At 63.6% G+C, this 41,304-nt stretch carries 45 protein-coding genes and 1 pseudogene (1 of these 46 running past the window's edge); 11 read left to right on the forward strand and 35 right to left on the reverse strand.

What is annotated here, in order from left to right:
- The 5 genes from trmB to AC097O_RS19495 all read right to left on the reverse strand — a co-directional run.
- Positions 1 to 414, reverse strand: the 5' portion of a protein-coding gene (trmB, locus tag AC097O_RS19475; protein ID WP_479594511.1) for a tRNA (guanosine(46)-N7)-methyltransferase TrmB. Its footprint begins 300 nt before the window's first position; the window shows 414 of its 714 coding nt (coding positions 1-414); the start codon lies at positions 412 to 414; the stop codon falls past the left edge of the window.
- A 71-nt stretch (positions 415 to 485) separates the two neighbouring features.
- Positions 486 to 1,058, reverse strand: coding sequence for a hypothetical protein (locus AC097O_RS19480; RefSeq protein ID WP_479594512.1), 573 nt, complete (start codon positions 1,056 to 1,058; stop codon positions 486 to 488).
- Positions 1,059 to 1,339: 281 nt separating this feature from the next.
- On the reverse strand, positions 1,340 to 2,275 hold the full coding sequence (gene gluQRS / locus AC097O_RS19485) for a tRNA glutamyl-Q(34) synthetase GluQRS (RefSeq protein WP_479594513.1): 936 nt from the start codon (positions 2,273 to 2,275) through the stop codon (positions 1,340 to 1,342).
- Entirely contained in the window at positions 2,268 to 3,338 is a 1,071-nt protein-coding gene (locus AC097O_RS19490) for an NAD(P)/FAD-dependent oxidoreductase (protein ID WP_479594514.1), read from the reverse strand. Before AC097O_RS19490 ends, gluQRS begins: the two co-directional genes overlap by 8 nt.
- 94 nt (positions 3,339 to 3,432) lie before the next feature.
- Positions 3,433 to 4,374, reverse strand: coding sequence for a LysR family transcriptional regulator (locus AC097O_RS19495; protein ID WP_479594515.1), 942 nt, complete (start codon positions 4,372 to 4,374; stop codon positions 3,433 to 3,435).
- A gap of 130 nt (positions 4,375 to 4,504) precedes the next feature.
- On the opposite strand from AC097O_RS19495, the gene AC097O_RS19500 reads away from it, so the two are divergent.
- The 4 genes from AC097O_RS19500 to AC097O_RS19515 all read left to right on the forward strand — a co-directional run bounded on the left by AC097O_RS19500 (position 4,505) and on the right by AC097O_RS19515 (position 7,216).
- Positions 4,505 to 5,206, forward strand: coding sequence for a pirin family protein (locus tag AC097O_RS19500; RefSeq protein WP_479594516.1), 702 nt, complete (start codon positions 4,505 to 4,507; stop codon positions 5,204 to 5,206).
- 39 nt (positions 5,207 to 5,245) lie between these two features.
- Complete coding sequence (locus AC097O_RS19505; protein ID WP_479589305.1) at positions 5,246 to 5,656, forward strand: DoxX family protein; 411 nt, start codon at positions 5,246 to 5,248, stop codon at positions 5,654 to 5,656.
- 52 nt (positions 5,657 to 5,708) lie between these two features.
- Positions 5,709 to 6,263 carry a flavodoxin family protein gene (locus AC097O_RS19510; RefSeq protein WP_479589306.1) on the forward strand — a complete coding sequence of 185 codons (555 nt, stop codon included), beginning with the start codon at positions 5,709 to 5,711 and terminating at the stop codon, positions 6,261 to 6,263.
- An 80-nt stretch (positions 6,264 to 6,343) separates the two neighbouring features.
- Entirely contained in the window at positions 6,344 to 7,216 is an 873-nt protein-coding gene (locus tag AC097O_RS19515) for a pirin family protein (RefSeq protein WP_479594517.1), read from the forward strand.
- Positions 7,217 to 7,571: 355 nt separating this feature from the next.
- Here AC097O_RS19515 and AC097O_RS19520 read toward each other — a convergent pair whose 3' ends face one another.
- The 7 genes from AC097O_RS19520 to AC097O_RS19550 all read right to left on the reverse strand — a co-directional run bounded on the left by AC097O_RS19520 (position 7,572) and on the right by AC097O_RS19550 (position 15,798).
- Positions 7,572 to 8,000 (reverse strand): hypothetical protein, encoded by a 429-nt coding sequence (locus tag AC097O_RS19520; RefSeq protein ID WP_479594518.1) that lies wholly within the window; start codon positions 7,998 to 8,000, stop codon positions 7,572 to 7,574.
- A 1,272-nt stretch (positions 8,001 to 9,272) separates the two neighbouring features.
- Positions 9,273 to 10,049, reverse strand: coding sequence for an SDR family oxidoreductase (locus AC097O_RS19525; RefSeq protein WP_479594519.1), 777 nt, complete (start codon positions 10,047 to 10,049; stop codon positions 9,273 to 9,275).
- An 8-nt stretch (positions 10,050 to 10,057) separates the two neighbouring features.
- Complete coding sequence (locus AC097O_RS19530) at positions 10,058 to 10,927, reverse strand: L-fucono-1,5-lactonase (RefSeq protein WP_479594520.1); 870 nt, start codon at positions 10,925 to 10,927, stop codon at positions 10,058 to 10,060.
- Positions 10,927 to 12,204, reverse strand: a complete 1,278-nt coding sequence (locus AC097O_RS19535) for an L-fuconate dehydratase (protein WP_479594521.1) — start codon at positions 12,202 to 12,204, stop codon at positions 10,927 to 10,929. Before AC097O_RS19535 ends, AC097O_RS19530 begins: the two co-directional genes overlap by 1 nt.
- Positions 12,205 to 12,267: 63 nt before the next feature.
- Positions 12,268 to 13,215 (reverse strand): substrate-binding domain-containing protein, encoded by a 948-nt coding sequence (locus AC097O_RS19540; protein ID WP_479594522.1) that lies wholly within the window; start codon positions 13,213 to 13,215, stop codon positions 12,268 to 12,270.
- Positions 13,216 to 13,270: 55 nt separating this feature from the next.
- The gene (locus AC097O_RS19545) at positions 13,271 to 14,266 is read right to left on the reverse strand and encodes an ABC transporter permease (protein ID WP_479594523.1); all 996 of its coding nucleotides are present in this window, start codon (positions 14,264 to 14,266) and stop codon (positions 13,271 to 13,273) included.
- Between the two features lie 17 nt (positions 14,267 to 14,283).
- Positions 14,284 to 15,798 carry a sugar ABC transporter ATP-binding protein gene (locus tag AC097O_RS19550; protein ID WP_479594524.1) on the reverse strand — a complete coding sequence of 505 codons (1,515 nt, stop codon included), beginning with the start codon at positions 15,796 to 15,798 and terminating at the stop codon, positions 14,284 to 14,286.
- A gap of 115 nt (positions 15,799 to 15,913) precedes the next feature.
- On the opposite strand from AC097O_RS19550, the gene AC097O_RS19555 reads away from it, so the two are divergent.
- Entirely contained in the window at positions 15,914 to 16,705 is a 792-nt protein-coding gene (locus AC097O_RS19555) for an IclR family transcriptional regulator (protein ID WP_479594525.1), read from the forward strand.
- A 149-nt stretch (positions 16,706 to 16,854) separates the two neighbouring features.
- Positions 16,855 to 17,052 carry a hypothetical protein gene (locus AC097O_RS19560; protein WP_315188899.1) on the forward strand — a complete coding sequence of 66 codons (198 nt, stop codon included), beginning with the start codon at positions 16,855 to 16,857 and terminating at the stop codon, positions 17,050 to 17,052.
- Between the two features lie 9 nt (positions 17,053 to 17,061).
- On the opposite strand, the gene AC097O_RS19565 is transcribed toward AC097O_RS19560, so the two are convergent.
- Positions 17,062 to 17,952 (reverse strand): EamA family transporter, encoded by an 891-nt coding sequence (locus tag AC097O_RS19565; protein WP_479594526.1) that lies wholly within the window; start codon positions 17,950 to 17,952, stop codon positions 17,062 to 17,064.
- A 91-nt stretch (positions 17,953 to 18,043) separates the two neighbouring features.
- On the opposite strand from AC097O_RS19565, the gene AC097O_RS19570 reads away from it, so the two are divergent.
- Complete coding sequence (locus tag AC097O_RS19570) at positions 18,044 to 18,523, forward strand: Lrp/AsnC family transcriptional regulator (RefSeq protein WP_479594527.1); 480 nt, start codon at positions 18,044 to 18,046, stop codon at positions 18,521 to 18,523.
- A 14-nt stretch (positions 18,524 to 18,537) separates the two neighbouring features.
- Here the strand turns inward: AC097O_RS19570 and AC097O_RS19575 are convergent, their stop codons facing one another.
- Positions 18,538 to 19,581, reverse strand: coding sequence for a Gfo/Idh/MocA family protein (locus AC097O_RS19575; RefSeq protein WP_479594528.1), 1,044 nt, complete (start codon positions 19,579 to 19,581; stop codon positions 18,538 to 18,540).
- Between the two features lie 84 nt (positions 19,582 to 19,665).
- Between AC097O_RS19575 and AC097O_RS19580 the strand changes: the two genes are divergently transcribed.
- Positions 19,666 to 20,592, forward strand: a complete 927-nt coding sequence (locus tag AC097O_RS19580; protein ID WP_479594529.1) for a LysR substrate-binding domain-containing protein — start codon at positions 19,666 to 19,668, stop codon at positions 20,590 to 20,592.
- 60 nt (positions 20,593 to 20,652) lie between these two features.
- On the opposite strand, the gene AC097O_RS19585 is transcribed toward AC097O_RS19580, so the two are convergent.
- From AC097O_RS19585 to AC097O_RS19640, 12 genes are all read right to left on the reverse strand, one after another.
- Positions 20,653 to 21,309, reverse strand: a complete 657-nt coding sequence (locus AC097O_RS19585) for a hypothetical protein (RefSeq protein WP_479594530.1) — start codon at positions 21,307 to 21,309, stop codon at positions 20,653 to 20,655.
- 68 nt (positions 21,310 to 21,377) lie between these two features.
- Positions 21,378 to 21,830 carry a phage tail protein gene (locus AC097O_RS19590; protein ID WP_479594531.1) on the reverse strand — a complete coding sequence of 151 codons (453 nt, stop codon included), beginning with the start codon at positions 21,828 to 21,830 and terminating at the stop codon, positions 21,378 to 21,380.
- 172 nt (positions 21,831 to 22,002) lie between these two features.
- The gene (locus tag AC097O_RS19595) at positions 22,003 to 22,995 is read right to left on the reverse strand and encodes an NAD-dependent epimerase/dehydratase family protein (protein WP_479594532.1); all 993 of its coding nucleotides are present in this window, start codon (positions 22,993 to 22,995) and stop codon (positions 22,003 to 22,005) included.
- Positions 22,995 to 23,990, reverse strand: a complete 996-nt coding sequence (locus tag AC097O_RS19600) for a fumarylacetoacetate hydrolase family protein (RefSeq protein ID WP_479594533.1) — start codon at positions 23,988 to 23,990, stop codon at positions 22,995 to 22,997. The genes AC097O_RS19595 and AC097O_RS19600 overlap by 1 nt, the downstream gene beginning before the upstream one ends.
- 169 nt (positions 23,991 to 24,159) lie before the next feature.
- The gene (locus AC097O_RS19605) at positions 24,160 to 24,744 is read right to left on the reverse strand and encodes a cupin domain-containing protein (protein WP_479594534.1); all 585 of its coding nucleotides are present in this window, start codon (positions 24,742 to 24,744) and stop codon (positions 24,160 to 24,162) included.
- The gene (locus AC097O_RS19610) at positions 24,741 to 25,547 is read right to left on the reverse strand and encodes a cyclase family protein (RefSeq protein ID WP_479594535.1); all 807 of its coding nucleotides are present in this window, start codon (positions 25,545 to 25,547) and stop codon (positions 24,741 to 24,743) included. Before AC097O_RS19610 ends, AC097O_RS19605 begins: the two co-directional genes overlap by 4 nt.
- A 33-nt stretch (positions 25,548 to 25,580) precedes the next feature.
- Positions 25,581 to 26,741, reverse strand: coding sequence for an MFS transporter (locus AC097O_RS19615; protein ID WP_479594536.1), 1,161 nt, complete (start codon positions 26,739 to 26,741; stop codon positions 25,581 to 25,583).
- A 12-nt stretch (positions 26,742 to 26,753) separates the two neighbouring features.
- The gene (locus AC097O_RS19620) at positions 26,754 to 27,884 is read right to left on the reverse strand and encodes an FAD-dependent oxidoreductase (RefSeq protein ID WP_479594537.1); all 1,131 of its coding nucleotides are present in this window, start codon (positions 27,882 to 27,884) and stop codon (positions 26,754 to 26,756) included.
- An 11-nt stretch (positions 27,885 to 27,895) separates the two neighbouring features.
- On the reverse strand, positions 27,896 to 28,231 hold the full coding sequence (locus tag AC097O_RS19625; protein ID WP_479594538.1) for a Rieske (2Fe-2S) protein: 336 nt from the start codon (positions 28,229 to 28,231) through the stop codon (positions 27,896 to 27,898).
- 10 nt (positions 28,232 to 28,241) lie between these two features.
- The gene (locus tag AC097O_RS19630) at positions 28,242 to 29,183 is read right to left on the reverse strand and encodes a VOC family protein (protein ID WP_479594539.1); all 942 of its coding nucleotides are present in this window, start codon (positions 29,181 to 29,183) and stop codon (positions 28,242 to 28,244) included.
- A 43-nt stretch (positions 29,184 to 29,226) separates the two neighbouring features.
- Positions 29,227 to 30,384 (reverse strand): alpha/beta hydrolase family protein, encoded by a 1,158-nt coding sequence (locus tag AC097O_RS19635; protein WP_479594540.1) that lies wholly within the window; start codon positions 30,382 to 30,384, stop codon positions 29,227 to 29,229.
- 59 nt (positions 30,385 to 30,443) lie between these two features.
- The gene (locus tag AC097O_RS19640) at positions 30,444 to 31,355 is read right to left on the reverse strand and encodes a SphA family protein (RefSeq protein ID WP_479594541.1); all 912 of its coding nucleotides are present in this window, start codon (positions 31,353 to 31,355) and stop codon (positions 30,444 to 30,446) included.
- A 297-nt stretch (positions 31,356 to 31,652) separates the two neighbouring features.
- On the opposite strand from AC097O_RS19640, the gene AC097O_RS19645 reads away from it, so the two are divergent.
- Positions 31,653 to 32,594 (forward strand): LysR family transcriptional regulator, encoded by a 942-nt coding sequence (locus tag AC097O_RS19645; protein ID WP_479594542.1) that lies wholly within the window; start codon positions 31,653 to 31,655, stop codon positions 32,592 to 32,594.
- Between the two features lie 181 nt (positions 32,595 to 32,775).
- Positions 32,776 to 32,910: pseudogene (locus AC097O_RS19650) on the forward strand (IS5/IS1182 family transposase); the annotation flags it as partial.
- Here the strand turns inward: AC097O_RS19650 and AC097O_RS19655 are convergent.
- Positions 32,868 to 33,212: a hypothetical protein gene (locus tag AC097O_RS19655; RefSeq protein ID WP_479594556.1), complete on the reverse strand. Its 345-nt coding sequence runs from the start codon at positions 33,210 to 33,212 to the stop codon at positions 32,868 to 32,870. The pseudogene AC097O_RS19650 and the gene AC097O_RS19655 sit on opposite strands and share 43 nt — an antisense overlap.
- A gap of 8 nt (positions 33,213 to 33,220) precedes the next feature.
- Positions 33,221 to 33,574, reverse strand: a complete 354-nt coding sequence (locus tag AC097O_RS19660) for a phage tail protein (RefSeq protein WP_479594543.1) — start codon at positions 33,572 to 33,574, stop codon at positions 33,221 to 33,223.
- A gap of 61 nt (positions 33,575 to 33,635) precedes the next feature.
- Between AC097O_RS19660 and AC097O_RS19665 the strand changes: the two genes are divergently transcribed.
- A complete protein-coding gene (locus tag AC097O_RS19665) occupies positions 33,636 to 34,517 on the forward strand; it encodes an ion transporter (protein WP_479594544.1) in 882 nt (293 codons plus the stop codon).
- A 71-nt stretch (positions 34,518 to 34,588) separates the two neighbouring features.
- Here the strand turns inward: AC097O_RS19665 and AC097O_RS19670 are convergent, their stop codons facing one another.
- From AC097O_RS19670 to aroE, 7 genes are all read right to left on the reverse strand, one after another.
- Positions 34,589 to 35,542: an AEC family transporter gene (locus AC097O_RS19670; protein ID WP_479594545.1), complete on the reverse strand. Its 954-nt coding sequence runs from the start codon at positions 35,540 to 35,542 to the stop codon at positions 34,589 to 34,591.
- 45 nt (positions 35,543 to 35,587) lie between these two features.
- Positions 35,588 to 36,421, reverse strand: coding sequence for a shikimate dehydrogenase family protein (locus AC097O_RS19675; RefSeq protein WP_479594546.1), 834 nt, complete (start codon positions 36,419 to 36,421; stop codon positions 35,588 to 35,590).
- A gap of 108 nt (positions 36,422 to 36,529) precedes the next feature.
- Positions 36,530 to 36,979, reverse strand: coding sequence for a type II 3-dehydroquinate dehydratase (aroQ, locus tag AC097O_RS19680; protein ID WP_479594547.1), 450 nt, complete (start codon positions 36,977 to 36,979; stop codon positions 36,530 to 36,532).
- A 178-nt stretch (positions 36,980 to 37,157) separates the two neighbouring features.
- Positions 37,158 to 38,165 carry a TRAP transporter substrate-binding protein gene (locus tag AC097O_RS19685; RefSeq protein WP_479594548.1) on the reverse strand — a complete coding sequence of 336 codons (1,008 nt, stop codon included), beginning with the start codon at positions 38,163 to 38,165 and terminating at the stop codon, positions 37,158 to 37,160.
- 53 nt (positions 38,166 to 38,218) lie between these two features.
- Entirely contained in the window at positions 38,219 to 39,499 is a 1,281-nt protein-coding gene (locus tag AC097O_RS19690) for a TRAP transporter large permease subunit (protein WP_479594549.1), read from the reverse strand.
- 19 nt (positions 39,500 to 39,518) lie between these two features.
- On the reverse strand, positions 39,519 to 40,058 hold the full coding sequence (locus AC097O_RS19695; RefSeq protein WP_315241600.1) for a TRAP transporter small permease: 540 nt from the start codon (positions 40,056 to 40,058) through the stop codon (positions 39,519 to 39,521).
- Between the two features lie 178 nt (positions 40,059 to 40,236).
- Positions 40,237 to 41,046 carry a shikimate dehydrogenase gene (aroE, locus tag AC097O_RS19700; RefSeq protein ID WP_479594550.1) on the reverse strand — a complete coding sequence of 270 codons (810 nt, stop codon included), beginning with the start codon at positions 41,044 to 41,046 and terminating at the stop codon, positions 40,237 to 40,239.
- Positions 41,047 to 41,304: the final 258 nt, after the last annotated feature.

The raw sequence follows: 41,304 nt of genomic DNA on the forward strand, positions 1-41,304 counted from the left end.
GCCGTCCAGGCAGCCGGGCGGCAGCATGTGGTCCAGCACCTCCACGGCATCGTGCTGGCAGATGCGGATATTGGTTTGCCCTTCTTCGCCTATGCGTTTGAGCAGCGCGCCCACGCCCGGCGTGTGCACTTCGCAACACAGAAAGTTCTTCTCGGGCAGCAGCGCGGCAATGTGGGCCGTGGCCTCGCCCATGCCAAAACCGATTTCCAGGATGGTGGGGGCGCTGCGGCCAAAGGTGGCCTCCAGGTCCAGCGGCGCGCTGCGGTAGGGCAGTAAAAACTGCGGCCCCAGGCTCTCAAAGGCCTTGGCCTGGCCGCTGGTGGTGCGGCCGGTGCGCAGCACGAAGCTTTTGATGGTTTTGTGGTGGGCAGGGCTAGGGGCGGGGGCGATTTCGGGAGGGAGTTCGGTGTGCATGGCATCAATTCATTAATCTGGACTGGGTGGCAGAGTTGCGTAAAACCGCGCTGCCCACAGATCCAACAGGGCTACACCATACCAAACCGTGGCTTGCCCTTGCGCGGGGAACACGCCCGCTCCTCCACCAACTGGCCTTGCGCGTCCCAGGTGCGCCATCTGCCGGGCTTGAGCAAATGCGGAATCGGCAGCCTGCCCAGCATGCCCGGCAGCGTGGCAAAAGCCCCTTGCCCCACCGCCCGCCCGCCCAGCGGGAAGTTCCAGGTCGGGGTGGTCGCCGCCGTCACCGGCGTGGCCAGGGCCCGCGCCAACTGGCTGGCGATGCCGGTCGGAACGGCCCCGGCATGGCAGGCATCCACCAGCACCGGCTCGCCATGCCACACCCCGCAGTCGCGCACCAGCTGCGCCAGCACCGCACCATCGGCAATGCCTTGCACGCTGTGCGGCGTGGCATGGGCAAAGATGCACAGGTAGCCCGGCAGCCGCTTCTCGCGCAGACCCGAGGCGTACAGCCAGCGGTCGCGGGGCTGGATGAGGATGATTTTCTGGCGCTGGGGGTCGATGGTGGCCACCTTTTGCACCATGCGCTGGTGGCGGTCCAGGGCGGTAAAGGGGAGGTGTTGTAGCTCTGGTGAATGGGTCATGGGCAGGCTTGCCAGCGGACGCGTTCTACCAAGTCTTTACGTCGTCGCACCATAGGCCGTGTTCGTCAATATGTTGTTGTTGCAGCGTTATCCAATCTGCGTGTGCCAGGTTGAATTGCTCTGCAGTCATCCGGACTTCATCCTTTAGAAAACCAGCCTTTGTCACAAACAATGGCAGCGGAAGAAGCGGTTCCACAGCGACTTCCGTTACGGGTTGGGCGGGCGATAACTGCATGAAAAGCTCCAATTCTCTCGTGCGCTAATCCAAAAATCCTAGCCGTTCAACGGTGTTGCCATTGCTCCATCCACTGCCCCAGGGCGCTGGCAACATCCCCACCGCAAGCCGCCAATCCCAACACCCCCGCCGCCGCATTCAGCGCCGCCAGCGGCTGGGCCAGGTCCAGCGCCTGGGCACCGTTTTGCTTGGAGAGTTTTTCGCCGTTCGGCCCCAGCACCAGCGGTGTGTGCAGGTACTGCGGCGTAGGCAGGGCCAGGGCCTGTTGCAGCCAGATCTGGCGGGGGGTGTTGTCGGCCAGGTCCTGGCCGCGCACCACGTGGGTGATGCCTTGTGCTGCATCGTCCACCACCACGGCGAGCTGGTAGGCCCACAGGCCGTCGGCGCGGCGCAGCACGAAGTCGCTGACCTCTTGGGACAGGTTTTGCTGCTGCGGGCCGAGCAGGCGGTCGTGCCAGGTGAGTACGTTGCCTACTATGGATTTGATAGCTGTTTGCGCTGATGGAATGAGCGCTGGAGGCTGATTTTCTTTAAATTCTTCGGTACGCAGCCGCCAGGCCCGCGCGGGCCGACCCCACAGGCCGCTGCGGCAGGTGCCGGGGTAGACCAGCTCGGCGTTGCGGTGGCGCACCTGGCCCTGGGCGGCGCAGGCGGCTTCGATCTCTTTGCGCGAGCAGGCGCAGGGGTAGGCCCAGCCGCTGGCCACCAGCTGGTCCAGCGCCTGTTGGTACAGGGGGCTGCGGTGCGATTGGTAGGTGGGCGGAGCGTCTGGGTGCAGGCCGCAGGTGGCGAGCTGCTGCAGGATGAGCGCGTCCATGCCGGGCAGGCAGCGCGGCGTGTCCACGTCTTCAATGCGCACCAGCCAGGTGCCGCCATGGGCGCGGGCATCGAGCCAGCTGGCCAGGGCCGCAACCAAAGAGCCCGCATGCAGCGGGCCCGTAGGGGACGGGGCGAACCGTCCGGTGTAGCTGCTTTTAGGCAATCGCCAGCGCCATCTCCAGGCCGGAGATAAAGGCGTCTTCCACCCGGTGGCCTATGCACCAGTCGCCGCAGGCACCGATGCTGGATTTTTCGTCCCACAGGTGGCTGCGGCCCAGGGGCTGCACGGTTTGGGCGTAGCGCCAGCGGTGCACCGCGGCGTGCGCGGGTTCGGCGCGGATGCCGGTGACTTCGGTGAAGGCTTTGAGCAGCTTGGCCTGGATGCGCGGGGCATCGTCTTCCAGGTGCTCCAGCGACCAGGCGGCGCTGGCCTGCACCGTCCAGCGCTCGATGCCGCCGCGCCCGGGTTTGCTGGATTCGCGCGACAGCCAGGCGATGCGGTGGTGGTTGCTGCGTGCCGCGTTCCACTGCGGGCCCAGGTGGGCCATGGTGGGCTGCATGGCCTGGGGGAAGGCCAGCATCAGCGTCCAGCAGGGAGCCACTTGCACCGGGTGGATGTCGCGCACCAGGCGGGCGGCCTGGGCCGAGTTTTGCAGCAGGTCCACGGTTTGCGGATTCGGCATGGCCAGCACCACCGCATCGAAGCCCGAGAACACGTGTTGTGCGTCGGCCGCGCCGGGCATGCCGGTGGTGCGCAGCTGCCATTGTTTTTTGTTCATCGGGTCACGCTCGATGCGGGTGACCTGGGTTTCGAGTTCCAGGCGGCCATCTTCGGCCAGTGGCTTGGCCCAGTGCTTGACCAGGGCGTTCATGCCGGGCACCGGTACCCAGTGCGGGTCGCGCGAGGGCAGGGCGGCCAGGGCCACGCGGCCAAAGGTGTCGAGCACGCGTACCGAGTTGGCGCTCCAGGGTTTGCACACGCCTTTGGCGGTTTCCAGGGCCAGGGCGAAGCGCGGGTCGCGCACGGTGAAGTACTGCGCGCCGTGGTCAAAGGTGCCAAACGAGGTGCTGCGGGTAGACATGCGCCCGCCCACGCTGCGGCTTTTGTCGAACACCGAAACGTTGTGGCCTGCCTGCACCAGCGTGCGCGCGCAGGCGATACCGGCCATGCCTGCGCCGATGACGGCGATCTGGCGGGGGGCTGTAGCACTGGGTTTGTTTGTCATGTGTGTTGGTTTTCTTTGGAGTGGCTACATAGGAACGACCAAGCACACTCTACACGTACTGCGCAGCCGCTTTGCTTGGGGACTCCCCGCAGGTTCAATTGCTCTGTTGCCGCTCCAGCAATGCGGCCCGCGTGGCCGGGCTTTTGAGCTGCTGCAGCCACCATTGCAGGGCCCGCCCATGGGTGCCGCTGGCCTCGGCGCGCCAGGCGTAGTTGATGTGGATGATGCGGCTGGGGCGCTCGACGGCACGGCCCACCAAACGCCCGGTTTCCAGGTAGGGCCGGGCCAGGCCTTCGGGCAAAAAGCCGCAGCCCAGGCCACGCAGCTGGGCCTCCAGCTTGGCGCGCATGCTGGGCACGGTGAGCACGTCCTGCCCGCCCAGCAGGCCGTAGGTCAGCGCGTTGCCACGCTGCGTGGAATCGGCCACGGCCACGGCGCGGTACTGCTGGATCAGGCTGTCGGCCAGCGGCTCGGGCATGCTGGCCAGCGGGTGGTGCGGGGCCACGGCAAAAATAAAGCGCATATCGCCCAGCCGGTCGCCCACGATGTTGCTGTTGGTGATGTCTTCCATGGCCACGCCAATGGCCACGTCGGCCAGGCCGGTAACCAGCGCGTCCAGCGTGCCGTACAGCACCTCTTCGCGGATCTTCACGCGGGTGGGCGGGTTCAGCGCAAAAAAGGCCTCGCACAGCTCCATGATGGTGGAGCGCGAGATCACGCTGTCCACCGCAATCGTGAGCTGCGGCTCCCAGCCAGTGGCCACGCGTTTGACCCGGTTGGCCACGGCATCGATGTCTTCCAGCAGGCGCTGGCCCTCGCGCAGCAGTTCGGCCCCGGCCACAGTGAGCTTGGCCTGGCGCGAGCTGCGGTCGAACAGCAGCACGTCCAGCGCGTCCTCGATATTGCGCACCCGGTAGGTCAGGGCGCTGGGCACCATGCCCAGGCTGCGGGCGGCAGCCGCAAAGCTGCCCTGGGCGTGGATGGTGACCAGCATGGACAGGGCATCGGGGGTGAGCACATCGCGGGCAGTTTGCATGGTCGGTCTGGTTACGTTCAAATTAATAGAATGATGCCATCAAACGCGGTGGACTGCCAGGCCCTGGTACAGGCCCAAAATTCAGGCCATGGATTCGATACGCGGATCTTAATTTTTCAGGAGTTCACACATGCTCACTCTCCGTAAATCCCAAGACCGTGGCCACGCCGACCATGGCTGGCTCAAGTCGCACCACAGCTTTTCGTTTGCCGGTTACTTTGATGAAAAGCACATGGGCTGGGGCAATCTGCGCGTGATCAACGACGACACCATCACCCCCGGTGCCGGTTTTGGCACCCACGGCCACCGCGACATGGAAATCATCAGCTACGTGCTGCAAGGCGAGCTGGCGCACCGCGACACCATGGGCAACGTCAAGGGCATCCCGCCCGGCGACGTGCAACGCATGAGTGCTGGCCGCGGTGTGCAGCACAGCGAGTTCAACCATGCCGACGACCAGACCACGCACTTTCTGCAAATCTGGATCGAGCCCAACGTCAAAGGCATTGCGCCCAGCTACGAGCAAAAGACCTTTGCCGACAGCGAAAAGCGCGGTGCTCTGCGCCTGGTGGCCTCGCCCGACGGTGCCCAGGGCTCGGTCACCATCCATGCCGATGCCCACTTGTACGCCGGGCTGCTCGACGGCACGGAAACCGCCACGCTGGCATTGAACCCGGCGCGCAAAGGCTATGTGCACCTGGTGCGCGGAGCCCTGGAAGTCAATGGCATCGCGCTGACCACCGGCGATGCGCTTCTGATCGACAACGAAGCCGAGCTCACTCTGGGCAAGGCCGCAAATGCAGAAGTCCTGGTCTTTGACCTGGCTGCTTGAATTTTTTAAACCTAACTCCGAAATCTCTGAAAGAAAACCATGTTCAACACTCTCCAAAACCCCCTGAGTCTCGCTGGCCGCCTGCTGCTGGCCGCCCTGTTTTTGCCTGCGGGCATTGCCAAGATCACCGGCTTTGCTGGCACTGTGGGCTATATCGGCTCGGTCGGCCTGCCATTTCCCACGCTGGGCGCGCTGGCGGCCATTGCGGTGGAAGTGCTGGGCGGCCTGGCGCTGATTTTTGGCCTGGGCACTCGCTTTGCGGCGCTGGTGCTGGCTGGTTTCACCCTGGTGGCCAGCTTCGTCTTCCACGCCTACTGGGCTGTGCCTGCCGACGCGGTGATGGTGACGCAACTGCTGTTCATGAAGAACATCGCCGTCGCCGGTGGCCTGCTGACCGTAGCCGCCTGGGGCGCCGGTGCCTGGAGCCTGGACGCGAAACGCAGTGCCTGATCTCCAGTAAAGTGTTTCCCGTTCGTTGTTTTTACCTACCTAGAAAGTCTGTATGACCAAAACTGTTGTTGTCTACCATTCTGGCTACGGCCACACCCAGCGCGTAGCCCAGGCCGTGGCCGAAGGTGCCAGCGCCGAGCTGATCGCCATCGATGCCGAAGGCAATGTGTCCGAAGCCGGTTGGGCATCCATCAACGCGGCAGATGCCATCATCTTTGGCACGCCCACCTACATGGGTGGCCCGAGCTGGCAGTTCAAAAAGTTTGCCGATGCCACCAGCAAAGCCTGGTTCACCAGCGCCTGGAAAGACAAAGTGTTTGGTGGCTTCACCAACAGCGCCAGCTTCAGCGGCGACAAGCAAGTCACCCTGATCTATCTGCAAACCCTGGCTTCGCAGCAAGGCGGCATCTGGGTCAGCCTGGGCCACATGCCCAGCAACACCAAGGCCGCAACCCGCAACGACATCAACAACCTGGGTGGTTCGGTGGGCGTGCTGGTGCAGTCGCCATCGGACAGCAGCCCCGCTGAAATGTCGCAAGGCGACTTGGACACCGCCAAGTTCTACGGCAAGCGCGTGGCCGACATCACTGCCAAGTTCCTAGCCTAACTTTCATGGAATCGGGTGCAGAGCACCCCGAGCCATGAAAGTTGTTTCACGTTAACTGTTGATCTTCTAGGAGCCCGACCATGCCCATCACCCTGCAACTCACCGGCCACGCCAAAGATTTGGGGGGCGGTTTCGTAGTGCGCCGGGTGCTGCCCGCCGCCGCGCGGCAGTCGGTCGGGCCGTTTCTGTTTTTTGACCACTTCGGTCCGGTGACCGTGCACCCCGGCGGGGGCCACGCAGTGCGTCCCCACCCGCATATCGGGTTGGCCACGGTCACCTACTTATTCGAAGGCGCGATGCTGCACAGCGACAGCCTGGGCTACGTGCAACAGATCGCCCCGGGCGCCATCAACTGGATGACCGCCGGGCGCGGCATCGTCCATTCCGAGCGGCCACCGCCCGCCCTGGCCGCCACCAGTTACACCAACCACGGCATCCAGCTCTGGGCCGCGCTGCCACAGGCATTCGAAGAGGTGGAGCCCAGCTTCACCCACACCCCCGCCGCCGACATTCCCGAACTGGCCGTGGGCGATGCCCAGGTACGCGTGCTGATCGGCCAGGCCTGGGGCAATACCTCTCCGGTGGCCACTTTCGCGCCCACCCTGTACCTCGACATCACCCTGCCCGCCGGTGGCCAACTCGACCTGCCACCGCTGGCGCAGGAGCTGGCCGTATACCCGGTGGACGGTGATGTGGAAATAGACGGCACCCTGCTGGCTGCCCGCACCCTAGCGCTGCTGCAGCCCGGTGTGACCACACAGATCCGCGCCACCGCGGCTGTGCGCCTGCTGGTGATCGGCGGCGACGCGCTGGACGGCCACCGCTTCATCAGCTGGAACTTCGTCTCCAGCCGCAAAGAGCGCATCCTGCAAGCCGAAGGGGATTGGCAGAACCAACGCATGGGGCAGGTGCCGGGGGATGTGGAATTCATTCCGCTGCCGGAGAGGCACTAGCTACCAAGTTGATAGCTGCTTGCGCTTGTTCTATTGGCGCTGGCAGCCGTTTTGGTGGCTCTCTTTCGTTTCGGGTGGCGTACCACTGGGTGCAGGCTGGAGAATTGGCGGGTTTGACGGGTTGCCTGCCCGTCGATTGGGCGGCGGGGCTGGCTACCGACAGCAACAGGTTGTTGTGGTCTTGGGTTTTGTAGCGGGCCATGGTCGCGATCTTCTTGGCCAGGTGGAGCGCAAACGCCGTGCCAGAGGTTTTTTTAAAGCTTCAACGTTTACATGAGAGGCGGTGCCCGGCTTGCCGGGTGACGTCTCCTCTCGATGGGAAGGGTTAGGTCTCACCGCATTCAACCTGAGAGTCCTACTTTTGTACCTTGGATTGCCGATTCTTTGCGAACTCTTCAATTCGAGGAGCAAGCCCTTCTATGTGGTTCTGAGTGAGACTAAGGCATGCGTCATTGATGCGGTCCAATTCAGCCTTCGGAGGTCTTGTTCGAAGTTTCCGGATGATTTCACCGCTCATGCCCTGAACCTCCTCCTTGTACTTTTCTTCGCCAATCAGCGTCAGGGCCGCCGAGATGCTTAGATTTCTCATCTTTCTGAATGTCGCTTCTGCTTGAGCATCACCAATCGATTTCATTCCTTCTGACATGAAGGTGTAGTAGTAGAAGCACTCTGAAAAGCGCCAACCCAACTCGGAATCTGACGCTTCCGACTGAGCGTTTGATGCGGGTTGTGCGATTCCATTACCGGCGAGCACGGTTGCAGCAATGACTAATAGTTTTCGCATCGAACGTTTCCCTGTGATACCTAACGAATAGCGTTTATCTGCCGCGCAGCGATGCAAGAGATGATGGCGATGGTCATACGCGGCGGATAAATTTTGTTGGACTGAACCAACGCCCGCAATGGCCCGTTGGTGGAGATACAGGGGATTGCTTCAGCAGCCCTGCCTGTTGATTCAAATTATGGCCGGATTCTGGACGCTTTCGGACGTTCGGTTTTGTGAAGCTTGCACCCAAGCCGATGTACCAGGCGGGTTGGGTGTGCCTCCGTATACGGGTGCAGTGGCCTGCCCGCGCCGAAGCCCGAAGCATACGCAGCGCCACCCCGAGCATCCCGCTGAGTGCGCGACCAAGCAGTGCCTGAAGTCCCGCCTCGTACTCTCATGGCGGTTCGCGTTGTGTTGACTGCACCAGAGATACCTGGCTTTGCGGCGCAGGTATTCCGGCCAGGGACACTGGCACCTAACCAAGGATCGCCAATCCGCCAAAGGGGTCGGAGCACGAATGCGGGCAAGCAGACTACACGGCAACAAGCTTCTCAGCGTGCAATCGCGATCCGACCCCATTGGCTACTGCCCGTGCAGTCGAAGCAATCTGCTTCTCTTTCGATAGTAAAAAACAGGAGCTGCTTGCGCCCATTACATAAGCACTGGCAGCCTTTTTGGCACTTAAAAATGAGCCTAAAAATCTGAAATGGACGAATGCAGCAGCTTTGCCGATGTGAACCAAGCCGAGCGCCACGCCGAGCTCGCGCCGGAGGCGCGATGCCCGGCGCAGCCGGGCCGATCCCGCTCCCCGGGGTCCCCATCTGTGTGCGCCGAGGAGCACAGCTTTGGGCGGATCAGGGCTGGCGTTGTTTGAGCGCCAGCGAGTTTAGCCAGACCCCGACCAAAGCGCGCACCGCAGGTTCCCCGAAGCGCTAGCGCAGGGGCGCAGACAGTTGGGGCGCCTTTCTTTGGCGTTCAAAGAAAGGTGACTGCGCCGCCGGGCGCAACTCCCGGCCGGGGATCTCAGTGGCACCCAACCCGCCAGAGGGGTCGGAGCACGAATGCGGGCAAGCATCGCTACGGAACTAGCCAATCCAGCGCGCAATCGTGATCCGACCCCACTGGCTACCGCCCGTGCAGCCCCAGCAGATTGCTTCTCTTTTGATAGTCAAAAATAGGAGCTGCTCGTGCTGGTCTGGTCAGCACAGGCCGCCATTTTTATACCTGAAAAATAGGTCTGAAAATGCAGAACCGACACAGCGGGCCGGTCCTGGCCATCTGGTCATGCAATCAGCTCAACGCCCGGTCCAGATGCGTATACCCACCGTCCACAAACAGCCACTGCCCGGTGGTGTGGCTGGCGGCATCGGACAGCAGGAAGACGGTGGTGCGGGCGATCTCTTCCGAGGTGGTCATGCGCTGGCCCAGCGGGATCTTGCCGGTGATGCTGCGCAGTTTCTCGTCGGCATTGTCAAAGCTGCTGATCCAGCGTGCGTACAGCGGCGTCATCACCTCGGCGGGGATCACGGCGTTGACGCGCACGCCGTCTTTCAGCAGCGAGGCGGCCCACTCGCGGGTCAGGGAGAGTTGCGCGCCCTTGGATGCCGTGTAGCCGCTGGTGTCGCCCTGGCCGGTGAGGGCGGTTTTGGACGAGATGTTGACGATGGAGCCGCGCGAGGCCTTCAGGTGCGGCACGCAGTAGTGGGCCATCACGTAATAGTGGATGAGGTTTTTGTCCAGCGAGGCCACAAACGCGTCGCGCCCCGCGTCCAGGCCCACGCTGTCGTTGATGCCCGCGTTGTTGACCAAGCCGTCGATGCGCTGAAACTTCGCCATGGTGTGCGCCACTGCGGCACCGCAGGCGGCATCGTCCTGCAGGTCCAGGCGGATGAACTGGAACTTTGGCTGCAGGGCGCTGAGCTGGGCCGAGAAATCCTCGTGCAAGGCGCTCTTGCCCAGGATGACGGGAATCGCGCCCTCTTGCGCCAGCGCCAGCGAAATCGCGCCGCCAATGCCGCTGCCCCCGCCGGTGACGAGGATGACTTTGTCTGTGAGATGCAAATCCATGGGAGCTTTCAGAAGGAGGGGAGGCCGTAGCAACGGATGGCGTTGCCGGACCAGAAGGCGGTTTGTTCGGAATCGGATAAACGTCTGGCCGCCCAGGTCTGCGCCAGCTGGTGCACCGTGGGGTAGGGCGCGGCCAGCTCGCACACCGGCCAGTCGGAGCCAAACAGCAGGCGCGCCGGGCCAAAGGCTTGCAGCGCGGTGTCGAAGCAGTTCCACACGGTTTGCTGCACGTTGGTGGGCAGGCCATCGGCGACATTGGCAAAGGGCCAGGCGGCCTCGGTCACCAGGCCCGACAGCTTGCACACCACATGGGGCAGGGCGGCCAATGCCTGAATCGACTGCTTCCATTGCGGCATCTGTTCGGGGTTTTTCAGCGGTGGCTTGCCCAGGTGGTCCAGCACCAGCCAGTGGGCATCGTGGGCGCTGCAGAAGTCGATTACCTGCGGCATCTGGTGGGCGAACACCAGCACGTCGTAGGTGAGTTGGCGGCTTTGCAGCAGGGCCACGCCGCGCCGAAACAAGGGGTTGTCTACCACCTGCGCCACATCGGGTTCGTCTTGCAGGATGTGGCGAAAGCCGCAGAGGCGGGGGTGCTCCGCCCAGCCGTCGAGCTGGGCTTCCAGGCCAGGGCTGGCCAGGTCGGCCCAGCCCACCACGCCCAGGATCTGAGGGTGGTGGGCGGCCAGACTGAGCAAGAAATCGGTCTCGGCCGCTTCGGTACGGGCCTGCACGGCGATGGTGCCGGTGATGCCGCTGGCCTGCAGGGGGCAGTCGGCGGGCGCGCGGTCTTGCGCCAGCACGGCCATGCCGGGGCTGATCCACGGAAAGGCCGCGGGCTCGAAACGCCAGTAGTGCTGGTGGCTGTCGATCTTTTGCATCACTTTTGGAAGGCGTATTGCACCAGGGTCTCGGGCCGCATCTCGATGGAGAAGCCCGCCGCGGTGGGCGGCATGTAGGCGGCGTTTTGGATGACGCAGGGGTCGATGAAATGCTCGTGCAGATGGTCCACGTACTCGATGACGCGGCCCGCGCGGGTACCGGCGATGCTGAGAAAGTCGATCATCGACAGGTGCTGCACGTACTCGCACAGGCCCACGCCGCCCGCGTGCGGGCACACGGGCAAGTTGTATTTGGCGGCCATCAGCATCACGGCCAGGATTTCGTTCACACCGCCCAGGCGGCAGGAGTCGATCTGCACCACGTCGATCGCACCGCGCATGATGAACTGCTTGAACATGATGCGGTTTTGGCACATCTCGCCGGTGGCCACCTGCATGGGAGCGATGGCGTTGCGGATGGTGCGGTGGCCTTCCACGTCGTCGGGGCTGGTGGGTTCTTCGATGAACCAGGGTTTGGCAAAGGCCAGGTCTTTCAGCCAGTCCACCGCCTGGCCTACGTCCCAGACCTGGTTGGCATCGATCATCAAATGGCGGTCGGGGCCCAGCACTTCGCGGGCGATGCGCAGGCGGCGGATATCGTCAGCCTTGTCGCGGCCTACCTTGAGTTTGACGTGGTTAAAGCCCGCATCCACCGCCTCCTGGCACAGGCGGTGCAGCTTTTCATCGCCATAGCCCAGCCAACCCGCTGAGGTGGTGTAGCAGGGGTAGCCTTCGCGCTGCAGGGTGGCCAGGCGCTCGGCCTTGCCCACGGCGCGCTCGGTCAGCAGGGCCAGGGCCTCATCGGGGGTGATGCAGTCGGTGATGTAGCGAAAGTCGATGCAGCGCACCAGCTCTTCGGGACTCATTTCGCCCACCAGTTGCCACACCGGTTTGCCTACCGATTTGGCCCACAGGTCCCACACGGCGTTGACCACCGCGCCGGTGGCCAGGTGGATCGCGCCCTTATCGGGGCCGATCCAGCGCAGCTGGCTGTCGGAGGTGATGTGCCGCCAGAAGCGGCCCATGTCGGCGGCGATCCAGTCCAGGTCCAGGCCCACCACCAGGTGCTGCATGGCGTGGATAGCGGCGCAGCAGATGTCGTTGCCGCGGCCGATGGTGAAGGTCAGGCCGTGGCCCGTCAGGCCGGGCTGGTCGGTTTCCAGGATGACGTAGGCGGCCGAATAGTCGGGGTCGGGGTTCATCGCATCCGAGCCGTCCAGGTGCTGCGAGGTGGGGAAGCGTAGGTCGATGGCGCGCAGGGATTGGATGACGGGCATGCGGGGGCTCTTGGAGGGTAAGGAAAAAATAGGGGAGGCTCCCGCAGGAGCCTCGGTCAGGTTTTAGTCGTACAACACGGCGGCGATCTTGGGATCGTCGATGTTGGACTTGTCGTAGAAGTAGAAGCCGGTGTCGATGATCTTGGGCAGCTTTTCGCCCTTGAGTGCCTTCACGGCGGCTTCGACGGTTTTGTAGCCAATGCCCACCGGGTTCTGGGTGATGGCACCGGCCATGGCACCGCTGCGCACGGCTTCTTTTTGCTGCTTGCCCGAGTCGTAGCCGATGATGACGATGCTGCGCTTCATCTCCTTGGCACCGTTGAGCACGCCGATGGCCGAGCCCTCATTGGCACCAAAAATGCCTTTGATGTTGGGGTTGGCCTGCAGGATGGACTTGGTGATTTCGGTGGATTTGAGCTGGTCGCCGCCGCCGTATTGCACGCTGACAATCTTGATGTTGGGGTAGGTGGACTTGATGCGTTCCACAAATCCATCGCGCCGGTCCACACCGGTGCGGCTGGTCTGGTCGTGCACCACCAGGGCCACTTCGCCGGCCTTGCCGATCAGCCCGGCCATCTTGTCGGCGGCCAGGGCGGCGGCGGCCTTGTTGTCGGTGGTGGCGGTGGTGACGGGGATGTCGCTGTCTACGCCCGAGTCAAACGCGACCACCGGGATCTTGGCGGCCTGGGCTTTTTTCAGCAGCGGAATGGCAGCCTGGCTGTCCAGCGCGGCAAAGCCGATGGCCGACGGCTTTTTGGCCAGGGACGACGACAGCATGTCGATCTGCTTGTCCACCATGGCTTCGGTCTCGGGGCCTTCGAAGGTGACCTTGACCTTCAGGTCTTTACCGGCCTGGTCGGCACCCTGCTTTACAGCCTGCCAAAACTGGTGCTGGAAGCCCTTGGACACCAGCGGAATGTAGATTTCATCGGCAGCAAAGCTGGTGCCGGTAATCAAAGAGGTCAGGCTGAATCCAACAGCCAGGCAAATCAGTTGTCTTTTAAAAATCATGTTCTGTCTCCAAATATTGTAGGTGTCTCAATGGCTTGCGTGGAATGCTCGTGGGTTATTTGCGCCTCCTTAAAATATCGGCGTATACCGCCAGAATAATGATGATGCCGGTGATCACGGTTTGCCATTCCTGGGCTACCGACATAATGCGCAGCCCGTTGGTCAATACGCTCATGATGAAGGCCCCGATAATCGTGCCCAATATCGTGCCCGCGCCACCGCTGAGCGACGTGCCGCCAATCACCACCGCCGCAATCGCATCCAGCTCGTAGCCTTGACCCAGTGCGGGTTGGGCAGAATTGAGGCGCGAGGCAATCAGCAGCCCGGCAATGCCACAAATGGCCCCGTTGAGCGAATAGATAATGATTTTCCAGCGGTCTACATTCACGCCCGATAAACGCACGGCTTCTTCGTTGCTGCCCAAGGCGAAGGTGTAGCTACCCAAAATGGTTTTATTCAAAATCAGGCTGGACACAATAGCCACCACAAAAAGAATCAGTACCGCATTGGGAATCGGCAGGCTGGGGAAGAAATAGCCGATCAGCGACTCTTGCGAGATGTACGAGAAATTCGGCGTGTCGTTGAAGTAAATTGGCTTGGTGCCCGAGATCACCAGCGACAGGCCCTTGAGCAGCATCATCATCCCTAACGTGGCGATGAAGGGCGGGATCTTCAGCTTGGCAATCAAGAAGCCCGACACCCAGCCCGCCAGCGCGCCAAACAGAATTGCCGCCGCCACGCCCAGGTACATGGGCAGGCCCCAGTAGGTCATGAACACCCCGGCCATCACCGCGCAAAAGGTCATCAGCGTGCCCACCGACAAATCGATGCCGGAGGTGATGATGACGAAGGTGCAGGCAATCGCCAGCACGCCGTTCACCGCCGTGGCCTGCAAGATGCCGACCAGGTTGTCGGTCTGCAAAAAGTTGGGCGAGGCGGCGCTGAAAAACACCATCAGCCCCACCAGGCTGGTAAAGGCCAGCAGCTTTTGCCGGGTGCTTTGGCTGAACAGGGCGGCTTTGAGGCGTTGGGCTGCAGATAAATTGGACATGGGCGGTTTTGGAGTTTTTAGTGGGCAGGAACTTCGCGCTGGGTAGCGAGTTGCATGATTTTTTCTTGCGTGGCCTCGGCCGCCGACAGCTCGCCGGTGATGCGGCCCTCGCACATCACCACGATGCGGTGGCTCATGCGCAGCACTTCGGGCAGCTCGCTGGAGATCATCACAATGGCGCGGCCCTGCTCGGCCAGGGCGTGCAGCAGCTTGTAGATTTCGGCCTTGGCGCCCACGTCGATGCCGCGCGTGGGCTCGTCAAAAAACAGCACCTCGCAGTCACGCAGCAGCCACTTGGCAATCACGATTTTTTGTTGGTTGCCGCCCGACAGCAGCCCGGCGCGCTGGAAGATGGACGGGGTTTTGATGCCCAACTGGCCCACGTATTTCTGCGCCACGGCTTCGATGTCATCCTGCTTGAGCCAGAAGCCCATGGACACAAAATTCTTCAGGTTCGCCAGCAGGATGTTGGACTGCACGTCCATGCCGGTGGCCAAGCCGTAGCGCTTGCGGTCTTCCGATAGGTAGCCGATGCCGTACCGCACCGCATCGCTGGGGGCCTGGATGTCCACCGCCTGGCCCTTGACGCGTATCTCGCCCGCATCGCGTGCGTCGGCCCCGAAGATGGCCCGTGCCACCTCGGTGCGGCCCGCGCCCATCAGCCCGGCAAAGCCCAAAATCTCGCCCTTGCGCACGCTAAAGCTCACGTCCTTGATGCTGCGGCCCCGGTTCAAGCCCTTGACTTCCAGCATCACCGCATCGCTGTCACCGGTGTGGGTGTAGGCCACCGGCTGGTGCACCTCCAGCGCCCGGCCCACCATCATGCCGATGATGGTGTCCATGCTGGTGGTGGCGGTGGGCACGGTGCCGATGTACTCGCCGTCGCGCATCACGGTGACACGGTCTGATATGACCTTGAGCTCGTCCATCTTGTGCGAGATGTAGACGATGCCCACGCCCTGGCTTTTGAGCTGGCGGATGATGCGAAACAGGTCGTCGATCTCGGCGTTGTTCAGCGCGGCGGTGGGCTCGTCCATGATCAGCACGCGCGAGTCGAACGACAGCGCCTTGGCAATCTCTACCATCTGCTGCTTGGCCACGGTGAGCTCGCCCACCTCGACACGCGGGTCGAGTTGCAGGTGCAGGCGGTCGAAGATGGTCTGGGTGGCATCCACCATCTTTTGCTGGTCCACAAACAGGCCGAAGCGCCCCATGGGCTCGCGTCCGATGAAGATGTTTTGCGCGGCGCTGAGGTGGTTCATCAGGTTCAGCTCCTGGTGGATGATGCCGATGCCTAAGGCCTGCGCCGCCCGGGGCGTGGGGATGTCCACCGGCTTGCCGTCCATGTGGATCTCGCCCGCATCCTTGGTGTACACGCCGGCCAGCACCTTCATCAGCGTGGACTTGCCCGCGCCGTTTTCCCCCATCAGCGCGTGCACCTCGCCGGGGGCCAGTTCAAACTGGCAGTCGTTCAGCGCTTTCACGCCGGGGAACGACTTGGTCAGGTGGGTGATGCTGATAAGTGCTGCCATGTAGGGTTTGTATTTATATGCAAACAAAGTGTTCATGGATGAACATTGCCGATAATGTTACGGCTGGAGACACATCCGTGCGTTGGTACTTTCCCTTGAAAAATAAGATGCTTGTATGAAAAAAGCCGAACCCACCCTGGCAGCGCCTGACGACCGCTACCGCGCCCCCGCCCTGGACAAGGGCCTGGACATCCTGGAGCTACTGGCCAGCCAACCCCAGGGCCTGACCCGCGCCGAAATCGTCAAGGCCATGGACCGTGGGGCCAGCGAGATCTACCGCATGCTGGAGCGCCTGGTGGTGCGCCAGTACGTGATGCGCTCGGTCTCGGGCGACCGGTATGCGCTCAGCCTGAAACTGTTTGCCCTAGCCCACATGCACCCGCCGTTGAACCGTCTGGTGTCGCAGGCGCTGCCGCTGATGGACGTGTTTGCCCAGCGGGCCGAGCAGTCTTGCCACATGGGCGTGTACGACCGGGGCAGTGTGCTGATCACCGCCCAGGTCAACGGCCCCAGTGCCTGGGGCATGTCCACCCGGCTGGGCGCGCGCGTGGGCCTGCTGGATTCGGCCTCGGGCCACGTACTGCTGGCCTTCAGCGATGGTGAACGCGCCCAGCGCATGCTGGCCGAGCACACCACGCTAGACGGCGAAGTGCCCATGGACAGCGCCGCCCTGGCCACCGTGGCCGACACGGTGCGCCAGCAGGGCTACTGGCAGGGCGACAGCCTGCAGTCGTTTGGCGTGGTGGATATTTCGTACCCCATCCTGGGCGTGGACGGCAATGCCCTGGCCGCCCTGACCTGCCCCTACATCCGCCGCATCGACCGCCACACCGGGCCCAGCGAAGCGGATGCGCGTGCCCACCTGCTGGAGGCGGCGCGGGCGCTGTCGCTGGCCGCAAAAAGCTGAGGCGGTAAGGCCAGGGGCTGACTCGGTCTGCATGGATTCGGATGCCTGGATAGATCGACAAGCGCCATGCTCCGTCGTACAACGGCGGTTTGTCCTACCCGTGTAAAAAATTCTGCGGTCAAGATACAGGCATCACTACTGAAAGACCTATGACCGATCCCAGAAACGTTGCCCACGACAAGAAAGTCCAGCAAGAAAAAAAGCACCGCGGCGAAGAGGTGGCACCCGGTGCCGATGAAACCCCGCAGCCCGGCAAAAAGACCCACATGGAACACCATGCGTCCGATACGCCCAAGGTGCCCGACGAGGCTTTGCCAGTGCCCACGGAAGAGAAACCGCTGAACTGATCCTCCACCTCAGGCCGCAGGGCAGGCAGCCTGCGGCACCTTGGCTTGAGGTCGTCGCGCTGTGGCTGCGCTGCCCATCGAGGCGGCCATGATGCAGGCGATGGCCAGCCACTGCCGGGCGTCCAGGTGCTCGTCGAGCAGGCCCATGGCCAGCAGCGCGGCCACCGCGGGCTCCATGCTGATCATGATGCCGAAAGCTTCTTTGGGCAGCCGTTTCATCGCCACCATCTCCAGCGAGATCGGAATTGCGCTGGAAATCGCCGCCACGCACACCCCCACCAGGAGCACCGTGGGCGACAGCAACGCAGCACCGGCGTGGGCAATGCCCACCGGCACCACCACGATGGCCGCCACCAGCAGGCCCAGCGACACCGAATGCCCTGCATGCAGATGGCCGACGCGTTTGCCGTAAACGATGTACGCACCCCACAGCACGGCAGCCGCCAGCGCGCACAGCACGCCCACCGGGTCCAAGTCGCGGCCACCCAGGCCCAGCGGCAGCAGCATGAGCAGGCCGAACCCGGCCAGCGCCAGCCAGGCAAAGTCCACCCTGCGGCGCGACGCGGCAATCGCCACCGCCAACGGCCCGGCAAATTCAATCGCCACGGCCAGGCCAAACGGCAGCGTGCGCAAAGATAGGTAAAACATCAGGTTCATCGCGCCCAGCGTGGCGCCATAGCAGGCGATGGAGATTGCGTCGGCGCGCGACAGATGCCAGCGCCACGGTCGCCACAGCGCCAGCAACAGCAGCGCCGAAAAACCCACCCGCACCGCCGTCGTGCCCTGCGCGCCCACCAGCGGAAACAGCTGTTTGGCCCAGGAGGTGCCTATACCCAGCGCGGTCACCGCGCCCAGAACTGCCAAAAAGGGAGTTGCCCGTTGAAAATGTGTTGTCGCCATGGGTGAAAATATAAATCGCAAGACGGCTGGTTTTCGCTGCAAAAGCAGGGCCTAAACGCAAGATTCGCTTACCTTTACCTTGTCTGCCGCCATGTCCCTTGATGCCTTCGACCTTGCCATTCTGGAAATTCTGCAAAAGGACAACAGCGTGCCCCAGCGCGCGATTGCCGAGGCGGTGCACCTTTCGGCCCCTGCCGTGCAGCGCCGCATCCGCAAGTTGGAAGACAGTGGCGTGATCCGCGCCAACGTGGCGGTGCTGGACGCGGCCAAGATCGGCCTGCCGCTGACCATCATCACCGAAGTGCACATCGAGAACGAACGGCCCGACCGCACCGCCCCCCTGCGCGCCCGTATTGCCGCCGAGCCTGCAGTGCAGCAGTGCTACAGCGTGACCGGCGAGGCCGACTACCTGTTGATCGTGACCGTGGCCTCTATGGCCGACTACGAGGCGCTGACCCGGCGGCTGTTCGAGGGCGACGACAACATCCGCCGCTTTCGCACCTCGGTCACGCTGGGGTGGCTGAAGTCCAGCATGCAATTGCCGTTGGACAAGGTGCTGCCTGGCGGTTAAGGCTGGGCCCACATTCAGACGGTGACCACCAATCCCGTCTTCGCGGCCTCGGCAATGGCCTCCGTCACCCGCAGGTTCTGCACGCCGTCGCGGGCGCTCACCAGCGGCGCGGCCTTGCCTTGGATGACATCGGTGAAGTGGTCCATCTGGCGCTTCAGCGGGTCGTCGCGCACCATGTCCACCACGCCCACCTCAAACGCTTTCCACCACGAGCGGTCTTCTGCGCGCGGGTAGGTTTTGAGGCGCATGGTGGGCACGGCCAGGCTGCCGAAGGTGCCTGCGACGAGGTAACAGTCTTCATCGGGGTAGGTCGTGTACGCCGGATTTTCCTGGCTGGTCTGCTCCCAGCTGCGGGCGCTGGCGGCGGTGTCGCTCAGCAGAAAGCTGCCCAGCACGCCGCTGGCAAAGCGCAGGTTGATGGCCACCGTGTCTTCCACCGCGAAGCCGCGCGTGGCGTTGCTGGCAAAGGCCTGCACGGCGGTGATGTCGCCGCACAGCATGCGCAGGTTGTGCACTTCGTGGATCAGGTTGATCAGGATGGCGCCGCCGCCGGGCTGGGTGCGCCAGGGGCCGCTGGCAAAGTAGTCGTCGGGCTTGAAGAACTGGGCGCTGCCCACCACGCTGACCAGTTGGCCGAGCTTGCCGCTGTCCACCACTTCCTTGGCCTTGGCCATGATGGGGCTGTGGGCGCGGTGGTGGCCGATGAGCACGCGGGCTTGCGCTTCCTCTGCCACCTTTTGCAGTTGCAGGCCCTCCGCCAGGCTGGCGGCGATGGGCTTTTCCAGCAGGATGGGCACGCCCGCCGCCATGCACTCCAGCGCCTGAGGCAGGTGCAGGTGGTTGGGCGTGGCCAAAACGATGCCATCGGGCTTACCGGCAGCAAAGAGTGCAGCCAGCGACGGGTACAGCGGCACCCCGGCCTGGGTGGCAGTAGCCACGGCGACGGGGGAGGGGTCAACGATGGCCGACAGGGTGCAGCGGCTGCTTTGGGAAAGTACCGTGATGTGCGCCTGGCCAATCATGCCTGCGCCCGCCACGGCGATATGAAGTCTGTTCATGGTGTCTCTTTGTGCTTGGGTGCGGCATCGTATTCATAAGTAATCGATTTGTAATTAGCCCAGAAGCTGATTCACAATCAACCCATGGTGAACAATCAATGGGAGCTCATCGACCTACGGGTCTTTTGCTGTGTGGCGCGGCGCAGCAGTTTCAACGCGGCGGCGGTAGAGCTGGGGATTTCGCCTGCGTATGTGAGCAAGCGGGTGGCCGGGCTGGAGAAGGCGCTGGGGCTTGCGCTGTTCCATCGCACCACCCGGCGCGTGTCCATTACCGACGAGGGCGAAACTGCCTTGCTCTGGGCGCGCAAGGTGCTGGACACCGCCGATAGCCTGACCCAGGAGGTAGGCCGCACGCGGGCAACGCCCTCGGGCGCGCTGCGCATCAGCACCAGCCTGCGCCTGGGCCGCAACCACGTGGCGCACATCCTGGCGCGGCTCAAGCGGCAGTACCCCGCGCTGGACATCTGGCTGGAGCTGGTGGACCGCCGGGTAGATGTGTTGGGGGAGGGCTTCGACATCGACATCCGCGTGGGCGACGTGCAAGAGCCTTACCTGGTGGCCCACCCCGTGGCCCAGAGCGTGCGCGTGCTGTGCGCCGCCCCTGCCTATCTGGCCCGCCGCGGCGCACCCAAAACCCTGGCCGAGTTGGCCCAGCACGACTGCCTGCTGTTCCGCGACCGCGACCAGGCCTATGGCGTGTGGCGGCTGGAGGGACCACAGGGCGCGGAGTCGGTCAAGGTGACCAGCACCCTGGGCTCCAACCACAGCGATGCGGTGCAGAACTGGGCGGTGGACGGCCATGGCATCGTGCTGCTGTCCAGCTGGGACGTGGCCGCCCGCCTGCAAGACGGCAGCATGGAGCGCGTGCTGCCCGCCTACTACCAGCAGGCCAATGTGTGGGCCGTGACGGCCACCCGGCTGGGCAATTCCGCCAAGCTCAAGGTGTGTGTGGACTACCTGGTACAGGAGCTGCAGCGGGGGGATTTTGCGTTGGCTGCGTTTGGGGCGTGAGTACGCGCTTTGTTCGGGCGGGCGGGGTGGTCAACGCATCGGGTAAGCCCAATACGTCTTTCAGCCCAACGTCTGCCACCGCCCCGTATCCGCACACACGCTAGCTGCAGCCCCATCGCACCACACCTGCTGCTCCTCCAGCCCCAGTGCCGTCGCCGGGTCGGTATCCATCTCCACCTGCAGAGCACCTGCTAAACCGGGGTGCGTAATCGGCAGCTCCCAGGTCAAAAACACCTGGCTGCAGTCGCGCTCTGGCGGGAATTCGGCTATGTCAAAGCCGGTGCTGCCACGCGGGATGACGGCGTGGGGCTGGCCGGTGTCGAAGAGCAGCACGGTGCCCCGGGCCAGGGGGATGCGCTGGCCGGTGCCGGGGAAGTGCACGTCCAGGCCCTTGTCTTCGCTGAGGAACAGGTTGCAAAAGGCCGCGCCCGCGTACTGCGCGCCGTCGTGGTGGTAGCGGGCACCCCGGCAGGCCATGAGGGCGGTGTCGCAGCCGGGCAGCAGGTCGGGCAGGCCGAGGGATTGCAGCCAGTCGGCTACTGTCCGCACGCAGCGGGGGTAGTCGGGCCAGCGCATGCGGGCGCGGGCCAGAGGCAGGGTGTCTACGTCGCCGGGCTCCAGGCACAGGTGTGACGCGATGTCGCGCGCCCAGTCGGCCAGCAGCCGGGCCGGGGGCGCAGGTACATCCACCGTGCCGTGCAGCACCACGCTGCCCACGCTGCGGCTGCGCAGGGCATCGCCGCTGTAAAAGAACGCGGTGAGGTGGTCGCGTGGGGGCGGAATAACTACTCCATCTCCATCCGCTCGACCACCAGTTCCAGCGTCTCCACCAGCGGCTCGGTGCCCAGGGCGTTGAGGGGCGAGAAGTGGTAGTTCACCGGGCGGGCGTTGCGGAATTTCCAGACCATGACCACGTCGCCATGGTCTTCGCTGAGCAGCCGCACGGTGATATTGCGCTGGTTGCCTTGCTCGCCGTTGCGCATGGCGTTCCACCAGGCATACCAGTTGAGTGCGCCTAGTGCGCCGCGTTTGAGCACCAGGTTGCTGTACTGGGTGGTGGTTTGCAGCTTTTTGACGGCGTTGTCGCGGTCGTTGCCGTTGCGGTATTTCAGTACGGTCAAGGCGGCGTGCGGAAAGACCACTTCGAGCAGGCCCGCGCCGGTGCCGTCTTCCTGGCCGTCGCCCAGGTCCACGCTGAAGTTCATGCCGCTGTAAGGGGTGTCACGTTGGATCGCCATGGGGCCCTCCTGCAATAAGTGCGTTGATTCCAGGTACATGCTATCCGTATCCACAAACCGGCGGCGCAGCTTCTGGTCGTAGGGGGCTGGCAAACCACCTTGTGCTATAAAAAATAGAGCTTCTAGCGCTTATTAAATAAGCGCTAGCAGCCTATTTTGTTTGGATATGTGCTCAGGTGCTGGCAGCGCAGTCGGCATCTCCGAGCCGGTGCAGCGCTCGCGCTACCAACGCCTTCACAGAGCCATCATGTACGAAGCCTGCCACCTCGGACTCCGGCGTGTGGACGGCGGGCTGGCGACCGAAAAGCGCTTCGATGCGCGTATCGGGCGCGTAGCGGATGCAGTCCTGCGCATTGCGGCCCACGGCTTGGGCGATGGCCTGCACTACCGACTCTACCGAAGCCAGCAACACTGGCGGCTGCCAGCAGCGTGACGGCGGCATGGTGCTGGCGGGTAGGTGCGCAGCGTGCAGCAGGTTGTCCAGGCAGCGCTCTAGCGACATCCACCATGCGGTCGCCTGCGGGGATACGGGGCAGGTATAGGCCTGGCCGGATCGCAACGCGTGAAAGATTTGGCCCATGAAAGCGGAGCCATGGCCCGTCTCTGCCGGTGGCCGGGCCACCACGCCGGGCAGGCGCAGGCTGCAGGGGTCTAGCTCGCCACGGCGGGCGTAGTCGGCCAGCAGCAGCTCCGTGGCCCATTTGTGTGTGCCGTAGCTCAGGGTTGGCTGGGGCGTTTGGCCTTCGTGTACCGGCGCTGGGCCTACTTCCCCATACACCGCCACAGAGCTTGCAAACACCACCCGCGGAGCCGGTGCCCGGCCCTCGCGCACCGGTCGCGCCAAGCCCTCCAGCAGGGCCACGGTGTCGAGCAGGTTGGCCTGGATGCCCAGCGCGGGCTCACGTTCGGCCAGGGCCCCCGGTACGCTGGCCAGATGAAACACGAAATCGGGTGGCTGCGCGCGCAAGGTTTCCAGCAGTGCGGCATCCGCGAAGCCGCCCACGTGCCACCGCACATGGGGCGATGGTGGCGCTTGGGGGCGGGCACGGTCCACCAGTGTGAGCTGGAGCGGGCCAGATTTTGTCAGCGATGCAGGTCGGGTCAGCAGACGCTGCACCAAGCCAGCCCCCACGAAGCCACCCGCGCCGGTGATGACGGCATGCATCAGCGCAGCCCGGCACCGGCGGCCACCACACGCTGGTGCACCACACCGAACGGCCCCTCGCGGCCATCGGGCCAGCGCGCCTGCATGCGCACCGTATCCCCGTAGCGCATGAACGGTGTCTTGGGGCTGCCCTGGTCCAGAATTTCGATCACCCGCCGCTCGGCCAGGCAGGCCGAACCGGCTTCGCGCGCCCGGTTCGACACGGTGCCCGAACCGATGATGGTGCCTGCCGCCAGCCGCCGGGTGCGGGCGGCATGGGCGATCAGCTGGTGGAAGCCAAAGTTCATCTCGCCCCCTTGGGGCTGGCCGAACCACTGGCCGTTGGACTCCACATGCAAGGGCAGATGCACCCGTCCGTCGTGCCAGGCTGCGCCAAGCTCGTCGGGCGTGATTGCCAGTGGCGCAAAACTGGTGGATGGTTTGGCCTGGAGGAAACCGAAGCCGGTTTTCATTTCGTGCGGGCCGAGCGCGCGCAGACTCCAGTCGTTGATCTGCACGATCAGGCGCACACAGCCTAGCGCCGCCTCGGGGGCGATGGCCATGGGAACCGGGCCGCAGACCACACCGAACTCGCCTTCAAAATCGATGCCGTCGGCCTCGCTGGGCAGGGGCACGTCGTCCTGGGGGCCCAGAAAGTCATCGCTCGCGCCCTGGTACATGATGGGAATGGTGTCCAGATGCGGAATCGGCGGGGTGTTGAAGGCCCGCTCCATCAACTGGGCATGGTTGAGAAAGGCCGAAGCATCGAGCCACTGCGGGCTGCGCGGCAGGGGTGCACTGCATGCAGCAGGGACAAAGTCGAAGATGCCCGGCGCGGTGCCGGCCTCCAGGGCGGCGGCCCGGTCGCGCAAGGCAGGCTCCAGCACCTCCCAAGCCTGGAGCGCCGCCAGCAGGCTGGGTGCCACCGGTGCCGCGTCGACGGCGTGCCGTCCGTTGGCAGAGACAATGACCAGTCGGCCATCCAGACTGCCGTTTTTCAGGGTTGCGAATCGCATGTGAGGGTCCGATCAGGTAGGTGGGACTTACGCAGCGCCCCTGTATCGCCCTTCGGGCTTACAGGGGGAACTTGCGTAAGTCCTTGTAGACAAAATGGGGTGTGGCGTGGCCGCAGGTTTTGGCGACCAGGTTCGGCAGGTGCTTTGCAGCGAAGGGCAGGCCATGCCATCACTGGCCCGGCAGGGAGGCGGTGGTGCCGGGGGTGTCAAAGAGCTGCCCATCCACCAGCACGAACAGCATTCGGCAGGGCGCATCGGACCGATTGGCCCAGGCGTGGTTGGTTCCGCGCTGCACTACCACGCTGCCGGGGCGCAGCAGCACTTCGCCTTCGTCCAGCACCAGGGTCAGCTCCCCCTCGATCACCGCGCCGTAGTCCACCGTTTCGGTGCGGTGCATCAGCGGATGGGGCGAGTCGGCCTGCACCGTCGAGGCCGATGCGTCGCCCGCCTGGCTGAAGGCCTCGTGCATGCGGGCAGCGCCATGGGCCAGGAGCTCGGGGGTGTCGGGCGGAATATCGACGAATCGGATACGGGTGCCACGCTGGGGTGGTGGCAGCACCAGAGGTCCGGCAGTCGGGTCTGGCCCGTTATCTATCGGCGCGGGTGTGGCCGCGGTACTCCAGATTTCGTGGAACACGGTGCCGGGAATGGCCGTGAGCTCGACCACCGTCGGCAGGGGGCCATCGCTTGCGACCACGGAGCGGCCCTGGGTGCTGTGGCCTGTTACCACACGGTGGATGGTGGGAAAGCTCATGCCAAAGCATCCTCAAAAATAGCGACCGCACGGGTCCAGCCCGCCGAAGCGCCGCGGATCTTGTGTGGAAAGCAGCTGATGGTGAAACCGATGGGCGGCAGGCTCTCCAGGTTGTGCAGCTTCTCTAGGTGGCAGTAGCCGATGTCGCGACCGGCCTTGTGGCCTTCCCAGATCAGTGCCTTGTTGCCGGTTTCGGCGACCCGTTTAGCCGTGTAGGAAAAGGGCGCGTCCCAGCTCCAGGCATCGGTGCCGGTCAGGCGCACGCCGCGCTCCAGCAGGTACATGGTGGCTTCGTAGCCCATGCCGCAACCCGCACCCAGGTAGTCCGCGTTGCCGTAGCGTGACCCCGCCCGGGTGTTGACGACCACGATGTCCAGCGCTTGCAGCGTGTGGCCGATGCGGGCCAGTTCGGCCTCTACATCGGCGGCGGTGGCGACATAGCCGTCGGGGAAATGGCGAAAGTCCAGCTTCACCCCCGGCTGGAAACACCACTCCAGTGGTACTTCGTCGATGGTGATGGAGGGGCGTGATCCGCCGTTCTTGGCATCCTGCGTAGAGTGGAAATGCCAGGGCGCATCCAGGTGCGTGCCGTTGTGGGTGGTCAGCGTCACCCACTCGGCGGCGGCTGCTTCGCCGTCTGGGTAGTCCTCGGGCTGTGTGCCAGGAATCATCGCCATGAACTCTGGCAGGGTATCCGCATGCTTTTGGTACGTGATGCGGGGTGCCAGCGGCGGCGGGTCGGAGAGCACGTCGTTCTCCAGGTAGATGGACAGGTCTACAAAGCGGCGTTGTGGTTTGGTCATGGTGGGGCTTTCAGGTGGGGGTTGGACAGGGAGTTACGCCACCGCCCCGGCGGGTTTCTCGGAACGGTTGGTGCGGTGGATACGGGCAAAGGCGTAGACGGCCAGGCCGTCGATCACCACGGCTGCGGCCCCCACGCTGCCGTAACCGAAGACCTTGACCAGGGTGCCGCCCAGGATCGGGCCGATGGCGGCACCGAACATGAGCATGGCTGGTGTCGCGGCCAGGGCGCGTCCGCTGGGGTCTAGCCGGGCCAGCACTCCGAAGGCAAAGGTGTGGGTAAATATCATCACCGCTGCAAATACAGCGGCGGCGGCGGCATAGGGCGCAAACACCGGCGAGTTCATCATTACCACCACCAGCAGCGCCTGCACTGCGGGGCCGACCAGCAGCACTACGCGGGGCGACCAGCGCTTTTCCAGTACAGCGGCCAGGCCTGCAGGAAACAGGTTGACCACTCCAAGTGCAATCAAGACACCCGTGACAGCCGTCAGTCCAAAACCCCGGTCGCTGCCAACGCGTTCGAGAAAGCTGAAGGTCATGGACTGCACCAAGCCCATGCCCGCCACACCCAGCACGCCCCACCATACTGCGGTCGGCAATGCCGCTGGTGCCGAGCCTTGGGCGTGGGTGCCGTCTGGCGCATCGGGTGCGGGAAACGCCAGCGCAGCCGCCACAGCCCCGACGGCCATCACACCCGCAAAAACCTGGAACAGCACCGGCCCGCCCCGGCTTGCCACCAGGCCTGGGGTGGTGGCCAAGAAGGCAATGGCGAAAAAGCCCAGCGAGATCCCGACCACGGCAAAGAGGCGGTGCGGGTTGTGGCTGCGGGCGATGGTGCCGTGCGCCATGCTCAGCGCGGCACCCGCTGAGGTGCCGGCTGCCAAATGCAGCAGGGCCAGCATGCCGTAGCTGGCGGTGGTGGAGGCAACGGCGAATGCCACGGCCGCGCAGCCAAAGCCCAGTGCCGCCACCCAGCGACCATCCAGGCGCTGGAAAAACGGCGCGAGCGCCAGACTGGCGACCACAGCCCCCCCCAGGAACAGCGTGGCCAGCAGGCCGGCCTGCTGCGGGTCGAACCGGTACACCGACACCAGCGTGCCCACCCAAACCGGCAACGCCACCAGGTCCACCATGCCTGCGCAGTGGCAAGTCATCAGCGCCACACGGCCGCGCAGCGAATTCGTTGTGATCATGGCGACCTCGCTTCAGATGGGCTGGGCCAGTGCCATGAGGGACTCGCGCATGATGCGTGAGTGCTCTTCTTTGTCTCCTCCGGAGATCTCGATCTCGCCCAGGCGAGCAGAGTTCTCGACCACCATGCGGCAGCGGTCCCAGCGGCGGGCCTCGAACGCCGCCAGCGCCGGGGGCACATCGGTGCCACGGGCCAGCTCGTCTGCGAGTACGAGCGCGTCTTCAATGCCAATGCAGGCACCCGAGGCCAGGTGGGGCGTGGTGGCGTGTACTGCGTCGCCAATCAGCACCACCCGGCCACGTGACCATGGACGTGGCATGAGCAGGCCTTCGAGCGGACGGTAGACGATCTGCGAGTCAGGGCCGATCTGGCCACGGATGGCTTGGAGCGTGGGTGCAGAAAAGCCCTCCAGCAGGCCCCGCAGGTGCTCGGGGAAAGTGGCTGGATCGACGTGGTCGTTGGTAGCGCGCGGCTCGGTGACGAAGAGGTACATCTCGGTGCGCGAGACCGGGTTCACGCCGGGCTTGATCCGCGGCCCCATCCACATCGTGGCGGTCGTGATTTCTGGTGGGCAGGGCAGGACTGCGCGCCACACCGCCTGGCCGCTGTAGCGGGGCTTGGGGGCGTTATCAAACACCGTTTCACGCACTTTGGAGTACAGGCCGTCGGCACCCACCACCAGGTCGTAGCGCAGGCGCTGGCCATCGGTGAAGCTGACCAGCACGCCGTCGGCCTCCTGCTCGATGGCCGTGAAAGTACAACCCAACCGGACGTTGGCACCCGCCGCGCGGGTGGCATCGGCCAGAATACTGGCCAGAACGGGACGCATGATGGAGCCTCCTCCGGGAACATCGGCACCGGCGATGCGGGGGGTGGGCAGTGTGGCCACCTGCTGGCCCGTGGGCAGATGCAGGTGCACCCCATCCGCGGCATGGCCCTGGGCCAGAAAGGCATCCAGGATGCCCAAGTGGCGAAACGCCCTGAGCGTGGCCCCGCCGAGGCTGATGCCGGCGCCGTAGCTGCGCCAGCCGGGATCGATTTCGACCAGGTCTACCTGGGCACCGTGTTTGCGCAGTTCGACGGCCGCGGCCATGCCGGAAAATCCGCCGCCGATTACCAGCACGCGTTGGGAAGAAAGCTTCATTTTTATGTCTCCTAGTGGGGGTCTTCAGCGGTATGGACATCGCCATTCGTTTGCAAGGTCAGCGGTACGGCGGTGAGGGATTGCCCAAGGCAGGGGCCCAGCGTGCAGCGACCGGTGGTGGTTTCAAACAGCGCCCCGTGGGCGGCGCAAACGATGCGGTCTCCTGCCGCGTTCAGGTAGTGGTCCTTGCGCCACGCCATGGGCGTGCCGTGGTGGGGGCAGGCATCCGTATAGGCAAACAGCCGGTCCCCCTGCCGCAGTACGAGTACCGTGTCCTGGCCGCTTCCTGTGGGGTCGAAACCGCGGGAAGCGCCGTCGGCAAGCTCGTTCATATGGCACAGCTTCATGGCGGTGCGCTCAGGGTCGGGTGCCCGCGGGTGGTGGGCCAGAGGGGGCCCATTTTTCGCGGTGCTGGAACAGGAATAGCTGCGATGCATCCGCACCCATCGGTGCCTCGCGCGCAGCCCAGGTGTCGTCGTGCAGATCCATGTCGGCGTCGTACTCGACATGGCAGCCCAGCGGCGAATTGAAATACCAGAACCAGTTGCTGCCAAACCTGTGGCGGCCCGGGCCCCAAAAGCTCTGGTAGCCCTTTTCGACGAAGCGGGTTCCGGCCAGCAGTACCTCGGTGGGGCCGCCCATGTGGAAGGTGAAGTGTTCGCAGCCCTTCATGAACGGCGGGGTCTGGATCATGAACAGGGTGTGGTGGTCCTGGGTGCCCGCCGGGCGAAGAAAGGGGCCGACGCCGGTGAACCGGTCGGTGCAGACAAACCCCAAGCGCTGGTAAAACGCCTCGGCCCGGGCTGCATCGGGCACGAAGTACACCACGTGCGACAGTGACCTGGGCCGGGCCGCCATATCCGGCGGCAGGCCCAGTACGTTGGCGGGGCGCAGGGGCTCGGCACCCGGTGCGTTTACCCGCTCCGCAGGCAGCGCCAAGGGCCTGCGCGCGGTGACCTGGAACGCCAGCGCGAAGCCCAGGTCGTCGGTGGCGCGCAGCACGCCGCCTTGGCGCGACACGGTGCGGTCGCGGCCCAGCTCGGCTTCAATGGCATCGAGCGTGGCTTCGTCGGCCACGCCGTACACCGTTTCGCGCAGCATGCTGGCGGTTCCCATGGCGGGGGGCAATGCGGGGTCGTCCTTGGGGCGGACCTCCACCGCCGTGCCGTCCAGTGCCTCAAAGCGGCCGCCCTGCGTGCTTACGCCCACCGGCGTGAGGCCATAGTCCGTCAGGTATTGCACGCAGGCTGCGACGTCGTCCACGCCGAAGACCAGGGCATCGAGTCCGATGATGTTCATCTGTAAATCCTTTGGTTGATGGGTTGCAGGTTGGCCCGCGCATTCAAGCGGTGCGCCCGCCCAGGGTTTCTGCCACCCAGTCGGCGATGTAGTGGCCTGCATTGATGCTGTTGTCAAAGCTGCTGTGTTGCACGCCGCCTTCGCGTTCGGTGAAGACCTTCAGCTCCCGCTGGGGGCTGTTGACCAGTTGCTCGTAGGTGCGCTGTGCCCACTTCAGTGGAATTTGCGAGTCTTTCTCGCCGTGGGTTACCAGGAAGGGCACGCGGATCTTTTCGACCACGCCGTCCAGATGCACCTTCTCTGCGATCTGCATGAAGTCGTCCATGTCCTTGGCACCCCAGACCCATTGCACATGCTCCCAGTAGTGCGGCACGGGAAAGTTGCCCTCTTTCTCGAGGCGGCGCTTTTGTACATCGCGCCAGTCGTGGTTGGCACCCCAGACCACGCCGCAGGCAAAGCGGGGCTCGAATGCCACCGCACGCGGGCAGTAGTAGCCACCCAGGGAAACCCCTTCCATGCCGATGCGCTTGGCATCCACTTCGGGGTGGGTTTCCAGCCAGTCCACGACGCGGCTGGCCCAGTGTTCGCTGTCGTAGCGGGCGTTGAGCTTGTGCAGGCGCAGGGCCTCGCCGGTGCCTGGCTGGTCTACCACCAGTGAGGACACGCCGCGCCGGGCCAACCATGCGGGCAGGCCTACGCGGTACTTCATCTCTTTGGTGGAATCCAGGCCGTTTACCTGCACCAGCAGGGGCGCGGGGCCCTGTACGCCCTCGGCCCGCACATACAGTGCCGACAGGTGCGTGCCCTCGTAGGGAATCTCAACCCGCTCACAGTTCTCGTCCGCCAGTTGCACGCCTTGGGCAAACAGATCGAGCAGGCGCCGGTACAACGCCATGCGCCCGGGGGTGCCATGGGCCAGCAGGCGTTCCGCGGTCATGAGGTAGCTGGAGGCGCGACCGAGTTTTTCGCCCGCCGACAGCTTGCGCCCCCGGGCAATATCTTCGTCGGCCAAGGCACACAGCTTGTCGGCCATGTGGACCCAGGTTGCGCGAAACGCCTGGGTGCCTGCGGCATCGGGGGCTTTGGCAGCATCTTGCAAAGGTGCGCACATTTCCTCGATTTCGCCGATACGCGCGCCCATCTCGATGGCGAGATCTACAGAGAGATTCCAGACGTAGTTGGTGGGGAAGTACTTGAACATGGGGACCAGTCAGGGTTGATTTGAAGCCCGTAGGGCAGGGGAAAGAAGAGGTTGCAGATTCAGGGCTTGACCCACAGCGGGATCGTCACGCCGATGCCCAGAATGTTGTTTTTGGACGTGTTGGCTGCGTAGAGGCCGCGCTGGTAGTTCAGGCTGACGCTGAAAGGCCCGGCGTTGTAATTGACCGAGGGCCCAAAGGCGAAGCTGCGTGCCCGGTGGCCTTGGATGGCTACGCCGTTTTGCTGGTCGTCGCTGAACTGGTTGAGGTAGGCACCGACCACACCCGCTTTCCAGGGGCCGAAGTTCCAGCCCGCGACGAATTCGCCCACATAGCCGCGGCCTGATTGGTAGTGGGTGCTGCCGTTTTCGCGGTTGATCATCAGACGGTTGATCAGGCCTACATCCAGGCCAGCGGGGTCGTTGTGGCGGAGCCCGAGTACCGGCTGGACGGAGGTGTAGCCCGTCGATACGCTGGGGCGGTAGGGGTTGTAGGAGCCGTTGGACAGGGCAATGTCCAGGCCGACCACCGCGTGGGTGTGCGGCGCCGGGTTCCAGCGCAGAATCGCTGGCGAAATAGTGATGTTGCCCACGCCGTTGTGGCGCTCGCTGTGGCCCGCCACGTCGGTGTGCAAAGACACCGCCGGAACCACGAGCTGCGAATACAGGCGGGCACCCAGTACCGTGGTGGGGTAGGCAGCCAAAATGCGCGTGGTGGCCGAGAACGCACTCATCTCGAAGGGAACGGGCAATTTATTGCCCTGGTTGTCATACACGCCTTTGGACGAGGTGTAGTGCAACTGCTCCAGCATGAACAGGCCCGAGATGGGAGGCACCCCCGCGACGTACTCTCCGGTGGAGCCCGCGGGAAAGGGGGAAATGCCGCTTTCAAAGGCATAGGCACTCTGGGCACCCCACAACACAAGCGCCACGCCGGCTACCGCAGTGCGAGTGGATGGAAATCCTCGGTTCATATTTGTCTCCTTATTGCCAACGCCTCTCGTGTGTCGGGGGCGTTCTGTGTGTTGTTTAGTGGGCCTTGCGTCGCCAAAACGGCTACGTACAGACCACCACCTTGGTCCAACCCGCAGTGCGCAAATTTGGCTGCGGGCTGGAACAGGGCTTAGATTAAGATTTGGGCATATATTTATCAAATGGATTGATTTCATTGGTCATATGGGATTTGTGAATAGACCGAGTAAAAACCCTGATCGCTTCCCCTGCCCCGTGGCGGAGAAAGTCGTCCCACCACCCAAGCGGAGGCCATGCCCATGCGTTTCAACAAGCTGGATCTGAACCTGCTCGTCGCACTCGACGCGCTGCTGACCGAGCAAAGCATCAGCCGGGCTGCCGAGAAAATCCACTTGAGCCAGTCCGCGATGAGCAATGCGCTCGCACGACTGCGCGAATATTTCGACGACGAGTTGTTGGTGCAGGTGGGGCGCAGGATGGAGCCCACATCCCGCGCCGAATCTTTGAAAGACCCGGTACGCGACATCCTTGTGCGCGTAGAGGCAAGCGTCGCCACGCAGCCACAGTTCGTACCGGCCCAATCGACGCGGCTATTTCGGCTGCTCATTTCCGACTACACGCTGACGGTGCTGGTGCCCCACCTGGTGCGGCTTGCTTACAAGCAGGCGCCAGGCGTGCGCTTCGAGCTACGGCCCCAGGTCAACCCGCCACAGCGCGCTCTGGAGCGTGGCGAAGCAGATTTGCTGATCATCCCGAAAGATTTTTGCTCCACAAACCACCCTTCTCAGACCCTGTTTGAAGAGGTTTTTCATTGCGTCCTATGGAGCGAAAGCCACTTGGCTATGGGCCAAATGACCGAAGAGCGCTACATGGCCTCCGGCCATGTCGTAGTGCAACCCGGCGACGGCATGGCACTCTCAGATTGGTTTATGCAACAGTCTGGGGTCAAGCGCCACATTGAGAACAGCACCTTCAGTTTCATGTCCCAGGCGCACCTTGTGGTGGGCACGCACCGTATTGCCACCATGCACTACAGGCTGGCCAGGCAGGCCATGCGCTCCTTGCCCGTCACGATCCGGGATTTGCCGGTGCCCATACCGAAGATGGAGCAGATGGTGCAGTGGCACCAGCACCGCACGACCGACCCCGGCCTGATATGGCTGCGGGCGCTTCTGAAGGAGGCTGTCATCGCCATGGATGAGGCGTTGAACTTGTCCGGTGGCGACCCAGCGACGGTCTGACCAAATCCAGGTCCCGCCATGGAAATGGCCAGAATACTTTCCCCCTCGTGCTGATCTAAGGCAATGCGGATTAAGGTCCACGGTCACCGAGGCTGAAGCATGACATGGCGATGAAACAACAGACCCTTGCGATGGCAGCCGACCAAGTAGCGGGATTCGCCCAGCACCGCAAACTGGCGTGGTCAAGAAGCTGTGGGGCTTTACCAAGGTGCGCTATCGGGGTCTACAGAAAAATGCGACGCGGGCATTTACGGCCCTGGCGCTGGCCAACCTCTACCTGGGGCGCCAAGAGCTGATGGCACAGGTGCGTCCATAAGGGCGAAAAGTGGGCCGAATGGCCCCAAAACCGAGTCCCAAGGGGCTGGGAAACGGGTGACTTTGGCCCGGTTCCAGGAAAATTTCAATGGCTGCGATGGTCTTGGGTATGGTGGCCAATTCGAGTTGCTGCAGGTAGCCCAGGCCTGCCATGGTGCGGGCGCGGTGGGGCGGTGTTCCGCAGGCGATCTTCGCAACGATGAAGGGGTGGCACACCACCTGGTCGGTGTTCAGCAGCGCGCTCAGCGTGTGATTGAAGTGCCGAAAATGTGCAACCCAGACGGAGGTGTCGACAAGAACCATGGGGGGTTTTAGCCCGGTAGCGGTTCGCGCCTGCGTGGAATGTCATGGTCTTCGCTGAGCAGGCGCACGGTGATGTTGCGCTGGATGCCTTGCTCGCCGTTACGCATGGCGTTCCACCAGGCGTACCAGTTCAGCACGCCCAGCGCGCCGCGTTTGAGCACCAGGTTGCTGTACTGGGTGGTGGTGTGCAGTTTTTTGACGGCGTTGTCGCGGTCGTTGCCGTTGCGGTACTTGAGCACGGTCAAGGCGGCGTGGGGCAAGACCACTTCGAGCAGGCCTGCGCCGGTGCCGTCTTCCTGGCCGTCGCCCAGGTCCACGCTGAAGTTCATGCCGCTGTAGGGGGTGTCACGTTGGATCGCCATGGGGCCCTCCGGAGAAAAGTGGGTTGCTGCCCGGCGCATCCTATCCGCATAAGATCCAGCCATGAAAAAACCGACTGCGCAGCCTTTGGATGAACAACTGTTTGGGCGGCCCGACGCGGGCTGGCGTCTGCAAACCTATACGGTGATTTTCGAGGCCGATACACGGGCGGGCAGGCTGTTTGACCTGGTGCTGATCGGCCTGATCCTGGCCAGCGTGGGGGTGGTAATGCTGGACAGCATCGCCGAGGTGCATGCCCGGTATAGCGCGCTGTTCAATGTGCTGGAATGGGTGTTCACGGTTGCGTTCACCGTGGAGTATCTGGCCCGGCTGGCTTGCGTGCGGCGGCCCCTGCGCTATGCGCAAAGCGGCTTTGGCATCATCGACCTGCTGGCCTTGCTGCCCACCTACCTGGCCATTCTGGTGCCGGGGCTGCATGCGCTGATCGACGTGCGGGTGCTGCGCCTGTTGCGGATCTTCCGGATTTTGAAGCTCACCGCCTACGTGGCGGAGTTCCGCGCCCTGGGGCAGGCGCTATCGGCATCGCGGCGCAAGATTCTGGTGTTCATGAGCTTTGTGATGGTGGTGGTGGTGGTGATGGGCACGCTGATGTATGTGGTGGAAGGGCCGGTCAACGGCTACACCAGCATTCCGGTGGGCGTGTACTGGGCCATCACCACCATGACCACGGTGGGCTTTGGCGACATCACTCCCAAGACAGACCTGGGCCGGGTGATCGCCTCGCTAATGATGCTGCTGGGCTGGGGCACGCTGGCTGTGCCCACGGGCATAGTCAGCGCCGAGTTCACCCTGCAGCGCATGCCCCGCGTACCCACCACCCGCACCTGCCACGAATGCCTGAGCGAAGGCCACGCTCCCGGCGCGCGCTTTTGCTGCGACTGCGGTGCCCGGCTGCCGCGCTGGCAGCACGATGCGGCGGAATAGGTTTTCGCTATTGAATTAAGAGCTCGTTGCGCTTATGGAATAAGCGCTAGAGGCCAATTTCATTTTAATTTTCAAGCCGTCCACCCGAGCCAATGCTGCATGGCCCAGAGCAGGGCGCTGATGCTGAAAAACGAGGCCACGGTGGTCACCAGCAGGGCGGCGGCGGTGAAGCCTTCCAGGCCGTACTTCTGGGCCACCACCGGGTAGATGCTGAGCATGGGCATGGCGGCGAATAGTACGGCGGCGACGCGCAGCTCGGGGGCGATGGGCGGCAGCAGCCACAGGCAGAAGAAGACGGCCAGCGGGTGCAGGATGAGCTTGCCCATGGTGACCCAGGCCAGGTCGCGGCGCACGCCGTCCAGCTTCAGGCCGACCAGGCTGCCGCCGATGACGAACAAGGCGACGGGGCTGGACGCGGTGGCCACGATCTGCACGGTCTGGGCCAGCACGGTGGGCAGGTGCAGGTCGAGCATGGAGAAAGTGAAGCCCGCCAGGATGGCCAGCACCATGGGGTTTTTCAGCAGGTTGCGCAGGCTGATCCACAGCGTGTGGTGCCAGCGCTGGGCGGCATCCTGGCCGTCGTTGTCGGCCATGGCAAAGCACAGGGGCAGCACCAGCAGGTTCTCGACCAGCATGGTCAGCGCCAGGGCCACCCCGGCGGTAGGGCCCAGCAGCTGCAGCACGATGGGGTAGCCCACAAAACCGCTGTTGGAGGCCGCCATGCCCAGGCTTTGCATGGTGGCCATGGGCGTGCTTTGGCCGCGCAGCCGCCGCCCCACCAGCATGGCCAGCGTGATCACCGCCAGCGAGCCGCCCGCGTAGGCCAGCAGGTAGGTGCCGTTGAGCACCTCGGCCAGCGGGCGCTTGGACAGCGCGTTGAAGATCATCGCGGGCAGGCAGAAGTGGATGACAAAGCGGCCCAGCACCCGCATGTCGGGTTTGCTGAACATCCCAAAACGCCCCGACAGATAGCCCGCCGCGATGATCAGGTAGATGGGCGCGGTGATGGCGAGGATTTGGAGCATGGGTTGTGGTTCAGCCCTCTCCCATGCTGGGGAGAGCGTAGGGAATCAGTATTTCAGCGTGGCCACAGAGCGCAGCACTTCGGGCGTGGTGGTGGGCAGGCCGAAGAACTCCAGGTAGGCCGGAATCTGCTCGAACAGCATGTCGGTGCCCACCTGCACCGGGCAGCCACGGGCCACCGCCGCGCGCAGGAAGGCGGTCATTTCGGACTTCATCACCACTTCGCCGACGAAGGTGGTGGGCGCGATGCGCTCCACGTCCATGGGCAGGGGGTCGCCGTCGTTCATGCCCATGGGCGTGCCGTTGACCACCAGGTCGCAGCCTGCGGGGTCGTTGCTGCCAGTGGTGACCTGCAGGGCCGGGTAGTGCTGGCGCAGGCGGCTGGCCAGGCCTTCCATCGATGGCGTGTAGGCATCAAACAAGGTAATGGCCCCAATGCCCGCAGCCGCCAGCGACGCGGCGATGGCCGAGCCCACGCCGCCGCAGCCCACCACCAGCGCGTGGATGCCCTTGAGTGCAAAGCCCTTGCGCTGCACGCCGCGTACAAAGCCTTCGCCATCGAACATGTCGCCGACCAGTTGGCCAGCTTCATTGCGGCGCACCGCGTTGCAGGCCCCGGCAATTTGCGCAGTGGGCGACACCTCGTCGAGCAGCCCGGCGGTGGTGACCTTGTGGGGCATGGTGATCAGCGCACCGCGGATGTTTTGCAGGCTGAACACGGCCTTCAGAAAGGCCGGGTAGTCCTCGGTCTTGCAACCCATGGGCACCACCACCGCGTCGATACCGGCGTGGTCGAAGTAGGGGTTGTAGATCATCGGTGCCTTGAAGGCGTGGGTGGGGAAGCCGATGTGGGCGATGATTTCGGTTTTGCCGCTGATCATGGGGTGCTCCAGAGGGAAAGGGTGCTTTTAGGCGTAAAAAATGCCGCTACCGCCCATGGCGTGGGCGAGAGCAGCTATTGAATTGGTAGCGTTTGGTTGATAGGCTGTCTAGGCAGACTTGGCTGCTTGGGCAGCAGACACGCCCGCCCGCAGGCCCAGCAGGTAGCTGTCTACGCCAAAGCCGCAAATTTGCCCCTTGACGATTTCGGCAAACACCGACACGTGGCGGAAGGCTTCGCGGGCGTGGATGTTGGACATGTGCAGCTCGACGATGGGGCAGGTCAGGATGGCCAGTGCGTCGCGGATGCCGTAGCTGTAGTGCGTCCAGGCCCCGGCGTTGATCAGCACGGCATCCACACCATCGGTATAGGCTTGGTGGATGCGCTCGCACATTGCGCCTTCGCTGTTGGTTTGAAAAGCTTCCACCGTGGCACCCAGCTCCTGGCCCAGGGCCGACAGGCTGGCGTTGATTTCGTCCAGCGTGATGGTGCCGTACTGCTTGGGGTCGCGTTTGCCAAACATGTTGTGGTTGATGCCGTGGAGCATGAGGATGCGCATGGGTTTCCTTGACTGGATGAAGTAATAACGGGTGCAGTGCTGTGCTTTCCACGGCGAAGGGCGATAGCCCAAACCGTACCTTCCAGGGATAGCTGGCCCCGGCTTTGCCGGGCCACTGGTATCGCCCCCTGCAAGGGGGGTGGCGGAAAGCGCTTGCGCTGTAGCCTGGGGGTGTGCCTTATTTCCGAACTTTTGCCAGCTCGGCCTGCATGGCCTGTACGGTTTCCTGGCCTACCGACACAGCGTACTTGGCGATCACAGGGCGCATTTTGTCGCGCAGCTTGTCGACTTCGGCAGCGGGCAGCTCGGTGACCTGCATGCCAGCCTTTTTCAGCGCGTCCAGCGCGGTGGTGGCGGCATCGCGGGCCACCTGGCGCTGGTATTTGCCGGCTTCCACGGCGGCATCGCCAATCAGTTTTTTCTCGTCGGCGCTGAGCTTGTCCCAGAACTTCTTGCTGATGATGACCGACTGCGGGTTGTACTGGTGGTTGGTCAGGGTCAGGTTCTTCTGCACTTCAGAGAACTTGTTGGCCAGGATCACGCTCAGCGGGTTTTCCTGGCCGTCCAGGGCCTTGGATTCCAGCGCGGCATAGACCTCGGGGAAGGCCATGGGCGTGGGGTTGGCATCCAGTGCCTTGACCCAGTCCAGGTTGATCGGGTTGGGGATGACGCGGATCTTCAAACCGGCCATGTCGGCCACGCTGTTGATGGGGCGCTTGCTGTTGGTCATGTTGCGAAAGCCCAGCTCCCAGTAGGTCAGGCCGACCATGCCTTTGTCTTGCAGCTTGGCGTGCATCATCTTGCCGAACGGGCCGTCCACCACAAAGTCGGCTTCCTTGCCGCTGGCAAACTGGAACGGAAAGTCAAAGATGGCGAATTCCTTGACCTGGCTGGCCAGGATGCCGGAGTTCATGGACACCATCTCCAGCGTGCCGCCTTGCAGGGCCGAAACATTGGGCGCATCGCCACCCAGCACGCCGCCGGGGAACATGTTGACCTTGATCTTGCCGCCGGACTTGGCCGCCACGATTTCGGCAAACTTCTCCATGCCCATCACCAGGGGGTGGCCCTTGGGGTTTTGGGTGGCGAACTTGATGGTGCGCTCGCTGATGTCGGCGGCACTGGCAGTGCCAAAAGCGGCCACGGCAGCAGCGGCGATCAGGGTTTGGATAAACAGACGTTTCATGGGGAGCTCCTGGAGGAATAGGGGGTGAATTGGAATAAGGGGCAGGGTAAAAATCAACCGTACAAGAACTTGGCTGGCCACATGATGATTTGCGGGAACAGCACCATCAGGAACATCACGATGAACTGCACCAGCATGAAGGGCAGCACGCCGCGGGTTACGTCGTCCATGCGCATCTTGCCCACACCGGCCACCACGTTGAGCACCGTGCCCACCGGCGGGGTGATCAGGCCGATCGAGTTGTTGATGATGAACAGCACGCCAAAGTACACCGGGTCGATGCCTGCGGCCTTGACGATGGGCATCAGCACCGGTGTCAGGATCAGGATGGTGGGGGTCATGTCCATGGCCGTGCCCACCACCATCACCAGCACCATGATGGCCATCAGCAGCAGCGTGGGGCTGTCCAGCAGAGGTTGCAGCAACGAGACCACCTGGTCGGGCAACTGCGCCACCGTGATCAGCCAGGCCGACACCATGGCCGCCGCCACCAGGAACATGATCACGGCGGTGGTTTTGGCAGCGCCCAGGAACACGTCATACAGCTGCTGGATGCTCAGCTCTTTGTAGATGAACCCGGCCACAAACAAGGCATACACGGCAGCCACCACGGCGGCTTCGGTGGGGGTGAATACGCCCATGCGCAGGCCCACCAGAATGAACACCGGCAGCATCAGCGCCCAGCCCGCGCTGCGAAACGCCTCCCACACCTCGGCCTTGGTACGGCGGGGGGGCGGCTGCAGCAGCTCGCGGCGGGTCAGCCACCACCAGGTGAACCACAGGCCCGCGCCCAGCACCAGGCCGGGGAAGATACCGGCCAGAAACAGCTTGCTGATCGACACGTTGGCCGACACACCAAAAATCACAAAACCAATCGACGGCGGAATGATCGGGCCGATCACGCCGCAGGCCGCAATCAGGCCACCGCTGCGCGCCTTGTCGTGCCCGGCCTTGACCATCATGGGCAGCAGCAGCGCGGTGAGCGCAGCCGCATCGGCCACCGCCGAACCCGACAGGGCCGACAGCAGGCAGGCCGCCACAATGGTCACGTAGCCCAGGCCGCCGCGTACATGGCCCACCAGCGCCATCGCAAAATTCACGATGCGCTTGGACAGGCCGCCGGTGTTCATTACCTCGCCCGCCAGCATGAAGAAAGGCACGGCCAGCAGGGGGAAGCTGTCGGCACCGTTGATGACGTTTTGCGCCAGAATTTGCGCGTCAAACATGTCCATGTGCCACATCAGCGCGGCACCACAGAGTAGAAGGGAAAAGGCGATGGGCACACCCAGCGCCATGGCGGCGAGCAGGGAGCCCAGGAAAACAGCAATAGTCATGGTGGTTGCGTCCTGCGGGTTACTGGATAGGCTTGGGGATGTCGAGCGGCTCTTCTTCCGACTCCCGGATGCCAATCAGCTCGGCCTCAGACAGTTGGCCGGCCATCAGCCGCCACAGGTGGTTGAGCAAAATCACCGCGCCTGACACGGCAAACACCATGCCGCAGCCGTAGAACCAGGCCATCGACACCTCCATGGCGGCGCTGGTCGAATCCAGGTTGATCTTCACCTGGTCGAGTGCGCCCTTGAACAGCAGCCAGCAGATGAACAGCATCAGCGCATGGCCCACCACCAGACAAAACTTTTTGCCCGCCACCGGCAGGCGCGACACCAGCGTGTCGGTGCCCAGGTGCGCACCTTCGTGCAGGGCAATGATGCCGCCCAGAAAGGTCAGCCAGACAAACAGCCAGCGCGACAGTTCCTCGGATACGGCAATGCCCGAGTTCATGGCGTAACGCAGTACGACATTGGTAAACACCAGCACCACCATCAGCGCCAGGCAGCCCACAATCAGCCAGGACAGCAGCCGACAGTATTTATCTAACAGTTTCTGAATCACGTTTGTCTCCTATGAAGGTTCTTTTATTAATGTACTAATTGGGTAGTTTTTGCCCTTCAGGGCATACCCTATGCCAATACTCGAATTCAGAGCTATCTGTTATGCCGTATGTAAATAGCTGGTGGCTGGGCCTCCGAGTGTGAGGGTGCGGGTGGTTGTACCGCAAAAATGCAATTTGTTACACCAGCGGGATGGTCAATTTCGCAATCACCGCCGCCGTGTCGGGCCGCACGCCGCGCCACCAGGCAAAAGCCTCGGCCGCCTGCTCGGCCAGCATGCCCACGCCGTCGGCCTGCTGCGCCACCCCGGCGTTCTGCGCCAGGCGCAAAAACGGGGTCAGTCCCTTGCCGTAGGCCAGCTCATAGGCCAGCCGGGCCTGGGCAAACACGCTGGCGGGCACCGGCGGCAGCTCGGCGCGCAGGCTGGCCGAGGTGGCGTTGATCACGACATCAAACGTCTGGCCCACCAGGTCGCCGTAGCCGCAGACGGTGGCCGCTGTGCTCTGCGCCATGGCCTGCGCCGTGGCCAGGCTGCGGTTCGCTACCACCAGTAGCGCCGGGTTTTGCTCCAGAAACGGCATCAGCGCGCCGCGGGCCGCCCCGCCCGCACCCAGCAGCAGCACCCGCTGGCCTTGCAGTGCGCAGCCCAGGTTGTGGGTGATGTCGCGCACCAGGCCCACGCCGTCAAAGTTGTCGGCATAGGCGCGGTCGCCCACAAACTTCATCGCGTTGACGGCCCCGGCGCGGCGGGCGCGCTCGGTCAGGTCGGTGGCGTAGCGGAACGCATCCAGCTTGAACGGCGCGGTGATGTTCAGGCCCTGGCCGCCCGCGGCGCGGAACGCATCCACGGCGGCGGCAAAGCCGTCCAGCGGGCCTTCTATGGCGGTGTAGACCAGGTCCTGGGCTGTGGTGGCGGCGAAGCTTCCGTGGATGAACGGGGATTTGGTGTGGCTGATGGGGTTGCCGATGACGGCGTATTTATCTGTCATGGGGTGAGTTCCTTTGGGGTTTCTATGGGCATGGTCGGCCGGGATGTGCGCCCGGCGGCGCAGTCACTTTTCTTTTGCGCAAAAGAAAAGTAACCAAAAGAAAGGCGCCCCAACTGTCTGCGCCCCGTCGCTTTCGCGCCGGGGAACCTGCGGTGCTCGTGGAATGCGGGGTCTGGCTAAACTCGCTGCGCTCAAACAACGCCAGCCCTGATCCGCATTCCACTGCGCTCCTCGGCGCATACAGATGGGGACCCCAGG

This window comes from Rhodoferax sp. LS1P39, from assembly GCF_056521425.1.

Excerpts from the sequence above, each read along its gene's own strand:
- AC097O_RS19480 (WP_479594512.1), bottom strand. The coding sequence starts at position 1,058 with ATGACCCATTCACCAGAGCTACAACACCTCCCCTTTACCGCCCTGGAC.
- AC097O_RS19490 (WP_479594514.1), bottom strand. The coding sequence starts at position 3,338 with ATGACAAACAAACCCAGTGCTACAGCCCCCCGCCAGATCGCCGTCATC.
- AC097O_RS19495 (WP_479594515.1), bottom strand. The coding sequence starts at position 4,374 with ATGCAAACTGCCCGCGATGTGCTCACCCCCGATGCCCTGTCCATGCTG.
- AC097O_RS19500 (WP_479594516.1), top strand. The coding sequence starts at position 4,505 with ATGCTCACTCTCCGTAAATCCCAAGACCGTGGCCACGCCGACCATGGC.
- AC097O_RS19505 (WP_479589305.1), top strand. The coding sequence starts at position 5,246 with ATGTTCAACACTCTCCAAAACCCCCTGAGTCTCGCTGGCCGCCTGCTG.
- AC097O_RS19510 (WP_479589306.1), top strand. The coding sequence starts at position 5,709 with ATGACCAAAACTGTTGTTGTCTACCATTCTGGCTACGGCCACACCCAG.
- AC097O_RS19515 (WP_479594517.1), top strand. The coding sequence starts at position 6,344 with ATGCCCATCACCCTGCAACTCACCGGCCACGCCAAAGATTTGGGGGGC.
- AC097O_RS19520 (WP_479594518.1), bottom strand. The coding sequence starts at position 8,000 with ATGCGAAAACTATTAGTCATTGCTGCAACCGTGCTCGCCGGTAATGGA.
- AC097O_RS19525 (WP_479594519.1), bottom strand. The coding sequence starts at position 10,049 with ATGGATTTGCATCTCACAGACAAAGTCATCCTCGTCACCGGCGGGGGC.
- AC097O_RS19530 (WP_479594520.1), bottom strand. The coding sequence starts at position 10,927 with ATGCAAAAGATCGACAGCCACCAGCACTACTGGCGTTTCGAGCCCGCG.
- AC097O_RS19535 (WP_479594521.1), bottom strand. The coding sequence starts at position 12,204 with ATGCCCGTCATCCAATCCCTGCGCGCCATCGACCTACGCTTCCCCACC.
- AC097O_RS19540 (WP_479594522.1), bottom strand. The coding sequence starts at position 13,215 with ATGATTTTTAAAAGACAACTGATTTGCCTGGCTGTTGGATTCAGCCTG.
- AC097O_RS19545 (WP_479594523.1), bottom strand. The coding sequence starts at position 14,266 with ATGTCCAATTTATCTGCAGCCCAACGCCTCAAAGCCGCCCTGTTCAGC.
- AC097O_RS19550 (WP_479594524.1), bottom strand. The coding sequence starts at position 15,798 with ATGGCAGCACTTATCAGCATCACCCACCTGACCAAGTCGTTCCCCGGC.
- AC097O_RS19555 (WP_479594525.1), top strand. The coding sequence starts at position 15,914 with ATGAAAAAAGCCGAACCCACCCTGGCAGCGCCTGACGACCGCTACCGC.
- AC097O_RS19560 (WP_315188899.1), top strand. The coding sequence starts at position 16,855 with ATGACCGATCCCAGAAACGTTGCCCACGACAAGAAAGTCCAGCAAGAA.
- AC097O_RS19565 (WP_479594526.1), bottom strand. The coding sequence starts at position 17,952 with ATGGCGACAACACATTTTCAACGGGCAACTCCCTTTTTGGCAGTTCTG.
- AC097O_RS19570 (WP_479594527.1), top strand. The coding sequence starts at position 18,044 with ATGTCCCTTGATGCCTTCGACCTTGCCATTCTGGAAATTCTGCAAAAG.
- AC097O_RS19575 (WP_479594528.1), bottom strand. The coding sequence starts at position 19,581 with ATGAACAGACTTCATATCGCCGTGGCGGGCGCAGGCATGATTGGCCAG.
- AC097O_RS19580 (WP_479594529.1), top strand. The coding sequence starts at position 19,666 with ATGGTGAACAATCAATGGGAGCTCATCGACCTACGGGTCTTTTGCTGT.
- AC097O_RS19590 (WP_479594531.1), bottom strand. The coding sequence starts at position 21,830 with ATGGCGATCCAACGTGACACCCCTTACAGCGGCATGAACTTCAGCGTG.
- AC097O_RS19595 (WP_479594532.1), bottom strand. The coding sequence starts at position 22,995 with ATGCATGCCGTCATCACCGGCGCGGGTGGCTTCGTGGGGGCTGGCTTG.
- AC097O_RS19600 (WP_479594533.1), bottom strand. The coding sequence starts at position 23,990 with ATGCGATTCGCAACCCTGAAAAACGGCAGTCTGGATGGCCGACTGGTC.
- AC097O_RS19605 (WP_479594534.1), bottom strand. The coding sequence starts at position 24,744 with ATGAGCTTTCCCACCATCCACCGTGTGGTAACAGGCCACAGCACCCAG.
- AC097O_RS19610 (WP_479594535.1), bottom strand. The coding sequence starts at position 25,547 with ATGACCAAACCACAACGCCGCTTTGTAGACCTGTCCATCTACCTGGAG.
- AC097O_RS19615 (WP_479594536.1), bottom strand. The coding sequence starts at position 26,741 with ATGATCACAACGAATTCGCTGCGCGGCCGTGTGGCGCTGATGACTTGC.
- AC097O_RS19620 (WP_479594537.1), bottom strand. The coding sequence starts at position 27,884 with ATGAAGCTTTCTTCCCAACGCGTGCTGGTAATCGGCGGCGGATTTTCC.
- AC097O_RS19625 (WP_479594538.1), bottom strand. The coding sequence starts at position 28,231 with ATGAAGCTGTGCCATATGAACGAGCTTGCCGACGGCGCTTCCCGCGGT.
- AC097O_RS19630 (WP_479594539.1), bottom strand. The coding sequence starts at position 29,183 with ATGAACATCATCGGACTCGATGCCCTGGTCTTCGGCGTGGACGACGTC.
- AC097O_RS19635 (WP_479594540.1), bottom strand. The coding sequence starts at position 30,384 with ATGTTCAAGTACTTCCCCACCAACTACGTCTGGAATCTCTCTGTAGAT.
- AC097O_RS19640 (WP_479594541.1), bottom strand. The coding sequence starts at position 31,355 with ATGAACCGAGGATTTCCATCCACTCGCACTGCGGTAGCCGGCGTGGCG.
- AC097O_RS19645 (WP_479594542.1), top strand. The coding sequence starts at position 31,653 with ATGCGTTTCAACAAGCTGGATCTGAACCTGCTCGTCGCACTCGACGCG.
- AC097O_RS19655 (WP_479594556.1), bottom strand. The coding sequence starts at position 33,212 with ATGGTTCTTGTCGACACCTCCGTCTGGGTTGCACATTTTCGGCACTTC.
- AC097O_RS19660 (WP_479594543.1), bottom strand. The coding sequence starts at position 33,574 with ATGGCGATCCAACGTGACACCCCCTACAGCGGCATGAACTTCAGCGTG.
- AC097O_RS19665 (WP_479594544.1), top strand. The coding sequence starts at position 33,636 with ATGAAAAAACCGACTGCGCAGCCTTTGGATGAACAACTGTTTGGGCGG.
- AC097O_RS19670 (WP_479594545.1), bottom strand. The coding sequence starts at position 35,542 with ATGCTCCAAATCCTCGCCATCACCGCGCCCATCTACCTGATCATCGCG.
- AC097O_RS19675 (WP_479594546.1), bottom strand. The coding sequence starts at position 36,421 with ATGATCAGCGGCAAAACCGAAATCATCGCCCACATCGGCTTCCCCACC.
- aroQ (WP_479594547.1), bottom strand. The coding sequence starts at position 36,979 with ATGCGCATCCTCATGCTCCACGGCATCAACCACAACATGTTTGGCAAA.
- AC097O_RS19685 (WP_479594548.1), bottom strand. The coding sequence starts at position 38,165 with ATGAAACGTCTGTTTATCCAAACCCTGATCGCCGCTGCTGCCGTGGCC.
- AC097O_RS19690 (WP_479594549.1), bottom strand. The coding sequence starts at position 39,499 with ATGACTATTGCTGTTTTCCTGGGCTCCCTGCTCGCCGCCATGGCGCTG.
- aroE (WP_479594550.1), bottom strand. The coding sequence starts at position 41,046 with ATGACAGATAAATACGCCGTCATCGGCAACCCCATCAGCCACACCAAA.